Origin of the sequence: Sinomicrobium soli (assembly GCF_003285545.1) — a bacterium.
Lineage (GTDB): Bacteria > Bacteroidota > Bacteroidia > Flavobacteriales > Flavobacteriaceae > Sinomicrobium.
Genome location: NZ_QLNV01000002.1, coordinates 346,029 through 403,699 on the forward strand (window position 1 = coordinate 346,029; position 57,671 = coordinate 403,699).

Genomic DNA, 57,671 nt, shown 5'->3' on the forward strand with positions numbered 1-57,671 from the left:
GCGGTGTACGGCTTATGGTCTGCGCTTCGGTAAGTTCGGGGTCTTTGTCCAGGAGCGGTACATCCCCGAACCAGGTCATCAGCTGAAAATGCTGGAATGCCCTGATAAACCGGGCTTCTGCCTTATACCGTTCGCGAAGTCCCCCGTCCATTTCCTCCACCCGGTCTATATTTTCCAGCAGCAGGTTACAGCTTTTTATGCCTTTATAACGTTCGTTCCATTCATTTTTTATACGCCCCAGTGAAGGGTCATAGGTCCCTGCGGCAATAGAAGCCGCTCCTTCATTATCCCCGCGGCCGTTAAAGGCATTGTCAGACAGCCCTTCGTTATAGAAAAACCACCCGCTGGTAAACAGCTGGGAATAGGCCGTATTGAGCATGCTCTCCGCCCGTGCGGCACTGGTCCAGTAATTCTTGTCGGTAAAGGTATTTTCAGGAACCAGGTCAAGGTCTTCACAGCTCACTGCCAATACCGTAAGCAGTACTGCAAGATATTTTATGTTATTTCGGATTGTTCTTGTCATGAGTCTGTTGATTTTAAAAACTGATATCCAAACCGAGCCCCAAATACACCAGGGTCGGATAGGCCCTGCCGCTGTTTGCGCCGTCGTTGCTCATATTGTTATCGAATTCCGTAAGCTCGGGATCTACGAATTTCACCTTGGAAAGCGTAAACAGGTTCTGCCCGGAGAAATAGATACGGTAGCTTTTCATCCCCAGTTTTTCTGCTATTGCTGTGGGAAGCGTATATCCTACCTGCAGGTTTTTCAGTCTCAGGTAGGCCCCGTCATACAGGTACATGTCCGAACCTCTCCTGAAGTTGTTGGTATTGGACTGCGAGCCGTTGTTGGCCAGCCTGGGGTAACGCGCATCCGGGTTGTCGGGGGTCCAGTAATCCAGCTGATGGGTATACATCGTCATCCCGTAGTTGTAGTGAAACGGTTCTACCAGTTCACCACGTATCATCATGGTACGCTTACCCACACCCTGCAGGAATATACTCAGGTCAAAATTCTTAAACCCGAGATTATAGGTAAACCCGTAGGTATACCTCGGAAAGGGGTTCCCGAAAACGAACTTGTCGTTATCGTCGATCACCCCGTCCCCGTTCACATCCACATAACGGTTGTCCCCGGGCACTACATTGAGCCCTTCGGGTACGGCAGCTCCGGCAATCTCCTCGTAATTCCGGAAATAGCCGTCGCGCTTTAAGCCTACATAGGAGTTAAAGGGGAGCCCTTCACGAAGCAGTATCTGCAATTCCTCCACACCGGTAAGTCTTTCCTCTCCCTGGAAATCCAGCACCTTGTTTTTCGAATCCCCGACATTCAGGGTTATACTGTGCCGGAACAGGTCGCCGTAATGGCGGTAGGTAGCACTTACCTCCCATCCCCGGTTCCCCACCTTTCCGGCGTTAAAATCGGGAAGATCGGTTCCGTAAACCCCGGGTACGGCAGGCTCCACGAGAATATCCGAAGTGACCTTATCAAAAAAGTCGAACGATACCCCCAGCGCCCCGTCCAGGAAATCCATATCGATACCGGCATTGAAGGTGGCCGCTTTTTCCCACTGGATATCGGGATTCGCAAAGTTGAACCCGGTAGCCCCTACGGTCTGGTTGTTAAACCCATAGGCATTCTGAAATGTAAAATAGGTGGTCTGGTACTGGTAATTCCCTACATTCTGGTTTCCGAGCACCCCGTAGGAGGCCCTGAGCTTGATATTTCCGAAACGATCGCGGTATCCGCCCATAAAATCCTCTTTCGTAATATGATAACCGAGGGACATGGAGGGGAAAAATCCCCAGCGCAGGTCTTTTCGGAATTTGGAAGAGCCGTCGTAGCGGAAGCTGAATTCGGCAAAATATTTTTCATCAAAATTGTAGGATGCCCTTCCGAACAGCGAATTCAGGCTGTTTTTGGCAGCCTCCTTACTGGAGTTGAAGGAGTCCCCTTCGACAATGATGGTCTCGCTTATGGGGGTCCCGAGGTCCGGGTCGGTATAACGCATCAGTATCCTCGACTTCCGGCTGGAATGATTCTCGTTGGAAACCCCGGCCAGCACATTGAGGTTGTGAACAGCGCCGAACGTCTTTTGGTATTCCCCGATAAACTGTGTATTGAGGTCGAGGCTCTTATAGCTTTCGTCATTGGTATCCCGGTTGGCCCCGTACACGCCCTGCGGGAAGAAATCCACCTGTTTTGTCCTGCTATACAGGTTGTTGGAATACAGGCGACCCCCGAAAACCCCGCGAAGTTTGAATGCGTCCGAAATGTGGAATTCCGCGCTGATGTTTCCAAACACATCGTCGTTATCGTATTTCCGGAAACCTCCCTGTTCCAGTATCCCCAAAGGGTTGTATTCCTGCAATACATCATTGGTCAGGTAATTGCCTTCTTCGTCTTTCTGCCGGTAGTATACCGGTACCCTGAACGCATCTACCATCACCGTACCCGTGCTCGAAGAGTGGTCTGTGATCTTCTGCTTGGTATAGGCCAGGTTGGAAGTGAGCTTAAACCTGCCGTATTCATTGGTCAGGTTGATCCGGTAATTATAGCGTTCCATCCCCCTTGAAGGTCCGGCGAAATTGCTCCGCTGGTCCATATATCCCAGGGAAACCAGGTAGGTGGAATTTTCATTCCCTCCCGATACCGAGATATTGTGGTTCTGCTGAACGGCCGGTTTTACGATCTCGTCGGCAAACCATTCTTCATCACCGTTCTCCTTAAACGCACGTATCTCATCCGCGGTAAAGACCGCCGAGGTAGCCCCTGCATTGAAAGCCGCCTCGTTGCGGAGCATGGCATTTTCGTAACCGTGAACAGGCCGGGTAAAATAATGCGGGGAATTATACCCGACCAGGCCGTTGTAGGTAACGGTAAGCGGGCTTTCCTTACTTCCCTTTTTGGTGGTCACCAACACCACCCCGTTACTGGCCCGCGAGCCGTAGATAGCGGCACTTCCGGCATCCTTAAGCACTGAAATGCTTTCTATATCGGCCGGGTTCAGGGCATTGATGTCTCCCCCGACAATACCGTCGATAACCACCAGCGGGCTATTATCGCCAAGGGTACTTACCCCTCTGACATTGATATTGAGGCCGGCTCCCGGCTCGGAATTCTTCTGCTGAATGATCAGTCCCGGAGACTTTCCCTGCAGGGCCTGGGTCGTATTTACGGAGGACCGTCCCTTGAAGGCTTCGTCTGCCACCCGGTCTACGGCACCCACCACCTGCGAGCGCAACTGTGTCCCGTAACCGATGACGACTACCTCGTCCAGCTGGGCAGTATCTTCTTTCAGGGATACGGATAAATTCCGCTGTTCCCCGACCCTGACCTCCTGTGTGGCAAAGCCTATATAGGAGATCACCAGAACGGCGTCTTCATCTCTTACACGCAGGACGAAATTACCGTCGAAATCAGTCTGGCTCCCGCTGGTCGTTCCCTTTTCCACCACACTGGCCCCGGGAAGAGGGTCGCCGTTGGCATCGGTCACTGTTCCGGTAATCTCAATGCCCGTCTGGATAACGGCTTCTTCTTTTGCGGCAGGGTTTTCTTTGCCCGGCACCTTTCTCAGCATGATATGATGCCCTCTCAGGGTATACCCTGTTCCCGAATTCCCGAACAGCTTGTCCAGTACGGTAACAATATCACTGTCTTTCTCATCGACAGAAACCTCCCTGTCCAGGTCAACCTGCCTGATCTTATAGATAAAGCGGTAGTCGGTAGTGCGCTCTATATGATCCATGACATAACGCACGGATATATGTTCGGCATTCAGCGTTATCCTGTTTTTCTGCGAATAGCCGTTATTGGCATGTAATCCGCAAAGGGAAACCAGCAAAAGCAATGCGGTGAGTTTCATTTTCAAGTCAAATTCAGACAAAGGGATAACACCCCTCCGTCTATTCGGATGTTTTTTCATACATTTAACAATTGGTTGTGGTTATGCTACTCTCTTAGTTAATCACACAGTATCGCCGGAAAATGAGCCACCATTTTCCGGTTTTTTGTCTGTTTTCTGTAGTATCACTTCATACGATCGGATTTAAATTAAACAATTAACAATCAATTAATTACGTTTATTTCTATTTTTAGTCCTGGTTCTGCACGACGCACAAAGAAGGGCTCTTTACTTTTAGGTACTGGTTGTAAGCTGCAGGTTAATGATACAGGACAATCAATTCCATTTAATATTCAAAATACCCTCCTCTGTCACCGGATAAACACCTGGTTATCACGGATCTCATAATTGATCTTGTGTACGTCGTTAAAGAAGGTGAGCACGCTGTCTACGGGAACCTCCTTAAACCCGGCGTTGAACAGCTCCTTACCGAGTACGCTGTTACTGTTCTCTATTTTTACATTATAATGGCGTTCCAGTTTTTTAAGGATGGCATCAAAGGGCATATTCCTGAACATCAGTTCCCCGTAACGCCAGGAGGTATACAGATCGGTATTGACCTCCGTTACGGCTATCCCGTCGCTGTCATGGCGGTAGGTCCCCTTGTGCCCGGGGGCCAGGACCACAGGCGCCGCAGCCGTATCCGGACTATTTTTCAGGTTCATGGACACCGCCCCTTCCACCAGCACCACACCGGTCTCCCGGTCTTCCGGGTATACCGATACATTAAAGGAGGTTCCCAAAACCCGGATATCAATTGCCCCGGTTTCCACCACAAAAGGATGCAAGGTATCGCGGTTTACTTCAAAAAACGCCTCCCCGTTAAGGCGGACTGTCCGTTGTGTCTTCCCTTCAAAACTTATGGGATACACAAGTTCGGTTCCCGCATTGAGATGCACGAGAGTTCCGTCGGAAAGCCGTACCCTGAACCGTTTTCCATAGGGTACTCTGAGGGTATTATAAACCGTATCCCCCGTTTGGCCTTCCGTGGTATATTCCAGCACGCCCTGTTGCTGGGTAGCCACGATCTTGCCCGCTGTTCCCGTAAACCTTATGGTATCTGCCGGATTGATGGTCTGCACCTTCCCATTGCCCAGCTCCAGTGTTATACTTTCATCCGCCGGTACCAGGACCTCCCGGTCTGCACGGCCGAGGTAATTCTGCAGCAACAGGCCCGCTCCCAGCAATACAAGAACAGTGGCGGCATATTTCAGGATGGAAGGCCGCAGTATTCTTACGGGTCGTCGTTTGTCTTCGATGGCATTCATCACCTTCTCGAAAGCGTCGTCCGCATCGGTCTCCAGGGCAGCCATATTGAGATCGTAATTGTCCCGGACATACTGCTGCAAGCGGCTGCGATATTCCGGATCCTGCAAACGCTCCCGGAGTTCCGTCATTTCCGCATCACTTATCGTTCCCGTAAGTAGTTTTACTACAAGGTTTTCCACATTCATCAATTTAATTTTATACCATAAATGCTTTAAATCATTAAAAAACCCTTAAAAGAATTAATTTTTTTTTAATATTTACACCGTACAATTATCAACATCGCTTATTTAAACAGCTAAGGCTACCCATGAATGAATTAGAGGCAGTAAAGGCATTGCGGAAAGGCGACAAGACAGCTCTGGGATACTTTTTCAGGCGTTATTACGATCGCCTGGTGGCCTATATTACCACTTATTCCAACGATAAGACCTCATCCGAAGACATTGTACAGCAGGCTTTTATAAATCTGTGGGAAGATCGCGGAAAACTCGACCCGGAAAGATCTCCCCGCCACTATCTCTTTTCCATAGCGCGCAACCGTTATATGGACAGTGTTAAAAATGAAAAACGGAGGCTGCGCCTCCTGGACGAGTTGTGGGAAGAAGCCCTGCAAAGCCGTGTTGACGAAGACAGGGAAGAACTCGAAAAGCGGATAGAGCACGTAAAGAAAATCCTGGCCTCCCTACCGCCCAAATGCCAGGAGATCATCAAGCTGAACAAGGTAGAAGGTGTAAAATACAAGGACATTGCGATCCGGATGGACATCTCCATCAAAACGGTAGAAGCACAGATGCGCATAGCTTTTCAGAAGATCCGGGAAGCGTTCCGGAACGATCAGTTGATACTCACCGTATTGCTCCGGAAACTGAGAAGGCGTAAACTACCTCGATGCCAGCATACGAGGCATTAGAAGGAAAACAAAAACATCCCGGGGCAAGCCTCGGAGCATTTAAATCTCGATTATCGAGTAAAAAGCGGTTTATTTTAGAAAAGGCCTGATATTTTCCGCCCAGATCGCATATCCTTCGGCAGTCATGTGTATCCCGTCCTTGAGAAAGAATGATGCTACGGGATTCCCGTCTTCGCCCAGCATGTCCGCCCATACATCTATAAAATGGAATTTCTCCCGGCGGTTACACCACCTTTCCATCCGCCGGTTAAACTTCATATATTTTTTCCGTTTGCCCGCCCGGTTCTCCTGGATACAGGGTTTTACCCCGATGATATATACCTCCGTTTCCGGCATGCGGTCCCGTATTTCATCCAGTAACTCCTTAAAATCGCGTTTTACCCTCCCCGGACTTTTTCCCGAGGCAATATCATTATCCCCTTCATACAGAAAGATCTTGTCGAAGGAATGCCTGAACACGAGGTCTTCCCTATAATACAGCACATCACTCATCTGCGACCCCCCGAAGCCCCTGTTAAGCCATGAAAATCCCGGAAAATAGGAATCGATATCCTTCCACATACGTACCGAAGAGCTTCCTACCATTACCGCATCATAACCGGAAAGATCCAGGGTATCGGACTGTTGCCGGAATTTCTTTATATCATTTTCAAAACGGGTAGCGTCCTGCGCATGCAGGTAAAAAAGCGGCAGGACAAACAATATCACAAGGCAGTATCGTATTCTCATTTAGTTTATTAGTTTAGTAGTTCTTGGTTCTTAGTTGCAAATTTGTGGTGCTTCCGTTATGCCGTTGAAGATATGCAAAATTCATATCATGATCCGTGTTCTTACAGAAATATCACAAATTGACCCGACCGACAGGAAATTGTCATCCGACCGCAGTGCCTTGCCGGCAACATTTAAAGCTTAAGTGCCTCTTCTACCGGGATGCGTTTGCCGTTGCGGTAGGCTACGATATACGCTCCGTCATATCCCTTGTCTTTGGCCTGGCGCTGCAGGTCCCTGGCTTCCTGATAATTCGTGGTGTTTCCGTACAAATAGCGATAGACGCCATCCGCCTGTTCCATGGAAATGGGCTCGAGCCCCCTGAAGTTATAGCGCCTGGGTTCAATTTTATTCCCCCCTGCGGAAACCTGTACCTTAAAAGACACTCCCGTAGCCGCAATGCCCTCCTGTTCCTGCGGAGTTTCCGGAAAATCATCTATGGCTATGTTATCGGTCAGGTCCTTTTTATATTTTATGATCGCTTCGGCTACGTTGTCTGCTATTTCCGTTTTCCCCTTTTTGGAACTCAGATAGTTTTTTTCATTCTTATTGGTAATAAAACCGGTCTCGATCAGCACACTCGGCATAAAGGTCTGGTGTAATACGATAAACCCGGCCTGCTTCACGCCCCGGTTTTTGCGCTTAAGCCTTACCGAAAAATTTTCCTGCAGCAATTTTGCCAGGCGTATGCTCTGCCCCAGGAACTCTTCCTGCATGATGGTAAGCCCGATAATGGACTCCGGGGAATTGATGTCGTAACCGGCATAATTGGCCTCGTGATTTTCTTCGAGGTAAATGACCTCGTTCTCCGTCTTTGCCACTTCAAAGTTCTGCCTATTGGCGTGCAGTCCCAGCACATAGGTCTCGCTTCCGTAAGCATTGGAATGATGTGCATTACAGTGAATGGAAACAAAGAGGTCGGCATGTGCTTCATTGGCAATTTTCCCCCTTACATACAGGTTGACAAACTTATCGGTCTTCCTGGTATACACCACATTGATGTCGGGATACTTTTCCAGCTCCTTTCCTACCAGCAACACCATATCGAGGGCGATGTCCTTTTCCTTGACACCATTGGCCACCTTACCCGGGTCATGCCCGCCGTGACCGGCATCGAGCACCACGGTAAACTTCCTGTTTCCCTGCTCCCCGTTTCCGTCTTCCTTATCAAAAGAGCTAAGCCACATCACAACTGCCAGCAATACCGGCAACAACCAAAGCTTTCTTTTCATGCACTTCATATTTTTGAGAGGATTCATCGCGGCAACACCGTAATTCTTAAACGACATCCCGGAAAAATATTGTAAAAAAACAGTACTATCCGGGGTTTGATCTCACTTTTAACACACAATATCCTCACAGATAATTCAGTACTGCCACGCCTTCGGTGGCAGTACGTGTCGTAAAAAAAACATAAAATCAAAAACCGTTTCGAGGAATTCGCATATTTTTTTCACATCTTTGCCAGTGTAATCGCAGGCCGGAGCCAATACCTCCGGGGCATGGAACATACATCAGGCTATATTTTATACAAAAATAGGATTTAAAGCATTGCAAGCAAATAACCCATACATACTTTTAATGCTTATTTTGCTGTTGTGCCCACTGTTTCTTCAGTCGCAGGAACTTCCGGTAAGACAGCCCCTCAATATTGAGGCTGAGCAGGATTCCACCCGTATTCCCGTAGCAGAGATCCTTCCCGACCTCGGAATACAGGATTCTGTGGTACAGGACAGCATTCCCCGCGACAGCATCGGCAAGGACAGTGTTCCGGAGAAAAAAAATTTCCTGGAAGACCAGATCAAATACAAGGCCAAGGACTATCAGAAAACCATACGGAGTGAAAACAAGATATACCTGTACAACGAAGCCGAAGTGTACTACCAGGACACGGAACTCAAGGCAGGTGTCATTGTTATCGACTACGAAAAAAAGGAAGTCTATGCGGGGCGTATCAGGGATAGCACCGGTACGCTGACGCAGGCGCCGTATTTCAAACAGGGAAGCAATGTGGTGGAACCCGACTCCATTCGCTATAATTTCGATACCCAGAGGGCCCTGATCTGGAATTCGAGATCGGAACAGACCGTGGGCGGGGAAATGAACGTTTTTGCCGAGATCACCAAAAAAGAGAACGATTCGGTGTATTTTCTCCATGAAGGGAAGCTCACTACCTCGAAAAACCTGGATGACCCGGAGTATTACATCCGGGTGAGAAAGGCAAAGTTCGTCCCTAAAAAGAAGGTGATCGCCGGATTCAGTAATATGTATATCGCTGATGTCCCCACTCCCATAGCCGTTCCTTTCGCCTATTTTCCCATGTCTGAAAAAAGCAGTGAGTCTGGGTTGATCTTCCCCACCTTCGGGGAGGTTAACGGGAGGGGATATTTTCTCCAGAACGGCGGGTACTATTTTGCCATAAACGATTATGTAGACCTCGCCGTTCTGGGCGATTACTATACCAACGGGAGTTACGGCTTCCGCACGGAGAGCAACTACGCCGTCCGCTACCGCTTCAGGGGGAATTTCAATTTCCGGTTTGAAAACCTCGTACAGGGCCAGAAAGGTTTTCCCGATTACAGCCGGGGTACCACATACAACATACAATGGTCGCACAGCCAGGATGCCAAGGCCAGTCCCAATTCCAGGTTCTCCGCCAGTGTAAACCTCGGGAGCAGCCGGTATTACAAGGATTCCTATAACCAGATCAACACGGGGAATTTCATGCAGAACACGCTTACGTCGTCCGTTTCCTATTCCAAGACATTCCCGGGATATCCTGCGGTAAACATGAGCCTTACGGCCTCCCACTCACAGAACACCAATACGGAGACCATCAGCATGACCTTGCCCACACTCCAGGCCAGCGTGGAACGGATATATCCCTTTGCCCCGAAATCAGGGATCAAGAAAGGCATTTTCCAGAATATCAATTTCCAGTACAGCCTGCGGGCCGAAAACAGTTTCCAGACCACCGATTCCCTGTTTTTCAAGAAAGAGATGTTTGAAGATGCCAAAACCGGGTTCAGGCATTCCATACCGATAAGCACCAACTTCAAGATAATGAAGTACCTGAGCGCCTCACTCAATGTCAACTATGACGAAACCTGGCAGTTGAAGACCATCCGCAGGCACGACTACGACCCGGAGCTCGAAACGGTCCCTACGGATACGATCAACGGATTCGACCGCTTTGCCCAATACAGTTTCGGGGCCAGCCTGGGTACTACACTGTACGGTACCGTCATGTTTGACGAAGAGAACAAGATACAGGCCGTCCGGCATGTTATGAGACCCTCGGTGAGTTACGGATACACCCCCGGATTCGACCAGTATTACGAGGAATACATCGCCAATGAAGAAGGAGAGGTAAGGGAATACACCCGTTTCGAAGGCGGGCTCTACGGTGCCCCGGGAAGGAGTATGAGCAACAGTGTGAGTTTTTCACTGCAAAACAATTTCGAGGCCAAGGTCAGGGACAAAGATACCACCGCCACCGAACCCAAGAAGATCACCCTGCTCAACCTCAACCTCAATACCAGTTACAACGCCGTGGCGGATTCCCTGCCCTGGCAGCCGCTGAGATTTACCGGGAACATTCCCTTTTTTGACGGAAAGATGACCGTTAACTTCGGAGGTACACTGGACCCGTATGCCCTGGATAATGCGGGGAGAAAAATAGACAAGTGGAATATAGACAACGGCGGAAGCCTCTTCCGTTTTACCAATGCCAATGTCACGACCAGTTATACCATATCGAGCAAGACATTCGAGGGGAGCAGCGTAGACCGCGACAACGACAATACGGCCAGCGGCGGACGGGAAGACGACCTTTTCGGGTCGTCTATGGATTACAGCGACGGCCGCATGTTCCCGGACGACGATGAAGAGGAGGAAGAAGAGGAAGAAACCAAATATTACGGGGCTGCCCTGCCCTGGGACCTGAGACTGGCCTATTCGATGACCTATTCGAATGCCGCGCGACAGAACGAGATCAGCAACAATTCCCTCATGTTCTCGGGAAATGTGGAACTCACCCCAAAATGGCGTGTGGGGGTATCCTCCGGGTATGACTTCAAGAACAGGGGATTCAGCTTTACCCAGCTCCGGTTCGAACGGGACCTGGAAAGCTGGCGCATGAACTTTAGCTGGACCCCGTTCGGAAACCGTACCTCGTGGTATTTCTTTATAGGGATAAAGAGTTCCATGCTCAGCGATATCAAATGGGAAAAAAGACGCGAACCCGACAGGGCGCTCAACAGGTAAAGTGGAGCAAACCGGTTTTGGAGCTCGGGGCTCGGGGCCCGAAGCATGAATTTCGAAGTTTGAAGTTGCGGACGCTCTTGAGGTGGCTGAGTGGCCCCCGAACCTGTCGGGGTTATATCGAAGCCATCGGCCCGAACCTGTAAACCAGTTATGAGTTCAGAATTCAGAGTTATGACTGTAACCAGCAACCTCTAACCAAAAAATAGTTTAACCCTAAAAATTTATCATATGAAAAAGATCATAAACACCGACCAGGCCCCTGCTCCCATAGGACCGTATAACCAGGCAGTATTCGCCGGAAACACCCTGTATATCTCGGGACAGATCGCCCTGGACCCTCAAAACGGAACACTCGTTTCCGGGTCTGTAGAAGAAGAAACCACCAGGGTAATGCAAAATCTCGAAGCTATTCTCAAAGCGGCGGGAATGACTTTTGAAAATGTCATTAAATCGTCCATTTTCATCAGTGACATGAACAATTTTGCCCGTATCAATGAAGTCTACGGCAGGTATTTTGACGAAGAAAATGCTCCTGCCCGCGAGACCGTGGAAGTAGCCAACCTGCCCAAATTCGTCAATGTCGAAATATCGATGATCGGGGTATTATAAAAATTGCCAGGTTATGGGGCACTGTTTTCACATAAAGAGCAGTACCCCATAACCTGGCAACAATCAACCTTTATTTATTAAATACAATATTCCTGTGATATTCCACCAGGTTATCGATAGGGCGCCTTAATATCTTTCCGACTTTCAGGTTGTTCTGCGCCATGACCTCGCGCAGTTCTTCCTGCAGATAAAAGGCAATGCTTCCTATAAAATGTACGGGTACCGAATCGGCCTGTTCATACTGGCGGATCGCATTATCGATAAACAGCTGCATTCCCTTGCGTATGAGTTTCTGGCTGTACTCGTGTTGTTTGTTCTCTATGACAAACCTTGCAAAGGTAGCGAGATAGGTATTGGGGTTGGGTTCTTTGTAAAGATTATTCTTGATCACATCCGCATCGAGGTCATAGGCTTCTGAAAATTTATGAGCCAGCCCCTTGGGCATCCTGTGGTAGTAATAATCCCTGAGCAACTGGCGCCCGAAATAATTCCCGCTGCAATCGTCCATCAGGATATACCCCAGGGAAACGACTTTCTGGAAAACTTCATGGCCGTCGTAATAGCTGCAATTGGAACCGGTTCCGAGAATACACACTATGGCGTGTTCGCCCGGGTCTGCCGTTGCGTGAATGGCCGCATAGGTATCTTCCTTGATAAAGAACTTGGCATTTACAAAGAAATTCCGGAATATCCTGCTCAGGTAGTTCTTCATCCGTTCCGTGCCACATCCGGCACCGTAAAAATAAAGCTGGGTTACCTTTTCCCTGTTATCACTGAGCTCGAAGTTATTGGCAAGCCGCTCCGCAATGATCTCCCGGGTAAGTACCTCGGGGCTAAGGCCGAGGGTCTTGGTCAGAAACAGTTCATTCCCGTCTTCATCAAGGGCAATCCAGTCCGATTTTGTCGCACCACTATCAACAATTAATATCATAAATTATCTATTTATTAATCAACAACCCCAGGACAAACCTGCAAGGTATATATCGGAAATCCCGAAAAGACCGACACAAGGCACCGGAGTAATTTAAATCTCATCCTGTGAGCGGGGAACAGGCCCTCAGAGAAAACAAATTCCGTATAAAAATACGAATTATTTTCTCTGCCTGCCCTCCCTTATAACACGCTCACCGGATGAACCGTTGAAGTCCTTCGATTATAATGAAGATACGTGAAGTGCCAGGTCTACCAGCTTGCTGGAATATCCTGCTTCATTATCATACCATGCAATGATCTTGAAAAATTTGGAGTTGAGTTCGATTCCGGCATCCGCATCGAAAATACTGGTACGGGTGTCACCTACGAAATCCTGGGAAACAACAAGTTCTTCAGTATACCCTAAAATTCCCTTAAGCTCTCCTTCGGAAGCAGCTTTTACCGCTTTTTTGATCTCCTCATAAGAAGTTTCCTTTTGCAGTCTTACCGTGAGGTCTACCACAGAAACATCCGGGGTAGGAACGCGGAATGCCATACCGGTAAGCTTTCCTTCCAGTGCAGGGATCACCTTGGTCACCGCCTTTGCCGCTCCGGTAGCAGCCGGAATTACATTGGCCAGCGCACTTCTTCCTCCCCTGAAATCCTTTCTCGAAGGCCCGTCTACGGTAAGCTGTGTTGCCGTAGTGGCGTGTACGGTAGTCATAAGCCCTTCCTCGATACCGAAAGCATCATTGAGTACTTTGGAGATGGGAGCCAGACAGTTTGTGGTACACGAGGCATTGGAAACGATATTGTCGGTCGCTTTTGCATCCTTGTGATTTACTCCCATTACAAACATGGGTGCATCTTTGGACGGAGCAGAAATAACCACTTTTTTGGCACCTGCCTCGAGGTGTTGCTGAGCCGTGTCGAGTGTAGTAAATATCCCGGTACATTCCGCCACCACATCGGCACCTACCTGGTCCCATTTCAGGCTTTTCGGATCTCTTTCGGCAGTGATCCTTACCGTTTTCCCGTTTACCACGAGATTACCATCCTTAACTTCTATCGTTCCGTTAAAAGTACCGTGAACAGAATCGTATTTCAACAGGTATGCCAAGTGCTCTACATCCAGCAAATCATTGATAGCCACTACCTCTACATTATCCCTTTTTACGGTTTCTCTGAAAACCATACGTCCGATTCTTCCGAAACCGTTAATACCAATTTTTAAATTTGACATGATCTTATCTGTTTATTATAATTAAATTTGATTTACGCTTGTCTTTATAACACCATCAGGTAGTCATGATATCGGATACTCTCAGGAGTTCCCTGTTGATCTCCGATTTCCCTTTTACAGCCTGGTCCAGGGGAGTAAGTATGATCTCATCTTTGGCAAGTCCTACCATGTAATTGCTCTTTCCCTCGAGCAGGCTTTCCACAGCCTTGACCCCCATTCGGCTGGCCAGGACCCTGTCGAAGCACGTAGGCCTGCCACCCCTCTGGATATGCCCCAGTACGGTAACGCGTACATCGTAATCCGGCAGGTTATCCTCTACATATTCCTTGAGCTCAAACACGCTTTTCCCTATTTTATCACCTTCGGCCACCACTACTATACTGGACGACTTTCCCGACAGCCTGCTGCGCTCCATCGATTCCAGCAATCGTTCCAGCCCCAGGTTTTCCTCCGGGATAAGGATTTCCTCTGCCCCGGCTCCGACACCCGTGTTCAGGGCGATATGTCCCGCATCTCTCCCCATAACCTCTACAAAGAACAGGCGGTTGTGCGAAATAGCCGTGTCCCTGATCTTATCTATGGCTTCCACCACCGTATTCAGAGCGGTATCGTAACCCAGGGTAAAACTCGTCCCGTAAATGTCATTATCGATAGTCCCTGGAATACCCATTACCGGGAAATCAAAGGATTCGCTGAATATCATGGCCCCGGTAAAAGAACCGTCGCCCCCTATGACCACAAAGGCATCGATATTGTGGTCCCGAAGATGCCTATAAGCTTTTTCCCTTCCTTCGGGAGTACGGAAATCCATAGATCTCGCAGACTTGAGAATGGTCCCTCCCCGGTTTATGATATTATTTACGCTACGGGCGTTCATCTCTTTAAAATCTCCTTCTATCATTCCCTGATACCCCCTGTATATCCCCACGCATTCCACCTTGTGGTAAGCACAGGTACGCACTACAGAACGGATAGCCGCATTCATCCCGGGAGCATCCCCCCCGGAAGTCAGCACAGCAATCTTCCTTATGTTGTTTGACATGTAATTTATTTTAAAAAAGCTATCAAAGATATTTAATAATTTTCTACCTGGAAACCTTATTGCCGATGTTTAATCATTTCTAACGTTTTCGTTAAAAACTTTTAACACTCCTATACCATATCATAACACACCATGCAACCAGGATATCAAAAAATAACATATGTCGTAATCCCCGCAATGGCACATCCCCTCCCGGTAACAGGATACCGGAATCCTGCAAAGAGTTCATTCACATCTCATTATAAAAAAATCCGCCTGCTGAAAAATACAGACAGGCGGATCCGAACGTAATGATTAATAATTGAAAAACACTAAATCACTATCGGCCCGAAGCCCATAGTTTTCCGATTGGTATTTGGTAATTGGGTTATTGAGTATTGCCTTAATAACCTAATAACTACCCCCTAAAAATGATATCGTTTAAATGCCTCTATGGCTTCGTATTCTGCAAGTCCGAGCTCGTCGTACAGTTTTGCCGTATCCTTATTGCGTTCTTCCGCACGCACCCAGAACTCCCTGGAATCATCGCCCTGGAACATGACACGGTCTTTCTGTGATTGGTGGAACAGGATGGCATTCCGTTTTCGTATTACCTGGTCGGGACTCATGGGAACAGCCATTTCAATCTCGTCGAGCCCCCATTCATGCCATGCCCCGCGGTACAGCCATACCCAGCAGTCGTCCATATAAGATTCCGGCTTCAGGCGCCTGAGTGCCTCAAAAATACCGTCAAGACACACCTTATGTGTACCGTGAGGATCTGCAAGGTCACCTGCGGCATAAATCTGGTGAGGCCTTACTTCACTGATAATATTCATGATAATTTCTATATCCTCCTCTCCTAACGGTTTTTTCTTTACCTCTCCCGTTTCATAGAAAGGCAGATCGAGAAAATGAACATTGCTGTCATCCAGACCAATATAACGGGTAGCCCCGTAAGATTCCCTTCTCCGTATCAGTCCTTTCAGCTTTCGCACATCGACCGAATCGGACTGGTCCTCTCTCTTGTTATTGAGAAACCCGATAGCCTCGGTAAAGATGGAAGAACTGTCCTTTCCGGTAATATCGCTGGCCACTTCGGCAAATTTCAGGGCTTCGGCATCGGTAACCGCAATATTCCCGGAGGTCTGATACACGACGTGGACCTCATGCCCCTGGTCTACCAAGCGGCAGAATGTTCCTCCCATCGATATGACATCGTCATCGGGGTGCGGACTGAAGATGATCACCCTCTTTTTAGCGGGCTCCGACCTTTCGGGGCGATTGGTATCGTCGGCATTGGGCTTCCCACCGGGCCAGCCCGTAATGGTATGCTGCAATACGTTGAACATCTGTATATTGAGCTCATAAGAAGTCCCTTCCTGTGCCAGTAAGCCGGACATCCCGTTATCGTTATAATCCCTGTCGGTGAGTTTCAGGATCGGTTTCCTGGTCTTCAGGCTCAGCCATACCATGGCCTTGCGTTTGAGTTCTTCGGTCCACACACACTGCCCTACGAGCCAGGGGGTCTTGAACCTTGTCAGCTCGGAAGCTGCCTCACGGTCGAGAATGAAGGTCGTATTCGCGTGTTGCTGAAGGTATGTTGCAGGCACATTGGAAGTCACCGCTCCCTCTATGGTCTCCTTCACAATATCGGCCTTTTTATGCCCCCATCCCAGCAATACGATACGACCTGCCTTCAGTATGGTTCCGATACCCATGGTAATGGCCCGTTTCGGCACATTATCTATGCCGTTGAAATCGGAAGCCGCATCGCTACGTGTCAAATGGTCCAGGGTAATGATCCGGGTACCCGAATTGTAATGCGACCCGGGTTCGTTAAACCCTACATGCCCCGTACGGCCGATACCCAGCAGCTGAAAATCGAGCCCGCCAAACTCCCTGATCTTCATTTCGTAGTCAATACAGTACTGGTGTACTTCATCCAGGGGCACCTTCCCGTCCGGAATATGGACATTTTCCGGTTTTATATCGATATGGTCGAATAAGTGCTGATGCATGAAATAGTAGTAACTCTGGTGGTTTTCCCGGTTCATCGGGTAGTACTCATCCAGGTTAAAGGTTACCACATTGGCAAAACTCAGCCCTTCTTCCCTGTGCATACGCACCAGTTCTTCATACACCTTAATAGGCGACGATCCCGTTGCCAGGCCGAGAACACAGTTTTCTCCCTTTTCCTGCCTGCTTCGTATAAGCTGTGCTATTTCCTCGGCCACAAGCGCAGAAGCCTGTGCCGAATCTTCAAAGACCTCGTTATGGATCTTTTCGTAGCGGGTTTCTTCAAACTTCCCTACTTCCTTATGGCTAATATCATTAGCCTGTACTAAATATCGGTGCATAACTTACAGTATGAATTTCGAAAACTAAAGTATATATTACAACTTGCAACAGGAAACTTTTTCGACGAGCGGGGGCAACTTTGTCACGAATAGCATCATTTTCCGGACTTCAGGTTTCGGATACAGGCCCTGAACGGCATTATTTTCCTTCCGCGGCAAAGCCCTGTCCGGAATGTGTACTCCACATTTCCGAAAGCCGTAATCCCTTTCCGTTCAGCAGCGCTAAAATCTAAGATTAAATATATTCACCACGAAAGTTTTTAGCTGAACAACAGTAAAAACAATACCAATTACATCATTTCAGACATCAGTAAATATCAAGATTTTACGGGGCATGAAATTTATCTGAAAACATTTTGTTATTACCAAAATTACATCTATTTTTTCTCTCATTTTGAGCGCTGGCGTTCATTTTACAGGGGCTGTATCCCTGTAAAAAACCTCCTGACGGCCTCTTTAATGTACAAGTTACGAATGAAGATCAAATGTATAATCATAGATGATGAATCTGTTGCGGTAAGTGTCCTGCGGTCTCATGTTTCAGAGTTCCGCAACCTGGAGGTCGTTGCCAGCCACAGCAATCCCATAGAGGCCATGGCCACCCTGGAGCAACACGATATCGACGTCATCTTCCTGGATATAAACATGCCCAAAATGAGCGGGCTGGATTTTATAAGAACCATCGATTACGACGCCTTTATCGTGATCACCACGGCATATCGCGAGTACGCTGTGGAGAGCTATGAGCTGAATGTGTTCGATTACCTTGTGAAACCCATTCCTTTTCACCGTTTTACAAAAACCGTAAACAAACTCAACAGGGAAGTCGCCTTAAAGAGAAAGGGGTTCACCCAGGCCAAGCCGCAGGGCGAACCCTATATGTTTCTCAAGGTAGACAAGAAAATGGTAAAAATAAACCTCGGCGATATCCTTTATATAGAGAGCCTTAAGGATTATATAAAGGTAGTGACGGTTATCGATGAGTATATTGTGCACAAATCGCTTACCAATATTACCGAAGAACTCCCCGGTTCCAATTTTATAAGAGTACACCGTTCCTACACCATTGCCATAGACAAGGTAAAGGCCGTGGAAGGGAATATTGTGGAAATACACAACAAACGCATTCCCATAGGGCGGAATTACACCAGGCAAACCCGGGAAAGCATTTTCAGGGACAACCAGGATTTTACGCCCTGAGTGAACACCGGAATATTCCGGTGCACAACAGCAAAAACACGATTAATGCCATAAATAAAACGACTAACTACAACTTTCATGGAACTATCTACATTAGATTATTCGATCATTATCGGTTTTTTTGCCATCACCCTGGCCATAGGGCTTTTCGTTTCCAGGTCTTCGGGAAAAGACACTACGGAATACTTCCTTTCCGGAAGGAGCATGCCGTGGTGGCTTCTCGGTTTTTCCATGGTGGCCACCACTTTTTCTACAGACACCCCAAACCTCGTTACCGACCTGGTAAGGGGAAGCGGGGTATCCGGAAACTGGGGCTGGTGGGCCTTTCTTCTCACAGGATTGTCTACGGTATTTATCTATGCCAAGCTGTGGCGGAAATCGAATGTGCTTACCGACATGGAGTTCTACGAGTTGCGCTACGGGGGCAAACCTGCCAGATTTCTCAGGGGGTTCCGGTCGGTCTACCTCGGGTTTTTCTTTAATGTCATTACCCTGGCAGCAGTAAATCTTGCCGCCATTAAAATAGGAGGCATCATGCTGGGGCTTACCCCCATACAAACCGTACTGATCGGGGGGATCGTCACCGTCATTTTCAGTGCCATAGGCGGGTTTAAAGGGGTCGTATATACCGATTTCATATTGTTTTTCGTGGCCATCGTAGGCGCGGTAGGCGCCGCCTATTACCTGGTAAACCTTCCGGAAGTGGGAGGCATTACCAAAATGATCCAGCACGAGAATGTGGCCGACAAGATCTCCATATTGCCGGATTTTTCTGATAAAGAGGCCCTTATTACCATCCTCATTATTCCGCTGGCCGTACAGTGGTGGAGCTCCTGGTATCCCGGCTCCGAGCCCGGGGGCGGGGGATATATTGCCCAGCGTATGCTCGCCGCAAAAAACGAAAATCACGCCATAGCCTCCACGTTCTTTTTCAATATCATGCACTACGGCGTACGCCCCTGGCCCTGGATACTGGTAGCCCTGGCGTCGCTGGTCGTATTTCCGGATGTCGCAAGCATACACGAAGCCTTCCCAAATATAGAGGAAAGCAAACTGGGGCACGACCTGGCCTATTCGGCCATGCTGACCAAGCTGCCCAGCGGGTTGCTCGGTGTTGTATTGGCTTCGCTGGGAGCCGCCTACATGAGTACTATTTCTACCCAGCTCAACTGGGGGTCGTCGTATATCGTAAACGATTTTTACAAACAGACCCTTCGCAAAAATGCGTCTGAAAAGGAACTGGTAAACATGGGGCGCCTGTCTACCGTACTGCTTATGGTAACCAGTGCCATACTCGCTCTCCTGCTTACCAATGCCAAACAGCTGTTCGACATCCTTCTCATGTTCGGGGCGGGAACGGGACTGGTGTATATACTGAGGTGGTTCTGGTGGCGCATTAATGCCTGGAGTGAGATTTCGGTAATGTTTGCCGCTGCCATCATCAGCATGGTGTTCACCTTGTCACCTCTCGGTGATTATCTCTTCGGGGGCCATGCCACAGACGGCACCTTTACTGCCGGCGTATTCCCTTCATGGGCCACGCTTCCGGCCATTGTGGTCATCACTACCGTCATATGGCTGGTAGTCACCTATACCACCAGGCCGGAAGACAAGAACGTACTTTACAGCTTCTATCAAAAAACACAACCGGGAGGACCGGGATGGAAAAAGATCGTGGACCAGGCGCGTGCCGAAGACGTCAATATCGTGGACGGAAGACAAAAATGGGCTGTTCCGTCGGGAATACTTGCCATGATACTCGGCTGTATCCTGGTATATTCCTGCATGTTTGCCACGGGCAACTGGATTTACGGCAATTATCCGCTGGCCATAGGGCTGACCATTCTCATACTGGTATCCGGCATACTGCTTGCCGTGGTATGGAACCGTATGAAAAAAGACATCATATAGCGCTGCTGCCAGCCGGAAACAAAAAAACTCCCCCGGACGGATTATCGTCCGGGGGAGTTTTTTTATCAGCTCCCGGCATTCCCTTTATTTCCGAACCTCACCAATCCGTTGCCCATGGTTTCGGTCCCGGAGGTCTCTTCAGGGGGGTCCGGTTCCCGTACTGCGTTCTCTTCTTTCGGGGTAAACACTTTTCGGAGCAACTCCCGGAAGGTATTAAAATCTACCTGGTACGACAATCCCGCCCCCTGGGTATACCCGATCCGGTCGGCCAGCCATTGCTGAATTTCATTTTCCCGGTTAAAGATACGCGCTCTCAGGGTACCGTCTTCATTGAGCAGTATCTGTACTTCCACATCACCCGCTACAGCAGTTTCCGCCACCCCGCCTATGGGCACCCCTATCTTTCCGTTCAGCAGGATACGGTCGCTGATCTGGGTGGAGACCGTTACCCCAAACCTGTCCTGGGTCTCAAAATCGAGATTGGGGTCCCTCGTTCCGAGTTCGTAAGACAAGCCTATATCGAATTTTCCGTCGCCGGAATTCAGGATATCGTTGAGCATACTAAAGCCCGACTCGATAAAGTTCCCGGCCACCCCGCCACCGCTTATATTGATCTCGTTATTGATAAATGCCCCCTGAGACAGTAATGAAAGGGCCTGCAGTTCCCGCTTGCTCTTGTCGTCCAGTTTGTATTGCAGCTCCGAATTGATCACGGCATTGGTACCCGGAAACTGGATATCAAAATCGATATCCGGCTGCAGCAGTTCCCCGTTCAGCTTTATGATCAGGTCGGTCTCTATCTTCCGGGTCACCGAATTATTATCGAGCAAAACCGCGGGATTGGCATTGAGGTTATACACCGCTTCCAGGTCTACATTGGCCCTCAGCGGATCCCCGTTCCAGCTCATAAACCCTCCCGGCTTCACCTTGAATTTCTTTTCTATGATCCCGCCGTATTTAAAATTGTAATCCCCGCTAAAGGTGGTAAAATCTCCCCACATCCTGAATTTTCCGTTGGTATTGATCTCCAGGAGTATATTTCCCGCTCCCCGCCCTCTCAGGGAGCTCCCCAGTTCCTTGTCTATGACGATCTCCACCTCGGCATCAGGGTTTATGTCCAGGTCGAATTCCAGCTCCAGCCCCTTATAGTCCTGGAGTTCCCTCTCATTGGTAGCAAAGGTGGTCTCTCCGTTTTTATCGATAAAATTAATAAAGGAGGTATCCCCCACCGTCACTTCATTGTCCAGGGGTATCTTAAGCGATGTCCCCTTTGCCGTTGTGGCAAACATCTTTATGGTAAGTTCGTCGGTAAGCCCGTAGATCTGGGCCTCCCCGTTTATGAACCCCGTACCGTAAAACAGTTCTTCCTCTGTTTCGGGAGTATTGAGCGCCAGGAAGCGCTGCCCTTTCGTATCCAGGCCCAGGTCGAGGTACCAGTCGGAGAAATGAGTATGCGTAATCGTTCCGTTCAGCAACGCCCTGGTCTTAAACCTGGTATCTGTCAGGGTGATATCGTCGAACTTAAAGGTCTGTCCGAAAAGTTCGACGGAAGTTTCCGGGGCAAAATCGAGGTCTACATTGAGGTAAGGGATCTTCATACCGGCATCCCGGAGCTGTATCTGCCCGCTGAGATCCGGTTTCTCAAAGGTTCCCGTAAGGCGTGCTTCCCCCGATGCGAGCCCGCGGATGTCGGATATAACCTCTTCCCCCAGCCTGCTGAACGCGGCCATATCCAGGCCGGAGAGCCTCATTTCCACATTCATGGAGGGCTTGTCGTTATCAAACGAAACATCCCCCACTACATCGAGAACCTTACTGCTCCCCTTCTGAATAACCGCATCGATACCGTAACTCGAAAGGTTCTGGTTGCCCACGATACCCACATCAAAATTCCCGAGAGTGATGTCGTTCAGGGTGAAATCATCGATGCGAAGGTTGGACGACGGAAAATAATTTCCGCGTTGCTGAAGCACGTAAAATTCCCCGTTCATCAATCCTTTCAGGCTCAGGTTATCGATATCCGGGGTTACCTTGTCCAGGTTTACATTCCTGAAATGTACCGAGAGGTCCTTATAGGTGGAATCGATCATTTTTCCCTGCAGGTTGATCTGTTCCTCCCCGTGGTTCATCACCACCGTCTCTATGGTCACCGTATCCAGCGTCTTGTTAAAGACCACCCGGTTGCGGCGGTTGTTGTCCTTATTCAGCAACCAGTGATTTCCCTTAAACCCGACTTCGGAACGCTTGAACCCTACCACCGACTTGTTATCGGGGGTTATCGTATGGTAAAAATTGAGATTGTATTCATCTTTGCCCCCGTCTCCGCCCCGGAATTCGGTACGGAAAAACAGGGTATCCTTTATGGTGGTGTTGATCAGGTTGAAATCGGAAACATCGTAAAACCCGGTGTGTATCTCCCCTACTTCCACATACGTATTGAACAGCGGGTTCTTGTTGTCAATCTGCAAATCGATATTTTTGATATTGCTTCCGAAGGCGTCGATATTGGGCGACCGGAAATTAAACCTGAAATCTCCTGCATCGGCGATCATTTCCCCTTTTACATAGGTATTTCTTCCCAGTTTGACCTCCGGGAAGAATACCTCTATGATCTTGCTGTTGATAAAGAAATTGAATTCCACGTACTGATCGGGCAAGATTTCGTGCGGACTGTAATTCGCATAAATGCTACCCACGGAATTCTGCACGATCTTACCCAGCTCCCTGAACGAGAAATTCCCTTTCATAAAACCGTTGATGATCTCGGGCGAATCTACCGTAAGCACCCTTCCGGTCTCATCGATCACAGAGATGATCTTGAAATCCTCAAAATAATACTCGTCGTTCTGGTTCTTGTAACTCGTCTTCAGGAAATTGATCTCCCCCTTCAGGTTATCCATATCGTTCCCGGTAATGTTCATGCTGATATCCCCGGAAAAGACCGACACACTGTCCCGCGATACAAAGCGCAGTGCATGGAGATCGGCATGGGTTATGGAAGCCCTGAAGTCGAACTGGTTCTCTTCTCCCGACAGGTCGGCCAGGCCCTCGAAGCTCATCTCAAAATTCTCATCGTTAGACAGCAACGAGCCGTCGAACAGCTGGTCCTTGACCACTCCTGCCACAGCCACATTCTCATAGCGGTAACCATTGTACACCAGGCTGTTTACCATTCCTCTTATCTCGGTATTGAGATTTTCCTCGGTGAACCCCTTTCCGTCTACATCCACATGGAGCGAAGCCTTTCCCAGCTTATCGATCTCGATGAACTCCCCGAGATCGAAATCGGTCATGCTGATGGTTCCCGTATACGAGGCATTATCAATATCATCTATATCCGTAAGTTCCAGTTTAGAAAGGCTGTTTCCCAGTTCGGTTTCCAGTTCAAGGTCCGTTCTTACGGTCTTTTCGGTAATCATCGCCTTTCCCCGGGCCCTGAGCTGCCCCAGTTTGGCGAGAGACGACGGGAGGGCATTTCCGAGGATATTGGGAAGCAGTCCCCTGAGCTGGTAATAACTGGAGGAAAGCCAGCTTATATCGGCATCTATCCGGAACGGGATATCCGAAGAGAAGAGCCCCCTGAAATCAAAATTACCGTTAATGCTCGTATTATCGGTGGTAACTCTCAGGTTTGTGGTATGCAAACGGTTCAGTACCCCGTCCACTTCCGAACTGAAGGTTACCCGCCTTCCCCGTCCGAACTCATTGTAAAACACATTGACCTCATCAAACGCAATAGTCGCATCGGAAAAGCTTCCCTTTACATTGACCTTGTTGAGAAAATCTGCAAAATCTTCCCTGTTGTACAAAAAGGACAGTTCCCCTTTGATGCTGGACCGGGGGGTCTCTATGGTAAGATTTTCAAAATTCATTCGTTCGAGGCCATACGAAAAATCGGTTTCAAGTTTTTCGACCCTTATCCCCCGGTCGGCCACAAACCCCAATTGCCTTACCCGGGCATCCACCTCGGGACCTGCTATCCTGAAATCCTCCACATCGGCCTTTAATTCCCGGAAATACAGTATATCCGGTTTTTCCGCATTATCGTCCGTAATGCGGAAACGCGCATCCTCCAGCCGCACTTCGGAAGTGGTCAGCAGAAAAGTGGACGGCCCGGTTTTTGTCGTGTCCGGTCCTTCGAGTTTTTCCACGAAATCGTCGAGGTTGGTAAAATCTTCCCCTTTATAGGTTTTCAGGTGAAAGTACACCTCCTGCATATCGATATCGCCGAAATTGAGTTTCCCGTCGATCATGCTCTTCACGTTTCTCACACTGAGCAGGGAAGTATTCAGCCGTCCCACCGAGATCAGGGTATCGCGGTGATGATCGGCTATATAGATATCGCGCAGGCTCACGCTGCCGAAAAAGGAAATATAGACCCTTCTTATCTCAATACTGGTCCCGAAATCCTCATTGAGTGCAGCGGTCACTTTTTTGGCAATACCCGTCTGTACCGGAGGGAGTGCCAGAAAAACACTCACCATGACCAGCAACAAGAACAGGATCAAAAAAGACCTGACTACTATTTTCCTCAATTTCCTGATAGGTTCCTACACTATTAAAGGATTATGAACAAGCGCTGTAATGACCGGCCTGATTACCGGAACAGGCATAAAATGCTTACCTTTGCAGGCAGCAACTTTTATTCCGAAAATCCATATGAAGGAACAAAAAACATATATCCTTGCCATTGAATCTTCCTGCGATGATACTTCGGCCGCCGTTCTTCTTAACGGAAAAGTCCTGAGTAATGTTGTAGCCACCCAGAAAATTCACGAGGAATACGGCGGTGTCGTTCCCGAACTGGCCTCACGGGCACATCAGCAAAATATTGTTCCGGTAGTACACACAGCCCTTAACAAGGCAAATATCGGTAAAAAAGAGTTATCCGCCATAGCTTTTACGAGCGGTCCGGGACTTTTGGGATCGCTGCTCGTCGGGACCTCCTTTGCCAAGTCCCTGGCACTGGCCCTTCACATCCCGCTTATCGAAGTAAATCACATGCAGGCACATATCCTTGCACATTTTATAGAAGACCAGGGGCAGGACAAGCCTTCTTTTCCCTTTCTGGCCATGACCATCAGCGGCGGGCACACGCAGATCATACGTGCAGACGGTTTTTTCGACATGACGGTGATCGGGGAAACCATTGACGATGCCGTGGGGGAAGCCTTTGACAAAAGCGCCAAGATACTCGGGCTCCCCTACCCGGGAGGCCCGCTGATAGACCGCTATGCCCGGGAAGGCAATCCCGGGGCATTCGCCTTTCCGAAACCGAAGGTAGACGGACTGGATTTCAGTTTCAGCGGCCTGAAGACTTCCATTCTGTATTTCGTCCGGAAACATCAGAAAGAAGATCCGGCATTTGTGGAACACCACCTGAAAGACATCTGTGCCTCCATACAGTACACCATTGTAAACATACTGATGGACAAACTGAAAAAAGCCTCGAAGGAAACGGGAATCCGGCAGATTGCTATCGGTGGCGGGGTATCGGCCAATTCCGGGATACGGGAGGCCCTGAAAAAAGGCGAAAAAAAATACGGGTGGAAAACCTATATCCCCAAATTCGAATACACCACCGACAATGCTGCCATGATAGGCATTACGGGCTATCTCAAATACCTGGAAAACGACTTTTCTTCCCAGAATGTAACGGCCAAAGCCCGTTTTAAGGTATAGTAACCCTCACGTGTTACCTGTACCTGCGGACAAAATCTGACGGGGTCATACCCGTATTGCGCCGGAAAAACCTGGAAAAGTAGGCATAATCTTCATATCCCAGAGTACGCGCAATGGCGGCAAATGATTTCGGGGCGTGCACAAGAAGGCGTTTGGCTTCCAGCAAAACCCTGTCTGCCACCAGTTCCGTAACTGTTTTTCCCAGTGACAACTTAACCATACGATTCAAGTGTTTCGGACTGATATTCATCATGGCGGCATAGGCCGATGCCGATTTTTCTACAGGATAATGCTCCTCTATAAGTCTTTCCAGTATCCTGATTTTCTTCGTGTATCCGGCCGGAACGGTAACCTCGCTGTTTTCCGTTTGCAGGTACAGGCGGCTCATATTGATATACAGTATATCGAGAAGACTGGCCACAAGAGGGGTACTCATATAACCGCCCCGCATGTGCTCCCGGAAAATCCGGGCAAACAGGCCCGATATGCACTCCCGGTCTTCATCAGGGATAAAAAGTGAAGACGGATTCTGCACGGAATAATAAAAAGGAAAGTTATAAAGAGACCTGTTCATAAAATGCATCTCATAAAATTCACGAGTGTGAAAAAGTACAAAACCATCTGTATCTGCCGTAAACTTCCAATGATGCGTCTGTCCGGGAGACATCATAAATACACTCCCGGGAAGAATCGGATAGGAATGAAAATCTATTTCGTGCACCCCACTCCCCGAGGAAAAGAAAACCAGAACAAAAAAATCATGTTTGTGGGGCAGGGATATGGCTTCATGAAAACTTCCCGCATGCTGCTTAAAGGTATTGCTGTAAAAATAGGAATACTCCTTTTCCGGGCCGAATTCGTCAATATGCAAAACCTTTATTTCTTTCATACTTATGGATCACTGTATCTCACAAGGGCTTACAAAATGTCTCAAAAACACAAATAAAAGCGTAAAAAGCACAACGATTTTTCCACCCTCTACCCTCAACTTTGCACTATAAATACTCCCGGCATAACTTATGGTAAGCCCAATTAATACAACCAGGTAAAAAACAGATTCCCGATTGCGGAGAGGGAGACAGGCAAATATACATCAACATGTCATACATTATAAATATCATTAAAGGAAAATGTCCTGATTGTGAAAAAGGAGACATATTTATCAGCAAAGGCAACCCCTTATTGTTCAGAATGCCTAAAATGCACAAAAAATGTACCTGTTGCCAGCACAGTTTCATAAAGGAACCAGGCTATTTTTTCGGGGCGATGTATGTTAGTTATGCCTTATCGATGGCAGAAATGATAGCGGTGTTCGTCTTGTGCAAGCTTATCCTGGGGATGAACAGTATTCCCGTATTTTTGATCGTACTCGTTATCGCCCTGTTCTCCAGCACTATTAATTTCCGTCTTTCCAGAACCATCTGGATATATATATTCAGTAAAAGGAAAACCGACAGACCTATAAGAACATAAAAATCAATGATATACATTATTACAAAATCAAAAACTCCCTTATGATTTTATTCTTACCTTAGCGCCAAAGCACCAGCAATTCCGGGCAGCTCCGAGTGGCCGGTGTGAGCAAGTTTGTACCCATGAATTTATTTTTCAATCCCGGTATTACGGATAAGACAGACTCATTTACCTTCGATCGCGAGGAGAGCAGGCATATTGTAAAAGTCCTGCGAAAATCGGAAGGAGACCTCATTTATATTACCGACGGCCGCGGCCACCTGTTCCGGGCCGAAGTGACCCTCGCCGACCCTCGGCACTGCACCATTGCCATCACAGACAAAGAAATACAGCCCGAAAGGCCATATTACCTGCATATGGCAGTGGCTCCTACCAAAATGAACGACCGCTATGAGTGGTTCCTGGAAAAAGCTACGGAAATCGGGATCGACGAAATAACCCCGGTCATCTGCGACCATTCCGAAAGGACCGTGATCAAAAACGGGAGGCTGGAAAAGATCATTCAGTCGGCCGTGAAACAATCACTTTCCGCTTATTTGCCCAAACTCAACAACCCCGTATCCCTGGCAGATTTCCTGGAAAAGGAACAGGACGGACAGGCATTTATGGCACACTGCGAAGACGGACAGGAACGCGTACTGTTGCAACGGCAGATCAGGCCGGGCGGAAACTATACCATACTGATCGGCCCGGAGGGTGATTTTTCTCCGGAAGAGATCGAAAAGGCACTGCGCAAAGGATATATTCCCGTATCTTTGGGAAATACAAGGCTCCGTACCGAAACTGCTGCCGTGGTGGCCTGCCATACCGCGGCCCTGACCAACCAATAGCACACCCGGGCCATAAAAAAGACCATATGAACAAACTGGCCATACTGCTTCTGCTGTTATCCTTTTCCCCGGCACCTGCCCAGGAGATCGCCGTACTCAAATACGGCGGAGGGGGCGACTGGTATGCCAACCCTACCGCCCTGCCCAATCTCATCCGGTTCAGCAACCGTCAGCTGAACACCCGCATCAGTGAAAAACCGGCCACCGTAGAAGCCGGAAGTATGGATATCTTCCAGTATCCCCTGCTCCACATGACCGGGCACGGCCATGTGTTCTTCAGTGACAAAGAAGCCGAAAACCTGCGTACCTACCTGCTGTCGGGAGGGTTCCTCCACGCCGATGACAATTACGGGCTCAGGCCCTATCTCGAAAAAGAGATGCAGAAGGTGTTCCCGGACAAGACTTGGACCGAAATTCCGCCCGACCATCCCGTGTTTAACCAGAAGTTCCATTTCCCCGACGGCCTGCCCAAGATACACGAACACGATAATAAACGCCCGCAGGCGTTCGGATATTTTCACGAAGGAAGGCTGGTATTCCTCTTCACCTTCGAATCTGACCTAGGCGACGGCTGGGAAGACCCCCAAGTGCATAACGACCCCGAAGAAGTACGGCAGAAAGCGCTGCGGATGGGAGCCAATATTGTACAATATGTCTTTCAGAACTGATATGAACTGACGGGAAAATTACCTGCATACCGATTTTTAACACCCGTCCGTGCCCCCGATCGTATATATTCCGTACTTTTGCCCCGTGAAACACTTTTTCCTCATAACAGCGATAGTGATCGGTCTCAAACCGGCTTTTCCCTTTCTGGAATACGCGGTTAACTACGACTATATATCGCAGGTGCTCTGTATCAACAAAGACAGGCCCGAGGAACAGTGTTTCGGCAAGTGTTACCTGATGAGCGCCGTGAAAAAGGAAGTGGAAAACGAGGGGAAAGACAAAGCTGCGACCGTCAAGTTCGAACACCAGCTGCTCTTTCACCAGGAAGTCACGGCAAACAACCCCGAAGTAATCGCTACCGGCGATAAAAAAGAGAGCTTCTGCCAAAAACAGGAACACTACAGCTCACTCTTTATCAAAACAACCTTTAAACCTCCGATCTCATTGGCTTAGGCTATCGTAATGACCCCCATTACGGGGTACACATCCGGCAGAATATACCGGGGGACAATTACACATACTCAAAAAGCGTATTCAATGAGATCATTTATCCTTTTTTCACTGCTGTGGGCTGCCGTTTTTTCCGTAACGACCTCCTGCAGTGACAAACCTTCTGAAGAAGTCCGTAAATACCAGGAACTATACCGGGAAGTCATTGCCGTTCACGACGAGGTGATGCCCAAAATGGGAGAACTGAACGCCTTGTCCAGAACCCTGAAACAGGAACAGGACTCCATTTCGGCAACACACACCGGTATCCTGGACAGCCTGAAATTATCGCATACCACGATGATGGAATGGATGAAGGACTTCAGTGAAAAATTCCCTTACGGCAAATCTGATCCCCTGCAAAAGACTCCCGAAGAGCTGCACAGGGATATCGAGCTACTGCAGGCCGAACTCGGGGAAGTCAACCGGATGAAAGACCTTATTGAAGAGAGTATGACTAAGGCCAAAAAAGCGATATCGGGGAAATAATATTGCTTTCCCCGGAAATAGTCACCCCCATCTAACATTGTCAATAATGCAAAAAACAAGGGTTTTTGTCATCGCGGCATGCTGTGCCGTCATGTCCTGCACCGTAGACAAAGCGGATTATGAAGCAGAGACAGGTCATTCAGATACAGATCATTACGAATTCAAGGAAGTCACGGCCCTCCAAAGCGAAAACCACACTATAAGTATAGAAGCTCTTAACGGGCTGCTCTACAAAGGTTATAACGAGATTCGTTTGAAGATTGACGGTGGCGGTAACACCACTAATATTTCTGAGGTGTCTTTTTTACCGATAATGACTACCGCAGAAGAGGAAGTTTCCTGTCCTCACAGATATCTCTTAGAATACAACGACGAAGGGTATTTTTCCGGATATGCGGTGTTTACCCATGAAAGCAGTCAGGGAAACTGGGAGCTATATATCGGTTTTTCTGCTGATGGCGAAGCTTACCAAGCGTCGGCGCCGGTTACGGTAGAAGAGCAGCCCAACAAAAACCTGAACATGACCTCGTTCACCGGAAATGACGGTTACCAGTACGTCATTGCACTGGTGGCTCCCCGGAAACCGGAAGTTGCGGAAAACAACCTTGTTGCCGGAATTTACAAATACGACCAGCCGGCCGGCACTGTCGGGACTCTCCCTGATCCTTCACAGTTTTCCTATTCAGAAGCGAGCAACTATACGTTACAGATCGACCCGCGAATGCCTGAACCTTCTATGGGAAATCACTCTTCCCCAAACAACGTCGACCTGGTGCAGGAAGACGACAAACTGTATCACGGTGTGGTCAATTACACCATGACCGGGAACTGGACCCTGAATTTCATCATGGTAGACGGAAATGGAAGGATCATAAAAGGAACAGAGGTTTCTACGGATTTTACTCCCGGGGTGGAAGGAGCGAAAAGCGAACTTTTTATCGATATTTTGTTCTGAGATGATGAAGTTCCTTACCACTATGGCATTTTTCGGGACGGTAGTTCTGAATGCCCAAGATATCGTGAAACAGCAGGACAGTATAACTGAACTCGAAGAAGTGGAAGTAATCGCCACTGCCAAAAAGCGGATTGAAACGGATATGAAAATGGCGGTTTCCGTCGATGAATACCTGGCTTCCTCCGCCGATATAAGTTTTGTAAAACGGGGGGCCTTTGCATGGGAGCCCCTGCTTAACAATATGAGTACGGAACGCACTGCGGTTACTATAGACGGCATGCATATTTTCGGGGCCTGTACCGATAAGATGGACCCGGTCACTTCGTATGTGGAGAGCAACAACCTTTCCGGGATCGACATAAAATCGGGGCAGGCGGGCAGTTTACACGGCTCTACCATTGCTGGAAGCATTGACCTGAAACGGAAAAGCACGCCGTTCGGGCTGGAAAAAAAATGGGGCGGTACCTACCAGAGCGGTTTCGAATTAAACAACGATCAGTGGTTCAACCTCGGAAACATATCCTATTCCGGCGACGGGTTTACAGCAGACGGAAGTGTTTCCTTCCGCAAGGCGGGCAATTATTCCGACGGTCATAACGACGAAGTACATCATTCGCAATTCAGCAAATTCAACACCTCATTAGGGATGGCCTATAAAACGGGCCCGCTTTCTTCCATACGGGCAGACGCTATTTTTGACGTGGCCAAAAATGTCGGGTTTCCCGCATTGCCCATGGACCTGTGGCTTTCCCGGGCAATAATTACATCGGCTTCATACAAACAGCTGTTTGAAGACGGACTAATAAGAGCCTGGGACACCAAATTTTATTTTAATGCCATAGAACACTATATGGACGACACCACGCGTCCCGAAAACCTGGTCCATATGGATATGCCCGGGTGGAGTACCACCTACGGGCTGCTTTCCAGGGCAACCCTGAAGCACGGTCGTTTTGCTTCTGAAATCCAGCTGAATGCCTATGAAAACCTGTCGATCGCAGAGATGCACATGTACCCGCAGGACCGGAGCAAAAAGACGATGTTTGCCTATAGCTGGCCGGAGGTCACTACCCGCTTTGGCGGGATCTCGGTAAATAACTCCTGGGATATATCGGAAAAGAGTCAGTTGAATTTCGGCGGTGCTATCGGACTGCATTTTAACCGCTCCAGGTATGTGGAATTCAACCGGATATTTCACCCGGAAGCCTCCCCCGAAAAAACAAGGTTCCTGCCCAGCCTGCATGCCGGGTACCTGCTAAACCTCGGGCATTTCCACTTTTCAGCAGGCACAGGATACGGGCACAGGGCGCCTTCCGTGTCGGAAGGTTACGGATACTATATCTACAACAGTTTTGACCGGTACGATTACATAGGCAATCCCGACCTGAAAAACGAGGTCTCCTACGAGATCAATGCCAGTGCAGGGTTTAAGAACAGGAAAATGAGTATGGAGGCCAGGGCAAATTATTTTCATATCGAAAATTATATCGTCGGGGAGATACTGAGCACAGGGAGCCCCATGAATTATCAGTCTGTAGGGGTGAAAGGCTATACCTCCCTGGACTATGCCACACTTTTCAATATGTCGCTGAACGCCAGTGGTGAAATCCTGCCGAATTTACACGGCGAAGGTACGCTCACCTACGCAAGGGGGACAGATCACAAAAACAAGAACCTCCCCTTTATCCGTCCGTTGAGCTACCGGGCCTCCCTTCACTTTACGCATCGTCACTTCGGGTTCCGGACATCGTTCAACGGCGATGCCATACAAAAAGATTACAGCCCGGAATACGGGGAAGACCAGACTCCCGCCTATGCGATCTGGAATATTTCCGCCGATTACACCTTTATGATCGGAAACCACGTCACCGTCTTACAGCTCGGCGCGGAGAATGTATTTGACACCTATTACAGCACCTATGCCGACTGGGGCAATATCCCCAGAATGGGCCGGAATATTTTTACGTCCCTGAAATTCAATTTTTAAGAAAACAGATATAATTAATAACATAAATCAAAACAAATGAAACATCTGAAAAAGTACGTTCTGCTATCAACCCTCACATTGGCGCTGATCTCCTGTAGTTCAGACGATGACCATCCCGTTGCCAACAACATGACCCTTCATTTCCACAACACCTTCAAGGATACCGGTATTGTTCTCGGTGACGCCGCTTCTCCCGATGCTACGGTAAACACATCGGCAGCCGGACAGGTCCATCACTTTTCCGAACTGAAATACGTGATCAGCAATATCCGTCTCATACCGCAGGACGGCAGTGAATTTCCCTATAACGTAAACGACCTGGACAGGGGGGCGACGGTTATCGACCAGTCAAAACCGGAAAGCCTGGACTACATCCTGAACAACATCCCGTCGGGAGAATACCGGCAGGTAAAATTCGGCCTGGGGGTCAGGCAGGAACTGAACACCCTGGACGAGGTGAGATTTCCGGAATTCTACGCTACGGCAGGGGCCAACGACACGGAAATGATGTGGGAATGGGGAACCGGTTACCGCTTTGTGAAACTGGAAGGTTTTTACGATACCGATCACAAGGAAATGTCTGTCCATACCGGAAGCACCGTAGAAGGGACCAACGGTGACGAAGACACCTATACACAAGGGGTGGATGCCTACCGGGATATTACCTTAGACCTCCCTGTCAACGCCGCAGTAGGAAAAAATGCCCCCGTAATAACCATAAAGGCAGACTTTGACAAGCTGCTGAGCGGAAAGACCAACACCATTACCCTGACCACAGGAACCTCGATGGGAGATAATGCCACTCCCAATATTCACACCGCCGACCAGATGGTGAAATTCGTGGACAACCTGGGCGGGAACGGTTCGGGCGACCTTACCGGGATGTTCGCTGTAGAAGAGGTAGAAAACTGATTCGTTATAAGAGCTGGCCGGGAAACAACCTTCGGTCAGCTCTTAAAATAAAATACGGAACCCGTTCTGGGTTATCTCAACGTCTCACTGCAAAAGGCATGAAAAAAATAGCCGGAATTTTCGCTGTCATACTGCTGCTGTTGTCCTGTAATCCGGACCACACGGAAGACTTCTTTTTTTATGACAACCCGGAACTTCCGCTGCATATTCCGGACGGCTTTCCGGAGCTCAACCCCTCGGTAAGTATCAATCCCCCTACCAGGTACGGGGTGGAACTGGGTGAAAAACTGTTTCACGAAAAGAAATTCAGCAGCAACAATACCATTTCCTGTGCCGGTTGCCATCAACAGTCCCATGCTTTTGCCGACAATCACGCTCAGGCCGTGGGAATTCACGACAGGGTCGGGCTCCGGAATACGCCGCCGGTCCAGAATATGGCCTTTATGAAATTCTATAACTGGGACGGGAACATCCTTCAACTGGAAAAACAACCGCTGGTTCCCGTAATAACACATGAGGAAATGGACTCCTCCATCCTCGAGGTCATCGGCAAGATCAGTGGCGACCCCGTATACAGGGAGCTGTTCCGCAAGGCATTCGGCGATGAAGAGATCACCCCCGACAGGGTCTACCGGAGTATTGCACAGTATGAATACACCCTGGTATCGGCCAACAGTAAATACGACAAGGTAATGCGGGACGAAGGAGAAACCTTTACGGAAAGTGAAGCGAGGGGATATCAAACCTTCAGGCAGAAATGCGCCGACTGCCACAGTACGGAACTGTTTACCGATCAGAGTTTCAGGAATATCGGTTTCCCGGTAAACCCCGGCCCCGATGAAGCCGGGCGCGGCAGGGTAACGGGAATCCCGGAAGACTATATGAGGTTCAGGGTCCCTTCTTTAAGAAATGTGGAATACACCGCTCCTTACGGAAGTTTCGGCCAGTTTCCCACCCTGAAGGCCGTACTGGATTATTTTGACAACGGCGTTCCGGATGCCGCCAATCTCGACCCGGTGTTTAAAGCAAACGGGAACAGGATACCGCTTACCGAAGGAGAAAAAGACGACCTTATCTCATTTATGAAAACGCTGAGCGACCAGGCATTTACGGGACGATGATCGCAGACATCAAAATCAGGGATATTTGCAGGGTGCTGTTTGTTCGGTTACAGGTTGCTGGTCTGAAATATTCAGGGCGTTGACAATGCTCTTCGAGTTTGCAACTTTGCAGCCCATAAACTTCTTGTACGAACAAAAAACTAAACGCCTCTCAGAGAGAAGCTGGATATATCTGCTTTCTACCAACAGGAGCGGGTTTATAAATTATTATTTGAACAGAGAGCATTTGTTTTTTATTTTTGTATGTACCGGTACCTGAAAGCCCATTTAAATTGTTCAGAGACAAACGCTCAGAACTAAAAAAAACATCAGAATAATCACAAAGAAGGGAGATATTCCTGTATGCAGAAGGAGGTAAAACCAGTATCTTTCATCAAAAAACAACTGTCTAATCAGTTAAAACAAATACAATGAACATACAAGACGAAAAAGCGATCATCATAGAGCAATTCAGGCAGGTAAACGATATAAACCTGATCCATGCCATTAAAAGCATGCTCGACTATGCAATGAAAAAAGAACAGGAAATCCTTGAGGTTCCTGAAGCCCACCGGCAACTGGTAATGGAACGTTTTGAAAAGGTACGTAAAAATCCTGACCGTCTTTTGGATTGGGATGAAGCTAAAAAAAGATTAAAGACCTGAACAAACAAATGTGATTGTTTCCGGATACGGGTTATTCATATAAAATGTAATGAAAATAAGCTCAACATGAACTCCTGAACATGCATGACTTTTTTGCAGATTTTTACAGGCAAAAAGTTTTAAAAACAGATGAAAAAATTCAAAGTAAAAATTGAACCTGAAGCTCTTGCTGATATTCAAGAAATTACCGACTGGTATAATGAACAACAGAAAAAACTTGGAGAAAGGTTTCAGAAAACAGCTATTAAACACATAAATTCACTCAGCAGAAACCCACAGATCTACGCCATTCGCTACAAAGATATCCGCTGTGTTATTATCAAGAAATTCCCCTATATGGCGCATTTCTATATCGACAACAAGAACAACATAGTTGAAGTTCTCGCTGTGATAAGCACTGACCGAAACCCTAAGATCTGGCATGAAAAAACAAATACATAATCAGCAATTTCCGGCCGCACAACTCCAAAACTAAGAACTACGAACTAACAACTGGGTCAAAGACATTCGCAGAGCTAAGCGTTGTTTGTTCGATTACAGGCTGCTGGTCTGAATTCTGAACTCCAAACTAACAACTCCGGAACAATGCTCTTCGAAGATTTGTAACTTCGAAGCACATAAGCGTTGCCCGGAAATAAAAAAGGGACCTTTTTCAGGCCCCTTTCTAACGATGTATTATTGTTTTACGGTAATGTTCTCTTCTTTGGGCTGCTTTGGCTGTTTTCCGGTATCCAGGTCTACCTCCACCTGGTTGCGTACCAGGTCTTCGAAGGTTTCCCGTTTGCGGATAAGATGTGCCTGCCCGTTGTACCACAATACTTCCGCCGGCCTGAACCGGGAATTGTAATTGCTGGCCATGGTAAAGCAGTAGGCCCCGGCATTTTTAAAGCACAGTATATCCCCCTCGGTGATCTGGGCGATCCGGCGGTTATTGGTAAAGGTATCCGTTTCGCAGATATATCCCACTACCGAGTAGAACCGATCGCGTCCGTCAGGGTTGGATATGTTTACGATATCGTGATGCGCCCCGTAAAGCATGGGGCGGATCAGGTGGTTGAAACCGGTATCCACTCCCGCAAATACCGTAGAGGTCGTCTGTTTTACCACATTGACCCGCGCCAGGAAGAACCCGGCCTCACTTACCAGGAATTTCCCCGGCTCAAAAGCCAGGGTCAGGTCTTTACCGTATTCCTTGCAGAATTCGTTAAACCTCCTGGAGAGTTTTTTCCCGAACTCCTCGATATTGGTCTCTATATCCCCTTCTTTATAAGGCACTTTAAAACCGCTTCCGAAATCTATAAAATCGAGATCCTTAAAGTGTTTAGCCGTCTCAAAAAGAATTTCGGACGCATACAGGAACACCTCTATATCGAGAATATCGCTCCCCGTATGCATGTGAATACCGTTTATACGCATCCTCGTGTTCTCCACAATACGGAGTAAATGCGGCATCTGGTGAATACTGATCCCGAACTTGGAATCGATATGCCCTACCGAAATATTCGTATTGCCCCCCGCCATCACATGAGGGTTGATGCGTATGCACACCGGGATGTCCGAATGCTTGGTACCGAACTGCTCCAGTATGGAAAGGTTGTCGATATTGATCTGTACCCCCAGGGCAGCCACTTCCTCTATTTCTTCGAGCGACACCCCGTTGGGGGTAAAAATGATATCACCGGGCCTGAACCCCGCCCTTAATCCGAGCTGTACCTCCTGGAGGGAAACCGTATCCAGCCCGCTCCCGAGATTATTCAGTACCTTCAGCACCGAAATATTCGACAGTGCTTTTACAGCATAGTTGATCTTCAGGTGCTTCACCTTGCCGAAGGCACCGGTAAGTCTTTGATACTGAGAGACGATCTTCTCAGCGTCGTAAACGTAAACCGGAGCTCCATACTCCTTTGCTATCTGTAGCAAATCCTGATTATTCATATATAAAGACATGTATTAGTGTTCGGAATTTCCAAGTATAAACGCACAAATATAAAGGTTTTAGCTTCAGTTCAAAGAAAAAGCGGTCTCATAAAATAAAAAACAAACATTTCGTGACAAGTAAAACAAAAAACCGTTATAAGCTGGCTATTCCTGTCATATCGTATCTCCCTGTTACCATTGTCCACTTCTAAAAAAACAGGGATAAACTGGTTATATTAAGGCAGGTTTGTTATTTTTGTACATCATTTAAACTAATGGCTGTTGGCCGGGTTTTGCGGCTGGTGGTCCCATAGACAGCCGGGTATTCTTCCCGGCCTATGAAAAGAAAATAAATACAAACAGATTGAAATCTTTGTTATGAATTTACACGAGTACCAGGGAAAAGAAATACTGGCCGGTTTTGGCGTACGGGTACAGCGCGGTATCGTAGCGCACAATGCCCAGGAAGCCGTTTCGGCTGCAAAACAACTCACTCAGGAAACTGGCACCGGCTGGCATGTGATCAAGGCCCAGATACACGCCGGTGGCCGCGGTAAAGGCGGCGGGGTGAAGCTGGCCAAAGACCTGAAACAGGTGGAGGAACTGGCCGAACAGATCATAGGGATGGACCTGGTAACTCCGCAGACCCCTCCGGAAGGTAAAAAGGTAAACCAGGTACTGGTGGCCGAAGATGTATATTACCCGGGAGACAGTGAAACTTCGGAGTTTTACATGTCGGTACTGCTGAACCGTTCGAAAGGACGAAACATGATCATGTATTCAACCGAAGGCGGAATGGATATCGAGGAAGTCGCAGAAAAGACCCCTCACCTCATCTTTACGGAAGAGATCGACCCTGCAGTAGGATTGCTGCCGTTCCAGGCGAGGAGGATCGCCTTTAACCTGGGGCTTGGCGGAACCGCCTTCAAGGAAATGACCAAATTCGTTAGTGCGTTGTACACCGCTTATATCAAGTCCGACGCTTCCCTGTTCGAGATCAATCCCGTACTGAAAACATCAGACGACAAGATCATGGCCGTAGACGCCAAGGTAACCCTCGACGACAATGCCCTGTTCCGCCACAAGGACTACGCCGAAATGCGTGATCTCCGCGAAGAGAACCCCATAGAGGTAGAAGCCAAGGCGGTAGGGCTGAACTATGTGGACCTCGACGGGAACGTGGGGTGCATGGTGAACGGTGCCGGACTGGCTATGGCCACGATGGACCTCATAAAACAGGCCGGTGGCGAGCCCGCCAACTTCCTCGATGTAGGAGGTACTGCCGATGCCAAACGGGTGGAAACCGCCTTCCGCATCATCCTCAAGGACCCCAATGTAAAGGCCATACTCGTCAATATATTCGGAGGTATCGTACGCTGTGACCGTGTTGCACAGGGTATCGTAGATGCATACAAAAACATGGGAGATGCCATTAAGGTGCCTATCATCGTGAGGTTGCAGGGAACCAATGCGGAAATCGCCAAGGAACTGATAGACAATTCGGGCCTTGCCGTTCACTCTGCCGTTCAGTTCCAGGAGGCTGCCGATAAGGTAAAAGAAGTTTTAGGCTAAGGATCTTCGGGATCAGGACTAAAAAATAATATATCAGGAACTCCCGGGAAAATAAATTCCGGGAGTTTTTGTTTTATATATACAGACGAAACAACCTACCCGATTCTTTATGAACACCAAAAGAGAAAAACTCAGCCTGCTCGCCGACATGATCGCCCTGGCACGAATTGACGGAGCCGTCAAGGAAATTGAATACCGCTTCCTGCTCTCCGTAGCCCGGCAACTGGAAATATCCAAAGACACTCTCGACGACCTCTTTACCCACGAGGTGGAAAACGTCCCGCTAAAACCCGAATCGGAACGGATCGTACAGTTCCACAGGCTTGTCCTTCTCATGAATATTGACCATAGCTCCTCTCCGGAAGAAATGGAAAAGATAAAACAATTCGGCCTCCGGATGGGACTGAATCCCGTAGCCACCAACAGGGTACTGGAAATCATGCACCGCTACCCCGACAATGTGGTTCCGCCCGATGTCCTGATCGATATCTTCAGGACCCATTACAACTGACCCATTCCCCTAACCCTGTTTCGGCAACCGAAAACTGACTTATTGTCATGTAAATATCGTCAAAAACAGACATATTGTCCTGTTTTCGGGATTGGAATTTTATTTGTTATACACTAACCGGAAAGTAAAAATGTCTAATCCTAAAAACAGTAGTATTATGAGCCTTATAAAAAGAAATAACGACGTCTGGTTTCCCACTATTTTCGAAGATTTTTTCAAACCCGACTGGATGGGTGGTTCTCAAAACACAGCCACTCGCATTCCGGCGGTAAACATCAGGGAAAACGACAGGGAATTTACCGTAGAACTGGTAGTTCCGGGAAAGAGCAAGGAAGACTTCAACATTGAAGTGGACGACAAGGTGCTGACCATTTCTTCAGAACACAAGGAAGAAAAAAACGAGGAGAATGAAAAATACACCCGCAGGGAGTATCGCCATTTCTCCTTTAAAAGGACCTTTAACCTTCCGGATACCGTAAACGACGACGACATCAATGCTTCGTACGAAAACGGCATCCTGAAACTCACCCTGCCCAAAAGAGAAGAAGCCTTGCCGAAACCCAAAAAACTCATTGAGATTTCATGATCGGGGTTAGGTTAATGGGTTATTAAGTTGTTGATCTTAATGTATGTTTCCTAAATAACGTAATACCTTAATAACCTAATAACCGAACACAAAGAAGTCGCCCTTCCCGGGCGGCTTCTGCTATTTTTTACGGGGCGGGTACCTGGAGAATACCTTTTGTACTACCTTGTGGTACATGGCTTCCTTGGCTTCCGGACTTGCATTATTGCGCACCTTTACCTCGTAAACCCCCTGCCAGAACAGCTCGTCCCGTCCGGCATCTATAAGATCGAAGGTCACTTCCTGAGAGGCTGCATTCGAACGGATGGGAATAGGTATTCCTCCCGAGATACCGATCCCTCCCCTCCGGCCACCGGTCCCCACACCGATACCCACAGAGCTGTTATAAGGTCTTTCGTAGTTCCTCGTAAAAATATTGATATACATATCCGGGGTATCCGACAGCGTCATCCCCCTTGTCTTCAGCAGGGCTTCTACCGCGGCAGTAACCCGTTTCTCGTCGAGCTGGTTCAGCCCCGACCGCATTTCAGGATAAAAACCAAAGGTTCTGTACGAAGAAAAAGATACCGAAGGATCATAATCCGTTTTTACCGAAGCACAGCTCCCCAGTAACAGGAGCACCACTAAAATACAGGAAAATCGCATAACATATCGCTTTTTCCAAAAATAAGCAATTTATACAAAAGTCTGACGAAACCTATTCCTCCTGCCTGTTCAGCATCTCCCACAACCGGTCCTTGAGCTCCTGTAATCCCTGCCGGGCCACTGCGGAAATAAACATATAGGGAATACCGTCGAAAGCATCGCGAAGTTCCTCATTCATTTCAGACTTCAGCTCCTCATCCAGCATATCCGATTTGGAGATGACGATAAACCTGTCCTTATCCAGCATCTCCGGGTTATACCTCCTGAGCTCATCGAGCAGGATATGATATTGTTTTTTGATATCGCCACTGTCGGCAGGTATCAGAAAAAGCAGTGTGGAATTGCGTTCTATATGCCGCAGAAAATAATGCCCGAGCCCCTTGCCTTCGGCCGCACCTTCGATGATGCCGGGAATATCCGCCATTACAAAAGTCTGGAAATCCCGGTGTTGTACTATCCCCAGGTTGGGTTTTAAAGTCGTAAATTCATAATCCGCTATCTTGGGTTTGGCCGCTGTAATTACCGACAGCAAAGTGGATTTCCCCGCATTCGGAAACCCCACCAGGCCTACGTCGGCCAGCACCTTGAGTTCCAGGGTAATACTTCTCTCCTCCCCCTCCAGTCCGGGTTGTGCATAACGGGGCGTCTGGTTGGTCGACGACCTGAAATGCCAGTTTCCCTGTCCGCCCTTACCCCCCCGGGCGATGATCTTTTCTTCCCCGTCCCCGGTGATCTCAAACAGCACTTGCCCTGTTTCCGTATCTTTTACCACGGTACCGAGAGGTACGTCCATATACACATCCGTTCCGTCAGCCCCGGTACTCCGGCTACTGCCTCCGTGTTCCCCGTGCCCGGCGCGAAAATGCTTTTTGAATTTGAAATGAAAAAGCGTCCACAGGTTCTTGTCGCCCCGGATCACAATATGGCCGCCACGTCCGCCATCACCGCCATCCGGGCCTCCTTTAGGCACGTATTTTTCCCTCCTCAGATGGGTAGACCCCTTTCCTCCGTTTCCCGAAGACACATGTATCTTTACGTAATCGACAAAATTCCCCTCAGTCATCCTTATTGCTCTTATCCGGGATCCGGATTATTTGTTGACCGCGGTCTCCAGGTTTTCGATAACCCCGGACAAGCGGGCTGTGATCTCTTCTATACTGCCTATGCCGTTTACACTGTAAAACTTGCCCTGCTCCTTGTAATAACCGATCAGCGGGGCCGTTTTTTCATTGTATTCCTCAAAACGGTACCTGATCTTGCTTTCGTCCTGGTCATCACTTCTTCCGCTTACCTTACCGCGTTCCAGCAACCTGCCGATAAGTACCTCATCATCAGCCTCCAGGGCTATGGTAGCACTGATGCCCATTCCCTTGCTCTCCAGTAAACGATCCAGCGCCTCAGCCTGGGCCGTGGTTCTCGGAAAACCGTCGAAGATAAAACCTTCGGCCTCCATATTGTGCTCTACCTCGGCCTGCAGCATATTGATGGTGACCTCATCCGGCACGAGTTCTCCGCGATCTATATACTGTTTGGCCAGTGTTCCGAGTTCGGTTTTATTCTTTATGTTATACCTGAACACATCACCCGTGGAAATATGCACCAGATGGTACTTTTCCTTTAAGAATGCCGCCTGTGTTCCCTTGCCCGCTCCGGGCTTTCCAAAGAGCACTAAATTAATCATGTTTTTTTCTTTTAATTGGTATATTTCAGGGAGGTTTCTTCCCAATCCGTCATAATCGAGGCCATACCCCACTATAAAACGTACGGGAAGCTCCATGCCTACATAATCGATGGGAAGGGACTGTTTATAAGCTTCCGGTTTATAAAAAAGCGTAGCCACCCTGAGGTTTTTTACGTTCATCCCGGAAAAAATGCGGTGAATTTCCACCAGGGTATTCCCGCTATCGACGATGTCCTCCAGCACGACCACGGTGCGCCCCTCCACATTTTCCTCCAGGCCTACAAGGTGTCTGACCTGTCCCGAAGAAGAAGTTCCGTGATATGAAGCCAGTTTTACAAAGGATATTTTACAGTCTTCCGGGTACTTTTTCATAAAATCGGAAGCAAACATAAAAGCGCCGTTGAGCACCGCCACAAAAACCGGCTCTTCTCCCGGAAAATCACTGCTGACCTGCTGTGCCAAACGCGCTACCGACCGGTCGATATCGGCCGCAGAAATGAATGGTTCAAAATATTTATCATGAAGTCTTACCACAATGATCCAAAAAAACGCCTTGTAAAACAGCTTTCAGCTTTAAAAAGACCTGTTAATTTTCTCTGTAAATAAAGCTCAAATGAGTTCAAAGGCACAAATATACGATATTACACTTTCCGATCAGTGGTTTACCCTCACGGATTTTAACATTGCGGAAATGCCCGTGATATTTTCTTTCATTCATACGCGCTCCCCAGGGTTTATTTACTCTCCGTAGTCCATGCCACCCTTTCCATTTCCATAGGGACTTCCGCGTTCAGCATTTTGCTTACGGGGCATCTTTCTCCTATTTCCAGCAAACGCTTTACCTGCTCCCCGGAAAGCTCCTTTTCAAAAGAAACCTCCTTCCGGATACGCTGCTGCACCCCTTCCGGGGTCATCACCGGAGCAAAGGAGGCATGTACCTTTATGGTCCCCGGCTTCCATTCCTTTCGCTGTGCATACATCCGCATGGTTATCGCCGTACAGGATGCCAGGGCCCCCAGGAGATAATCTGTGGGAGAGGCCTTCTTATCCCCTCCCCCCAGGCTTTCGGGCTCATCGACAAAAAAGACATGCTTTCCGTCGGTAACCCTTGTCATGTAATCGTCCAGCCCGTTACATGCCGTGACCCCTTTGTTTTTTGCCATCTTACTACAGGTTTTAAACTCCCGGAAAGATACGAATTCCGGACGGAGTTACCTCTTTCAGCCTTTATTTACCCGTACATTTCCTTCTGTCGCTGCAACGGATGCCCGACAACACCAGCGATATCCCTGCACTGACTTATTTACCCGGGCCTTCAATTGTTAAATTCTGTTAAACCCGTCATTTCCCTGTAACATCATCCATCTCCGCCCGTCCATTTAACACATACCATCAAACAAGAGAATTTCCATCATTCATCAATCAAAAAAGCAGTAAAAAACAATGAAAAACGTATTGAAATTCGCCGTATTTCTGATTTCCCTTAGCCTCACTGCGCAATCCCGGAATCCCGGAACAGTGAGCGGAAAGGTTATTGACGGGCAGTTCGAAGAACCGGTGCCTTATGCATCCGTAGTGGCCCGGTCGGGCAAAGACGGAAAGATCATTACCGGGGGAACCACCTCCGAAGACGGATCTTTCGAGATCAAGGGGCTTCCGGAAGGAGAGATCGATATTGAAATCCAATACATAGGATACAAGACCCACAGGCAGGCCATAACCATTTCGCCGGCCGCTCCCGGGCATCGTATGGACACTGTTGTACTGGAAGAAAACATCGCCGAACTGGAAGGGGTGGACGTAGTCGCGGAACGCTCCACCATAGAGCAGAAAACAGACCGCAAGATAATCAATGTCGGCAAGGACCTCACGACCACCGGGGCCACGGCTTCCGAAATCATGAACAACATCCCGTCGGTAAATGTAGACCAGGACGGAAACCTGGCACTGCGGGGTAACCAGAATGTCAGGGTCATGGTAGACGGAAAACTTTCCAATGTGCCCGTAGCGCAGTTGCTGAAACAGATCCCCTCCACATCTATCAAAAAAATAGAGCTTATCACCAATCCCTCAGCCAAATACAATCCCGAAGGAATGAGCGGGATCATCAACATCGTACTGCATAAAAATGCCAATATAGGGCTAAACGGAAACATTAACCTGGGACTTACCAAGGCCGAAAATGCCAAATTCAACTCATCGGTGGACCTGAATTACAGGCACGGAAAGATCAACGTATACGGAAGTTACGGCAATAATATAGGAAAGTACAGCAATAACGGCCGGCTTTCGCGGAGCGGGGAAAACATGGAGCAGCAGCTATCCTTCGACAGCAACCACAAATCTCACCTGTACAAGGCAGGGCTGGACTTTTACCTGAACGACAGGAATACCATCTCCGTCTTTACCAACCAGAACACCTTTGACGGCAAGGAAGACGGTGCTTCGAACATCATCTACTTCGACGATGAGGGCAGGAACTTCCGGCAATCAATATTTTCGGACGATTCGAACCACAGCCAGCAATACAATTTCGACTATAAGCTGGACTTTGCCAGGGAAGGGCACAATATAGAACTGGAAGTGGACCACAACCGTTTTTCGGCCGACGGCATGATGGACAACACCTTCAGCGGGCCGTCGGATGTGCCGGATTACATTGATAATACGGAGACCAAAAGACAACAGACCACCGCCAACCTGGACTATGTAAACCCCCTGTCTGAAAAATCCAACCTCGAACTGGGAGCAGAAGCGAGGCTCTTTGAAACCAACCTGGATTTCAATTCTACCGGTATGTCTTTCAGTCCCGACGGGGACCTGGTCCCCACCCCGAGTACAAAGTTCGATTACAACATGGATATTTACTCGGCCTATGCCACTTTCGGGCAGAATTTCGGGAAGTGGTCATACCAGGTAGGGGCCCGGATCGAAAACGTGGAAGTCAGGGCAGATACCAATACGGTAAGGGCCTTTACGGATAGATATACCCAGGTGTACCCCTCCGCCTTTGTCACCTATTCCCCTTCGGAAAAGAACCAGTACCAGGTGAGTTTCAGCCGCAGGGTAGACCGGCCGGGCATAGGGCAGGTAAACCCCATACGCAAGTGGAGCACCCCCCTCATATCGCAGTTCGGGAACGAAAGCCTTTCGCCCCAGTTTACCAACTCCATAGAAGCGAACTACACCCGGAGAATAAAAGAAGGAAGTATTACGGCCGGTGTGTTTTACCGCCGTATCGAAGATGAGATCAACCAGACCATATACGCCGATCCTTTAGACAGGAACAGGCTTATCCTGACGTATGACAACTTCGAGAACAATGCTTCCTACGGGGTCGAACTATCCGGGAATTACAAACCCCTGAAATGGTGGAATTTCAATACCAGTTTCGACTTGTTCACCCAAACGCAAAAAGGTTACCTGGACATGGAATACGCCGAAATCGAAAACACTTCCTACAACTTCCGGCTGAACAATAATTTTACGGTGACCAAAGCGCTCACCCTGTCCCTTTTCGGGTTCTATCGCGGGCGGAACAAGTCTTTGCAGTTCGACGCCAAACCGATGTACTTCGTCAATACCGGTGCCCGGTATGCCTTTGCCGACGGAAAAGGAAGCATCAGCCTGAACATTAACGATATATTCAACACCATGCGGTTCGGGTTCGACAGCGACCGCCCGATAAGACAGTCCGGCCGGTTTACCTGGGAAAGCAATTCGGTTTACCTGGGGCTCTCCTATCGTTTCGGAAGCGGAAAGAACAGGCAGGTACAGCGAAAGAACAGGGACGACAATACCAAGGAAGGCGGCGGAATCATGTAATTATAGTTAGTTAATAGGGTTTTTTACTTAAGGGCGCAACACCTTGCCATGTTGCGCCCTTTTTTATGTAAACAAGTCTTTTCCTGTAAAATATCCGGGGCAGCTTACCGTTAATCACATGTCGCAAAGAAGCCGAACAAAATTTTAAAATTACCGCTATTCGTAGTACTTTCGTAAAAAATTCCGCATGCAAAAGATTATAGACCGCTTTATCAGCTATGTGACCATAGACACCCAGTCCGACCCCAAATCGACATCCACTCCCAGCACAGCCAAACAGTGGATACTGGCCAACAGGCTGGTGGAGGAACTCAGGGACATAGGCATGCAGGATGTTTCGGTAGATGAGAATGGCTACGTGATGGCCACCCTCCCTTCCAATACGGATCACGAGGTTCCCGTAATCGGTTTTATCGCTCACATGGACACTTCTCCCGATTTTAACGGGACCAATGTAAGGCCGCGGGTCATAGAAAAATACGACGGAAAGGATATCGTACTGAATGAAGAAGAGAACATCGTACTCTCTCCCCGTTATTTCGAGGACCTCGTACAATACAAGGGCCAAACGCTTATCGTAACCGACGGCACCTCCCTGCTCGGGGCCGATGACAAGGCCGGTATTGCAGAAATCGTGACCGCCATGGAATACCTGATCGGTCACCCGGAGATCAAACACGGAAAGATCCGGGTAGGTTTTACACCGGACGAGGAGATCGGGCGCGGAGCAGGCAAATTCAATGTGGAAAAATTCGGGGCCGAATGGGCCTATACCATGGATGGCAGCCAGATCGGCGAACTGGAATACGAGAATTTCAACGCTGCCGGGGTCACCATAAGAATAAAGGGAAAAAGCGTACACCCGGGTTATGCCAAAGGAAAAATGGTAAACTCCATGCTTATTGCCAACAAGTTTGCCAATATGCTGCCCCCAAAGGAAATACCGCAACGCACGGAAGGTACGGAAGGTTTTTTTCACTTCCACAGCATAAAAGGCGATGTGGAAAATACCGTACTCGAAGGTATCGTACGGGACCACGATTTTGACAAGTTCGAGGCCCGCAAGGAGCTCCTTCAGAAAATAGCCAACGAACTGAATTTCCGGTACGGAAATGTCATCACCCTGGAGATGGAGGACCAGTACTACAACATGCGTGAAAAGATAGAACCCGTTTTCCATATCGTGGAAATAGCGGAACAGGCCATGAAGGCCGCCGGGGTACCCCCCATCATCAAGCCCATACGCGGAGGCACCGACGGTTCGCAACTCTCGTATATGGGCCTGCCCTGCCCCAACATATTTGCGGGCGGGCACAATTTTCACGGCAAATACGAATACGTGCCCGTACAAAGCATGCAGAAGGCCACGGAGGTCATTGTACAGATCGCCAGGCTCACGGCGGAGCAGCAGGCGGGGTTGTAGTTCTTAGTTGTAGGTTGCTGTATTTTATGGTTTAAAGTCATCCTTCGACTGCGCTCAGAATCCCGAGCCCGGGATGACCGGACCCGGTTGTTTTCTTACCTGCAAACATAGGATCACAACTCCAGCCTGAGAAAAGAAAGACCAAAAACCAAAAAAACCGCCCGAAGGCGGTTTTTTTCATTTCATTACAATGCTGCTATTTATTGGATACCGGGGCCGGGGTATTGAGTTTCCGGCTCATTTCCATGGAAATGGCAGAACGTTCAAACTTTATTTTCCCTGCAAGGGTTTCGATAACACAGGACTGATCTGCGTCGTTCAGTTCCACGATCTTTCCGTGCATACCACTCTTGGTGACTACCTTATCCCCTTTCTTGAGTTCTGCCGCAAACTTCTTTTCCTGTTTCTGTCGTTTTATCTGCGGGCGGATCATAAAGAAATAGATCACCACAAACATCAATAAAAAGGGGGCCAGTTGACTGATTGATTCCATAAGCTGATTTAGATATTTTTGCTGTTTTTACTTACCGGGCTCCTCTACAAAAGCCTTTATTTTTACCTGCTCGTTCCCTTTTTCGGTATTGGTAACTATGGTGACGGTCTTGGAGACCGACGCCTGCCCCGAACCGTTGTATTTCACCAGCAACTCTCCTGTTTCTCCGGGAGCAATAGGCTTGTTTTTGGGATACTCGGGAACAGTACACCCGCAACTGCTGCTAGCATCCGTAATCACCAGGGGGGCGTCTCCGGTATTGGTAAACTTAAATATGGTCTCTACCGGGGTACCTCTCTGAATGGTCCCGAAATCGTGTTCCCTTTTGTCAAACTCAATGGCAGGCAGCTTTTTGGAAGCCTCATCCCTGGCTGCGGCCTGTTCTACATTTTCAGACTTCACTTTGCTGGCGGCATTGTCTTTACAGGCTGTAAATGCAGCTACCGCAAATGCGATCAATAAAACTTTTTTCATGATGATTATATATTTCTGATGAACAAGTGTTTTTTCACTAAAGGCATAAAAGTAAGGATAATTACATTAATCCGCGGCCCGCTTTGTTCAGTTTATTACCGGACTGGAAATCCTTTACCATTTTATCCAGTATGCCATTGATAAAAATACTGCTTTTGGGCGTGGAATACTCCTTGGCAATTTCCAGGTATTCGTTCATGGTTACCTTTACGGGAATCGAGGGAAATTTCAGAAATTCACATATGGCCATCTTCAGCAATACCTCATCGACCTCGGCAATACGGTCGGTATCCCAGTTGGGGGTTTTTCCCGCAATCTCCTTCACCAGCATCTCATCGTTCAGCAGTGTCTTCCTGAAAAGTTCCCTGGCAAACAACCTGTCGTCCTCATCCTTAAAAAGCCTGGGAAGAAAATAGCCTTCCCTGTCGGCAGGCTTCACCTTTCTCAACTGTTTCAGAATAAAGGTATTCACCAGAGGCAGATCGTCTACCCAGGTCAGATTGTAATCTTCTATATACTCGTACAGTTTTTCATTAGGTGCAATAACATCCCTGAAAAGCTCCTGCAGAAATTCCTTGTCTTCCTTAAACGAAGACTGCCGTGTGGCCATATAAGACTGGTAAAGACCGCTTTCCTGCATCTCCCGTAACAATACCTTTACGTATTCCTCATCCAGGTACCAGTTGTTGAGCTTCCTGTTTTCAAGTTCGTCGGAAAGGCTGATATTATTCACCAGCATGGAAATCACCCGGTTGTCTACGAATTTCCTGTTCGGGTTTTTCTCTTCCTCGGTGGCAAGATACTTCTTTTCGGAAGCAGAGAGCCTTTCCCCGGCCATTTTACTCATCGCCCTCAACAGGTTGAGCAGGACCAGGTAGAGGTCGTACATATTCTCCATACTCGTAGAAAGAAATTTTTCCTCCTTATCCAGATCAGCCCTTTGGGACTGTGTAAGTGCGTAGATGGATTGCATTACCTTAACGCGAATATGTCTTCTTGTTAGCATATTAAAGAACCTGCCTTTAAAAAATCAAGGCGAAAGAACTATTCTTTCGCCCTGCAAAAATAAGTGTTTCCTGCCGCAAATTCCAAGTTTTTTATGTTACCTTATCGGAATTCCGGTTTCAGGCGCCGCGTTGTCTATGCCGTTTTCTCCTTTCTCCGGGCCTCAATACGTTCCCGGGCTACCCTCAGGGCAGACTGGTGTGAAGTACATTCATGAGCGTCGGCATCTGCCAGGATTTCCCTAGTAGTATGGTATATGTTTTCGGTTTTACGCATGATCTCGTCCCTGCCATAACCTTCCAGTTCGGCATACACATTAATAATACCTCCGGCATTGATAAGAAAGTCAGGGGCATATACGATACCCTTTTCCCTCAGCATAAGCCCGTGCCTGTTTTCATCCGCCAGCTGGTTATTGGCCGCTCCGGCCACTACCCCGGCCCTGAGCCGGCCTATGGTATCGTCGTTGATGGTGGCTCCCAGTGCACAGGGGGCATATACATCCACTTCGGCACCGTACAGATCGTCGCCTGCATAGATCACAGCACCGTATTTGTCGCTCACCGCTTCCAGGCGGTCTTCATTAATGTCGGTAATATACACTTTGGCCCCTTCCTCGGCCAGGTAGGAAACCAGGGCCTCGCCCACATGTCCGATACCCTGTACCAGTACGGTCCTTCCTTCCATTCTGTCACTTCCGAATTTATGGGCCACCGCGGCCTTCATTCCCATAAAGACCCCGTAAGCCGTGACCGGTGAAGGATTACCCGCACCGCCCCTCGACTCGGAAACCCCCGTAACATAGGGAGTAACATCGCGTACGAGATCCATGTCGGAGGTTTCCATCCCCACATCTTCCGCGGTAATGTATTTCCCTCCGAGGCTGTGTACATACTCGGCAAACTTACGCATCAATTCAGGGGTCTTCTGTGTTTTGGCATCCCCGATAATCACGGCCTTTCCTCCTCCGAGATTGAGCCCGGTAACCGCCGATTTATAGGTCATCCCCCTGGAAAGGCGCAAAACATCGTTCAGGGCTTCCCATTCCGTAGCGTAATTCCACATCCGCGTTCCGCCCAAAGCAGGTCCGAGCACCGTATTATGTATGCCTATAATTGCTTTTAATCCTGTATCTTTGTCGTAACAAAAAACAATCTGTTCGTGATCGTCAAATGAAAGTTGCCCGAATACCGGGGCCACTTTTCTCAATTCACCGGGTTGTAATAGTTCTGTTGTCATTTTAGTGATGTGTTATGTAGCGTTCATTTTGATAATTCGTTAAAAAACACAAGCAAAATTACATAAAAATTGAACATAATTTAAAAACATACCGCTTAAAATAACGATTTATCAAAACACCTGTTGTTTTCCGGATTTTTATGAAAGAACTGAAATACATTAACAAATACTTTAAAAAGTATAAGGGAAAAATCCTTATCGGCATCATAATCACCATTATAGCCCGTATATTTTCACTGGTCATGCCCCCCTACGTCAGCAAATCCATAGCAGCGGTAGAACACTTCCTTTCCGATGCGGATGCCGACCAGGCAGCGTTCACGTCCATTCTGCTCACCAATATACTCGTCATTATAGGTACCACGCTGTTATCGGCTTTCTTTACCTTTCTGATGCGCCAGACCATTATCAATGTCTCCAGGTATGTAGAATACGACCTCAAGAACGAAATATTCGCTCATTACGAAAGGCTATCCCTGAATTTTTACAAAAAGAACCGCACCGGCGACCTGATGAACCGCATCAGCGAAGATGTGAACCAGGTACGCATGTATACCGGGCCTGCGGTGATGTACAGTATCCAGACCCTTACGCTTTTTATCTGCGTCGTTCCGATCATGTTCTACAAATCGCCCACCATGGCCCTGTACAGCCTTATTCCGCTTCCCGTACTTTCCGTACTTATATATAAGATAAGCCGGGTCATTCACAAAAAGAGCACTGTGGTACAGCAGTACCTTTCCACCCTGTCTACTTTTTCCCAGGAAACCTTTTCGGGCATCTTTGTCATCAAGGCCTACGGGATCCAGCCCAGGATCAACCGGGAACTGGAGCAGCTTGCCGAAGAAGGAAAGGACAAAAGCATGAACCTCGCCCGGGTAGAAGCCTGGTTTATGCCCCTTATGGTACTTCTTATCGGTATCAGCAGTACGATAGCCATATATGTAGGAGGAAAACAATATATCGATGGCGACATTGCAACGGTAGGCACCATAGCCGAATTCATCATATACATCTCCATGCTTACCTGGCCGGTGGCCATCGTAGGCTGGGTCACCTCAACCGTACAACGCGCCGAGGCTTCCCAGAAACGGATAAACGAATTCCTGGGCTCCGTACCGCAGATACAGAATCACAACGCCTCTCCTACCCCGGTACGAGGGAAGATAGAATTCCGCAATGTTTCGTTTACTTACGAAGATACCGGGATCACTGCCCTGAAAAATCTGTCGTTCGAACTGAATCCCGGCGAGACCCTGGCCATTATCGGGCGTACCGGCTCCGGAAAATCGACCATTCTCGACCTTGTAGCCCGGCTTTACGACACCAGTTCGGGAGAGGTCCTTATCGATGACACCCCCGTAACAGACCTGAATCTTAACGATCTGAGAAATGCCATCGGCGCAGTGCCCCAGGAGGCCTTCCTGTTCTCCGACAGCATTAAAAACAATATAAAATTCGGAAAACCGGAAGCGACGGACGAAGAGGTCAGGGACGCTGCCAGACGGGCCGAAGTCCATAAAAACATCCAGAAATTCACCCATCAGTACGACACCGTCCTCGGAGAGCGGGGTATTACACTGAGCGGAGGGCAGAAACAGCGCGTCGCCATAGCCCGGGCACTGCTCAAAGACCCCGAGATCTATCTTTTCGACGACTGCCTTTCTGCAGTAGATACGGAAACCGAAGAAAAGATACTCAAACACCTTCACAAGGTCTCCAGCAACAAAACCACCATCATTGTAAGCCACAGGGTATCATCGGCCAGGAATGCAGACAGGATCATTGTTCTCGACAAAGGCAAAGTGATTCAGCAAGGCACTCATAATCAACTCATAAATGCAGAAGGATATTACAAAAACCTGTACCTGAGCCAACTCTCTGAAAAAGAAATGTGATATTTTTGTTGCTTGATTTCATTTTTTTTCACATTTTTGGTTCTGTTTAACTATACAACTAATTTTAAGATTAGAGGGATTATGAGTGAAAAAGATTTACTTGAGAAAGACGAAATATTCTCTAAGGTTTTGCGGGCCGGAAGGAGAACCTATTTCTTTGATGTAAGGGAAACCAAAGCAGGAGATTACTACCTCACCATTACAGAAAGCAAAAAATTCACGCATGACGACGGTTCTTTCCATTACAAAAAACACAAGATCTACCTCTACAAGGAAGATTTTGATGCTTTCAGGGAAATTCTGACGGAAATGACCGATTATGTGGTAGAAGAAAAAGGTGAAGAGGTTATTTCGGAACGCCATCAAAAGGACTTTAAAAAGGAAGCTATCGGTGCTAACGGAGAATCTTCCCACAACGACAGTTTTACTGACCTGAGTTTTGACGACATATAAGCGTTAAAATTTTTCTTAAAAAAATTCTAACCGTTCCCCGAAAAGGAACGGTTTTTTTTATATTTATTGCTAACTAACACTAACTCCGATAATTGTGAAAAAGCTGACACTACTCCTTTTACTCGTGCATTTTTCCCATGCACAGGAATCCGTCGACCTCGATTATTATCTGCCTCAGAACGTTTCCTATAACCCGGATATTCCTGTACCCCGCAGTGTCATCGGGCACGAGGTCGGCGAATGGCATGTAACCCATGACCGGCTTATCGAATACATGAAAATACTTTCTGAAGCGTCAGACCGCATTGCGATGGAAGACAGGGGGACTACATACGAAGGACGGCCCTTGCCCCTGCTCGTCATCACTGCTCCGGAAAACCACCGGAATATCGAGAACATACGGCAACAGCATATCAAACTCACGGAAAGCGGGGGTAGTGACCTCAATACGGATACCATGCCCACGGTCGTCTACCAGGGTTTTTCCATACACGGTAACGAACCCAGCGGTTCCAATGCGGCACTGATTGCCGCATACTACCTCGCTGCCGGGCAGGGGCCGGAAATGGATGAGTTGCTGAACAACGTTGTCATACTCTTTGACCCAGCCATGAACCCGGACGGACTGCAGCGCTTTGCACACTGGGCGAATACGAACCGGAGCAAGAACCTGAACCCCGACAATAATGAAAGGGAATACCACGAAACATGGCCGGGGGGAAGGACCAACCATTACTGGTTTGACATGAACCGTGACTGGCTGCCCGTACAATTACCGGAAAGCCGGGCCCGGATAAAGAGTTTTCACCGGTGGCTGCCCAATATCCTTACCGATCATCACGAAATGGGTACCAATACCACCTTCTTCTTTCAACCGGGAGAGCCCGCACGGGTACACCCGCTTACCCCGGAAACAAACCAGGAACTGACCCGGGAAATCGCACAATTTCACGTCAGGGCATTAGACGATATCGGGTCGCTTTATTTTTCGGAAGAGAACTACGACGATTATTTTTACGGAAAAGGCTCTACCTTTCCCGACATAAACGGGGGTATAGGCATCCTCTTCGAGCAGGGTAGCTCCCGGGGGCATGTACAGGAAAGCGACAACGGACTTTTAACCTTTCCGTTCACCATAAGAAACCAGTTTGTAACCGCTCTTTCTACCCTGGAAGCTGCTAAAAACATGCGTAAAAAACTTCTCGATTACCAACGTGATTTCTATGCCAAAACCCGTACGGAAGCAGCCAGAAGTAAAGGCAGTGCTATTGTGTTCGGCAATGAAAAGGACGCGGCAAAAACCTATCACCTTGCCGAAATACTCAAAAAGCACCGGATCAGGATATACGATGTAGCCGAAGATTTTACAGAAAAAGGCAAACGGTACAAAAAAGGGTTCAGCTATATTGTTCCCCGCAACCAGAAAAACACAAAGATCATAGATGCCATGTTCGAAACCCGTACCGAGTTTGCCGACAGCCTCTTTTACGACATCTCGTCCTGGACCTTTCCGCTGGCATTTGACATGGATTATACGGAAGTAAACACTTCCCGGGCAGGCAGCGAAATAACAGAGCTGCAACTTCCCGAAGGTAAAGTCACAAAAAAAAGCGACTATGCCTATCTGTTCGAATGGCACGAATACTATACCCCGAAGGCCTTATACCGGATATTACAGAAGGGTATACGTGCAAAAGTAAGCAGAAGTGTTTTCTCCGTAGAGGATAAGGAATATGACTATGGCACCATCATGATCCCGGTGCACAACCAGGATATGAACAGTGACGAACTGCATTCCTTTTTGCTGGAGGTCGCCGAAGAATCGCACATAGATATCCACGGGGTATCTACCGGATACGCCGCGGGTACGGACCTTGGCAGCAGTCAGTTCGGCACACTGGAAATGCCTAAGGCGGCCATGCTTACGGGGAACGGGATCACTCCTTATGATGCCGGGGAAGTATGGCACCTGCTGGACCAGCGCTACGATATTCCTCTCACCAAAATAGATGAAAGTTATTTCAACCGCGTAGACCTGGACAAATACAATATATTTATCCTGACCAGCAGCCGGGGCCATCTGGACAGCACCATTAAGATCAAATTAAACAACTGGGTAAAAAACGGTGGTACGCTCATTGCCTGTCGCAATGCCATAAGCTGGCTGAAAAGCAATGAGCTTATAAAAACAGAATTCCGCAAAACCGATATTGTCGCCAAAGGCATCACTTACGGGGAACAACGGGATTTCCATGGGGCACAGGTAACCGGGGGGGCCATATTCAAAGCAGACATAGACCGGTCGCATCCCATAAATTTCGGGTATAAAAACAACAGCATATCATTATTCCGCAATACCAATATTTTTATGGAACCGGATAAACAAAGCTATAACAACCCCATACAATATACGGATGCTCCCCTGGTAAGCGGGTATATCTCCGAAGAGAACCTCGAACAGCTGAAGGGTTCGGTACCGTTTAAAATACAGCGGTCGGGCAAAGGAAAGATCATCCTGTTTACCGACAACACCAATTTCAGGGCCTTCTGGTTCGGCACCAACAAATTATTTATGAATGCCATATACTTTCATAAATTCATGTAAACCAAAACATCCGGAACGGGCAGGAAAATGTCGTCAGGCAATACGCTGCCCGTTTTCTATCTTAAAATCGGGGGTGAGCAACACCACGTCTCCCTCTTCGCCCACAGCGCCGATCACAAGGCACTCACTCATAAAATTTGCTATCTGTTTTTTGGGAAAGTTCACCACGGCCACGATCTGCCGGTCCAGCAGATCTTCCCTGTGATATCTTTTCGTGATCTGTGCCGACGATTTTCGTATCCCGATCTCTTTTCCGAAATCGATCACCAGCTGGTAGGCCGGTTTTCGCGCCTCGGGAAAATCGCGAACTTCAACAATGGTGCCGACACGCATCTCTACCTTTTCAAAATCACTCCAGGTTATTTCCATAAGGTACGGTTTAAGTGATCCCAAAAATACCACGGGAAAACACCCTGTGCAAGGGAGTATCGCAAAAATTCGTAACTTAGTATCCTGCAAGGGCCCTTTCGGGTACCCCACCCATATTTTAATCAGGATAAACCGGAAAAAATGGCAAGAACACCCAGCAATATGCTCCCCCTGGGGACGAAAGCAGCGGCATTCAAACTTCCCGATACGGTTTCGGGAAAAACCATAAGCCTTGAAAGCATCCGTGGAAAAAAGGCCACGGTAATCATGTTTATATGCAATCACTGCCCGTTCGTACAACTGATAAACCCTGAAATTGCAGCCATAGCCAGGGAATACGCTCCCAAAGGGGTCGCCTTCGCAGCCATTTCCAGCAACGATGTGGAACACTATCCCCAGGATGCCCCCGAACTTATGGCCGAAAATGCGGCAAAGCAGGGGTTCTCCTTTCCATACCTTTACGATGAAACACAGGAAGTGGCCAAGGCATACGATGCCGCATGCACTCCCGATTTCTATGTCTTCGATGCCGGTCTCCTGCTGGTATACCGGGGCCAGCTGGACGGTGCAAGGCCCGAAAACGGTATTCCCGTCACGGGCAAAGACCTGAGAGAAGCCCTGGATGCCCTGCTCCGGGGAGAAGCCGTCAGCGAAACGCAGAAACCCAGTATAGGATGTGGTATAAAATGGAAAAAACAATAGCCCCCTGTACGGTCATTGCCGGCACTTATACCACCATTAAAATATTTTATTCCCAAAATTTCGTATTCTCACTTTAGTCTACTAACTTTATAGACTAAATAGTCATTTAAAAAATCACGTCATGAGTACATTGAAATTAGGAGACAAGGCTCCGAACTTTACGGCACAGACTTCCGAGGGAGAAATAGATTTCTACGAGTACCTCGGAGACGGATGGGGTATTCTCTTTTCGCATCCGGCAGACTACACCCCGGTATGTACTACCGAACTCGGGGCGGTAGCCAAATATAAGGACGAATTTGCGAAAAGGAATGTAAAAGTGCTCGCCCTGAGTGTGGACGGCCTGGAATCGCACAAGGGCTGGATAAAGGATATCAACGAGACCCAGGATACCACGGTCAATTTCCCGATCATTGCAGATGAGGATCGTAAGGTTTCGAACCTTTACGACATGATCCACCCCAATGCCAACTCCACGCTTACCGTACGCTCGGTATATGTCATAGGGCCCGACAAGACTATCAGGCTGATGATCACCTATCCGGCTTCCACGGGAAGGAATTTTGAGGAACTGCTGAGGGTTATCGACTCTTTACAACTCACGCAGTACCACAAGGTTGCCACTCCGGCCAACTGGAAACACGGTGAAGA

The 57,671-nt window shown here is 48.2% G+C and carries 48 protein-coding genes (2 of these 48 cut by a window edge); 27 read left to right on the forward strand and 21 right to left on the reverse strand.

The features are described 5' to 3' along the window. The 3 genes from DN748_RS03415 to DN748_RS03425 all read right to left on the reverse strand — a co-directional run. Positions 1-523 carry the 5' end (the start) of a RagB/SusD family nutrient uptake outer membrane protein gene (locus tag DN748_RS03415; protein ID WP_112370352.1) on the reverse strand. It extends 1,109 nt beyond the left edge of the window, so only the first 523 of its 1,632 coding nucleotides appear in the window; its start codon is at positions 521-523; its stop codon lies beyond the left edge, outside the window. Between the two features lie 13 nt (positions 524-536). Further along, positions 537-3,863 (reverse strand): TonB-dependent receptor, encoded by a 3,327-nt coding sequence (locus DN748_RS03420; protein WP_201741409.1) that lies wholly within the window; start codon positions 3,861-3,863, stop codon positions 537-539. Between the two features lie 350 nt (positions 3,864-4,213). After that, a complete protein-coding gene (locus DN748_RS03425) occupies positions 4,214-5,350 on the reverse strand; it encodes a FecR family protein (protein ID WP_161554461.1) in 1,137 nt (378 codons plus the stop codon). A gap of 128 nt (positions 5,351-5,478) precedes the next feature. On the opposite strand from DN748_RS03425, the gene DN748_RS03430 reads away from it, so the two are divergent. Further along, on the forward strand, positions 5,479-6,081 hold the full coding sequence (locus DN748_RS03430; RefSeq protein WP_112370355.1) for an RNA polymerase sigma factor: 603 nt from the start codon (positions 5,479-5,481) through the stop codon (positions 6,079-6,081). A gap of 69 nt (positions 6,082-6,150) precedes the next feature. Here DN748_RS03430 and DN748_RS03435 read toward each other — a convergent pair whose 3' ends face one another. Next, positions 6,151-6,810 carry a GDSL-type esterase/lipase family protein gene (locus tag DN748_RS03435; protein WP_112370356.1) on the reverse strand — a complete coding sequence of 220 codons (660 nt, stop codon included), beginning with the start codon at positions 6,808-6,810 and terminating at the stop codon, positions 6,151-6,153. A gap of 173 nt (positions 6,811-6,983) precedes the next feature. Then, a complete protein-coding gene (locus DN748_RS03440) occupies positions 6,984-8,081 on the reverse strand; it encodes an N-acetylmuramoyl-L-alanine amidase family protein (protein WP_112370357.1) in 1,098 nt (365 codons plus the stop codon). A 349-nt stretch (positions 8,082-8,430) separates the two neighbouring features. Here DN748_RS03440 and DN748_RS03445 point away from each other — a divergent pair, with 349 nt between their 5' ends. Together DN748_RS03445 and DN748_RS03450 are read left to right on the forward strand one after the other, a co-directional pair. Beyond that, complete coding sequence (locus tag DN748_RS03445; RefSeq protein WP_236636773.1) at positions 8,431-11,115, forward strand: putative LPS assembly protein LptD; 2,685 nt, start codon at positions 8,431-8,433, stop codon at positions 11,113-11,115. A gap of 228 nt (positions 11,116-11,343) precedes the next feature. Continuing rightward, on the forward strand, positions 11,344-11,724 hold the full coding sequence (locus DN748_RS03450) for a RidA family protein (protein ID WP_112370359.1): 381 nt from the start codon (positions 11,344-11,346) through the stop codon (positions 11,722-11,724). A 70-nt stretch (positions 11,725-11,794) separates the two neighbouring features. Here DN748_RS03450 and DN748_RS03455 read toward each other — a convergent pair whose 3' ends face one another. From DN748_RS03455 to nagB, 4 genes are all read right to left on the reverse strand, one after another. Beyond that, entirely contained in the window at positions 11,795-12,655 is an 861-nt protein-coding gene (locus DN748_RS03455; protein ID WP_112370360.1) for an N-acetylglucosamine kinase, read from the reverse strand. A gap of 222 nt (positions 12,656-12,877) precedes the next feature. Further along, positions 12,878-13,879, reverse strand: a complete 1,002-nt coding sequence (gap, locus tag DN748_RS03460) for a type I glyceraldehyde-3-phosphate dehydrogenase (protein ID WP_112370361.1) — start codon at positions 13,877-13,879, stop codon at positions 12,878-12,880. Between the two features lie 55 nt (positions 13,880-13,934). Then, positions 13,935-14,921, reverse strand: coding sequence for a 6-phosphofructokinase (pfkA, locus tag DN748_RS03465; protein WP_112370362.1), 987 nt, complete (start codon positions 14,919-14,921; stop codon positions 13,935-13,937). Positions 14,922-15,325: 404 nt separating this feature from the next. Beyond that, positions 15,326-17,260, reverse strand: coding sequence for a glucosamine-6-phosphate deaminase (gene nagB / locus DN748_RS03470; protein WP_112370363.1), 1,935 nt, complete (start codon positions 17,258-17,260; stop codon positions 15,326-15,328). 474 nt (positions 17,261-17,734) lie between these two features. Between nagB and DN748_RS03475 the strand changes: the two genes are divergently transcribed. After that, positions 17,735-18,460, forward strand: a complete 726-nt coding sequence (locus DN748_RS03475; protein ID WP_112370364.1) for a LytR/AlgR family response regulator transcription factor — start codon at positions 17,735-17,737, stop codon at positions 18,458-18,460. Between the two features lie 78 nt (positions 18,461-18,538). Then, positions 18,539-20,371: a sodium:solute symporter family protein gene (locus DN748_RS03480; RefSeq protein WP_112370365.1), complete on the forward strand. Its 1,833-nt coding sequence runs from the start codon at positions 18,539-18,541 to the stop codon at positions 20,369-20,371. Positions 20,372-20,436: 65 nt separating this feature from the next. Here DN748_RS03480 and DN748_RS03485 read toward each other — a convergent pair whose 3' ends face one another. Beyond that, a complete protein-coding gene (locus DN748_RS03485; RefSeq protein ID WP_236636774.1) occupies positions 20,437-24,906 on the reverse strand; it encodes a translocation/assembly module TamB domain-containing protein in 4,470 nt (1,489 codons plus the stop codon). A 124-nt stretch (positions 24,907-25,030) separates the two neighbouring features. On the opposite strand from DN748_RS03485, the gene tsaD reads away from it, so the two are divergent. Then, a complete protein-coding gene (gene tsaD / locus DN748_RS03490; RefSeq protein ID WP_112370471.1) occupies positions 25,031-26,053 on the forward strand; it encodes a tRNA (adenosine(37)-N6)-threonylcarbamoyltransferase complex transferase subunit TsaD in 1,023 nt (340 codons plus the stop codon). Between the two features lie 13 nt (positions 26,054-26,066). Here tsaD and DN748_RS03495 read toward each other — a convergent pair whose 3' ends face one another. Then, positions 26,067-26,942, reverse strand: coding sequence for an AraC family transcriptional regulator (locus tag DN748_RS03495; RefSeq protein ID WP_112370367.1), 876 nt, complete (start codon positions 26,940-26,942; stop codon positions 26,067-26,069). A gap of 209 nt (positions 26,943-27,151) precedes the next feature. On the opposite strand from DN748_RS03495, the gene DN748_RS03500 reads away from it, so the two are divergent. The 11 genes from DN748_RS03500 to DN748_RS03550 all read left to right on the forward strand — a co-directional run bounded on the left by DN748_RS03500 (position 27,152) and on the right by DN748_RS03550 (position 36,063). Then, positions 27,152-27,526: a DUF983 domain-containing protein gene (locus DN748_RS03500; RefSeq protein WP_112370368.1), complete on the forward strand. Its 375-nt coding sequence runs from the start codon at positions 27,152-27,154 to the stop codon at positions 27,524-27,526. A gap of 122 nt (positions 27,527-27,648) precedes the next feature. Then, the gene (locus DN748_RS03505) at positions 27,649-28,356 is read left to right on the forward strand and encodes a 16S rRNA (uracil(1498)-N(3))-methyltransferase (RefSeq protein WP_112370472.1); all 708 of its coding nucleotides are present in this window, start codon (positions 27,649-27,651) and stop codon (positions 28,354-28,356) included. Between the two features lie 26 nt (positions 28,357-28,382). Next, entirely contained in the window at positions 28,383-29,024 is a 642-nt protein-coding gene (locus tag DN748_RS03510; RefSeq protein ID WP_112370369.1) for a DUF4159 domain-containing protein, read from the forward strand. 85 nt (positions 29,025-29,109) lie between these two features. Then, positions 29,110-29,478: a hypothetical protein gene (locus DN748_RS03515; RefSeq protein WP_146746551.1), complete on the forward strand. Its 369-nt coding sequence runs from the start codon at positions 29,110-29,112 to the stop codon at positions 29,476-29,478. Positions 29,479-29,562: 84 nt separating this feature from the next. Further along, on the forward strand, positions 29,563-30,003 hold the full coding sequence (locus tag DN748_RS03520; RefSeq protein WP_112370371.1) for a hypothetical protein: 441 nt from the start codon (positions 29,563-29,565) through the stop codon (positions 30,001-30,003). A gap of 46 nt (positions 30,004-30,049) precedes the next feature. Then, positions 30,050-30,958 carry a hypothetical protein gene (locus tag DN748_RS03525; protein ID WP_112370372.1) on the forward strand — a complete coding sequence of 303 codons (909 nt, stop codon included), beginning with the start codon at positions 30,050-30,052 and terminating at the stop codon, positions 30,956-30,958. A gap of 1 nt (position 30,959) precedes the next feature. Next, entirely contained in the window at positions 30,960-32,945 is a 1,986-nt protein-coding gene (locus DN748_RS03530; RefSeq protein ID WP_410528304.1) for a TonB-dependent receptor plug domain-containing protein, read from the forward strand. Between the two features lie 36 nt (positions 32,946-32,981). Next, positions 32,982-33,857, forward strand: a complete 876-nt coding sequence (locus DN748_RS03535; RefSeq protein ID WP_112370373.1) for an MbnP family protein — start codon at positions 32,982-32,984, stop codon at positions 33,855-33,857. Between the two features lie 98 nt (positions 33,858-33,955). Beyond that, entirely contained in the window at positions 33,956-34,978 is a 1,023-nt protein-coding gene (locus tag DN748_RS03540) for a cytochrome-c peroxidase (protein WP_112370374.1), read from the forward strand. 410 nt (positions 34,979-35,388) lie between these two features. Further along, the gene (locus DN748_RS03545) at positions 35,389-35,622 is read left to right on the forward strand and encodes a hypothetical protein (RefSeq protein WP_112370375.1); all 234 of its coding nucleotides are present in this window, start codon (positions 35,389-35,391) and stop codon (positions 35,620-35,622) included. Between the two features lie 129 nt (positions 35,623-35,751). Further along, on the forward strand, positions 35,752-36,063 hold the full coding sequence (locus DN748_RS03550) for a type II toxin-antitoxin system RelE/ParE family toxin (RefSeq protein ID WP_112370376.1): 312 nt from the start codon (positions 35,752-35,754) through the stop codon (positions 36,061-36,063). Between the two features lie 234 nt (positions 36,064-36,297). Here DN748_RS03550 and lysA read toward each other — a convergent pair whose 3' ends face one another. Then, positions 36,298-37,557, reverse strand: coding sequence for a diaminopimelate decarboxylase (lysA, locus tag DN748_RS03555; protein WP_112370474.1), 1,260 nt, complete (start codon positions 37,555-37,557; stop codon positions 36,298-36,300). 360 nt (positions 37,558-37,917) lie between these two features. Between lysA and sucC the strand changes: the two genes are divergently transcribed. The 3 genes from sucC to DN748_RS03570 all read left to right on the forward strand — a co-directional run bounded on the left by sucC (position 37,918) and on the right by DN748_RS03570 (position 40,208). Further along, positions 37,918-39,111, forward strand: a complete 1,194-nt coding sequence (sucC, locus tag DN748_RS03560) for an ADP-forming succinate--CoA ligase subunit beta (protein WP_112370377.1) — start codon at positions 37,918-37,920, stop codon at positions 39,109-39,111. A 109-nt stretch (positions 39,112-39,220) separates the two neighbouring features. Continuing rightward, entirely contained in the window at positions 39,221-39,622 is a 402-nt protein-coding gene (locus tag DN748_RS03565) for a TerB family tellurite resistance protein (protein WP_112370378.1), read from the forward strand. Positions 39,623-39,779: 157 nt separating this feature from the next. Beyond that, positions 39,780-40,208 carry an Hsp20/alpha crystallin family protein gene (locus tag DN748_RS03570; protein WP_112370379.1) on the forward strand — a complete coding sequence of 143 codons (429 nt, stop codon included), beginning with the start codon at positions 39,780-39,782 and terminating at the stop codon, positions 40,206-40,208. A gap of 120 nt (positions 40,209-40,328) precedes the next feature. Here the strand turns inward: DN748_RS03570 and DN748_RS03575 are convergent, their stop codons facing one another. The 4 genes from DN748_RS03575 to DN748_RS03590 form a co-directional block, all read right to left on the reverse strand. After that, positions 40,329-40,853: a DUF4136 domain-containing protein gene (locus DN748_RS03575; protein ID WP_112370380.1), complete on the reverse strand. Its 525-nt coding sequence runs from the start codon at positions 40,851-40,853 to the stop codon at positions 40,329-40,331. A 52-nt stretch (positions 40,854-40,905) separates the two neighbouring features. Further along, the gene (gene obgE / locus DN748_RS03580; RefSeq protein WP_112370381.1) at positions 40,906-41,916 is read right to left on the reverse strand and encodes a GTPase ObgE; all 1,011 of its coding nucleotides are present in this window, start codon (positions 41,914-41,916) and stop codon (positions 40,906-40,908) included. Between the two features lie 27 nt (positions 41,917-41,943). Then, a complete protein-coding gene (locus DN748_RS03585) occupies positions 41,944-43,074 on the reverse strand; it encodes an adenylate kinase (protein ID WP_112370382.1) in 1,131 nt (376 codons plus the stop codon). 194 nt (positions 43,075-43,268) lie between these two features. Beyond that, positions 43,269-43,697 carry an OsmC family protein gene (locus DN748_RS03590; RefSeq protein ID WP_112370383.1) on the reverse strand — a complete coding sequence of 143 codons (429 nt, stop codon included), beginning with the start codon at positions 43,695-43,697 and terminating at the stop codon, positions 43,269-43,271. A gap of 280 nt (positions 43,698-43,977) precedes the next feature. On the opposite strand from DN748_RS03590, the gene DN748_RS03595 reads away from it, so the two are divergent. Continuing rightward, positions 43,978-46,359 (forward strand): TonB-dependent receptor domain-containing protein, encoded by a 2,382-nt coding sequence (locus DN748_RS03595; protein WP_112370384.1) that lies wholly within the window; start codon positions 43,978-43,980, stop codon positions 46,357-46,359. 187 nt (positions 46,360-46,546) lie between these two features. Beyond that, a complete protein-coding gene (pepT, locus tag DN748_RS03600; protein ID WP_112370385.1) occupies positions 46,547-47,782 on the forward strand; it encodes a peptidase T in 1,236 nt (411 codons plus the stop codon). 196 nt (positions 47,783-47,978) lie between these two features. Here the strand turns inward: pepT and yajC are convergent, their stop codons facing one another. The 4 genes from yajC to DN748_RS03620 form a co-directional block, all read right to left on the reverse strand. Further along, positions 47,979-48,275, reverse strand: coding sequence for a preprotein translocase subunit YajC (gene yajC, locus DN748_RS03605; protein WP_112370386.1), 297 nt, complete (start codon positions 48,273-48,275; stop codon positions 47,979-47,981). A gap of 27 nt (positions 48,276-48,302) precedes the next feature. Further along, on the reverse strand, positions 48,303-48,749 hold the full coding sequence (locus tag DN748_RS03610) for a DUF1573 domain-containing protein (RefSeq protein WP_112370387.1): 447 nt from the start codon (positions 48,747-48,749) through the stop codon (positions 48,303-48,305). 61 nt (positions 48,750-48,810) lie between these two features. Beyond that, on the reverse strand, positions 48,811-49,755 hold the full coding sequence (gene nusB, locus DN748_RS03615; protein ID WP_112370388.1) for a transcription antitermination factor NusB: 945 nt from the start codon (positions 49,753-49,755) through the stop codon (positions 48,811-48,813). 134 nt (positions 49,756-49,889) lie between these two features. After that, positions 49,890-50,993: a Glu/Leu/Phe/Val family dehydrogenase gene (locus DN748_RS03620; protein ID WP_112370389.1), complete on the reverse strand. Its 1,104-nt coding sequence runs from the start codon at positions 50,991-50,993 to the stop codon at positions 49,890-49,892. 140 nt (positions 50,994-51,133) lie between these two features. Between DN748_RS03620 and DN748_RS03625 the strand changes: the two genes are divergently transcribed. From DN748_RS03625 to DN748_RS03635, 3 genes are all read left to right on the forward strand, one after another. Continuing rightward, a complete protein-coding gene (locus DN748_RS03625) occupies positions 51,134-52,891 on the forward strand; it encodes an ABC transporter ATP-binding protein (RefSeq protein WP_112370390.1) in 1,758 nt (585 codons plus the stop codon). 81 nt (positions 52,892-52,972) lie between these two features. Continuing rightward, positions 52,973-53,344 carry a PUR family DNA/RNA-binding protein gene (locus tag DN748_RS03630; RefSeq protein ID WP_112370475.1) on the forward strand — a complete coding sequence of 124 codons (372 nt, stop codon included), beginning with the start codon at positions 52,973-52,975 and terminating at the stop codon, positions 53,342-53,344. Positions 53,345-53,438: 94 nt separating this feature from the next. Further along, positions 53,439-55,949, forward strand: coding sequence for a M14 family zinc carboxypeptidase (locus tag DN748_RS03635; protein WP_112370391.1), 2,511 nt, complete (start codon positions 53,439-53,441; stop codon positions 55,947-55,949). 33 nt (positions 55,950-55,982) lie between these two features. On the opposite strand, the gene DN748_RS03640 is transcribed toward DN748_RS03635, so the two are convergent. Then, complete coding sequence (locus DN748_RS03640; RefSeq protein ID WP_112370392.1) at positions 55,983-56,318, reverse strand: tRNA-binding protein; 336 nt, start codon at positions 56,316-56,318, stop codon at positions 55,983-55,985. A 141-nt stretch (positions 56,319-56,459) separates the two neighbouring features. On the opposite strand from DN748_RS03640, the gene DN748_RS03645 reads away from it, so the two are divergent. Beyond that, the gene (locus tag DN748_RS03645) at positions 56,460-57,020 is read left to right on the forward strand and encodes a thioredoxin family protein (RefSeq protein ID WP_112370393.1); all 561 of its coding nucleotides are present in this window, start codon (positions 56,460-56,462) and stop codon (positions 57,018-57,020) included. Between the two features lie 121 nt (positions 57,021-57,141). Beyond that, positions 57,142-57,671: the 5' portion of a peroxiredoxin gene (locus DN748_RS03650; RefSeq protein ID WP_112370394.1), read on the forward strand. It continues 112 nt past the right edge of the window; 530 of the gene's 642 nt are visible here — the first part of the coding sequence; it begins with the start codon at positions 57,142-57,144; its stop codon lies off the right edge, out of view.

Coding starts and splice junctions, on each gene's coding strand:
- DN748_RS03645 (WP_112370393.1), top strand. CDS start 56,460: ATGGCAAGAACACCCAGCAATATGCTCCCCCTGGGGACGAAAGCAGCG.
- DN748_RS03550 (WP_112370376.1), top strand. CDS start 35,752: ATGAAAAAATTCAAAGTAAAAATTGAACCTGAAGCTCTTGCTGATATT.
- DN748_RS03475 (WP_112370364.1), top strand. CDS start 17,735: ATGAAGATCAAATGTATAATCATAGATGATGAATCTGTTGCGGTAAGT.
- DN748_RS03420 (WP_201741409.1), bottom strand. CDS start 3,863: ATGAAACTCACCGCATTGCTTTTGCTGGTTTCCCTTTGCGGATTACAT.
- DN748_RS03625 (WP_112370390.1), top strand. CDS start 51,134: ATGAAAGAACTGAAATACATTAACAAATACTTTAAAAAGTATAAGGGA.
- obgE (WP_112370381.1), bottom strand. CDS start 41,916: ATGACTGAGGGGAATTTTGTCGATTACGTAAAGATACATGTGTCTTCG.
- DN748_RS03530 (WP_410528304.1), top strand. CDS start 30,960: ATGATGAAGTTCCTTACCACTATGGCATTTTTCGGGACGGTAGTTCTG.
- lysA (WP_112370474.1), bottom strand. CDS start 37,557: ATGAATAATCAGGATTTGCTACAGATAGCAAAGGAGTATGGAGCTCCG.
- pepT (WP_112370385.1), top strand. CDS start 46,547: ATGCAAAAGATTATAGACCGCTTTATCAGCTATGTGACCATAGACACC.
- DN748_RS03640 (WP_112370392.1), bottom strand. CDS start 56,318: ATGGAAATAACCTGGAGTGATTTTGAAAAGGTAGAGATGCGTGTCGGC.
- DN748_RS03495 (WP_112370367.1), bottom strand. CDS start 26,942: ATGAAAGAAATAAAGGTTTTGCATATTGACGAATTCGGCCCGGAAAAG.
- DN748_RS03430 (WP_112370355.1), top strand. CDS start 5,479: ATGAATGAATTAGAGGCAGTAAAGGCATTGCGGAAAGGCGACAAGACA.
- DN748_RS03440 (WP_112370357.1), bottom strand. CDS start 8,081: ATGAAAAGAAAGCTTTGGTTGTTGCCGGTATTGCTGGCAGTTGTGATG.
- DN748_RS03450 (WP_112370359.1), top strand. CDS start 11,344: ATGAAAAAGATCATAAACACCGACCAGGCCCCTGCTCCCATAGGACCG.
- tsaD (WP_112370471.1), top strand. CDS start 25,031: ATGAAGGAACAAAAAACATATATCCTTGCCATTGAATCTTCCTGCGAT.
- yajC (WP_112370386.1), bottom strand. CDS start 48,275: ATGGAATCAATCAGTCAACTGGCCCCCTTTTTATTGATGTTTGTGGTG.
- DN748_RS03510 (WP_112370369.1), top strand. CDS start 28,383: ATGAACAAACTGGCCATACTGCTTCTGCTGTTATCCTTTTCCCCGGCA.
- DN748_RS03545 (WP_112370375.1), top strand. CDS start 35,389: ATGAACATACAAGACGAAAAAGCGATCATCATAGAGCAATTCAGGCAG.
- DN748_RS03595 (WP_112370384.1), top strand. CDS start 43,978: ATGAAAAACGTATTGAAATTCGCCGTATTTCTGATTTCCCTTAGCCTC.
- DN748_RS03520 (WP_112370371.1), top strand. CDS start 29,563: ATGAGATCATTTATCCTTTTTTCACTGCTGTGGGCTGCCGTTTTTTCC.
- DN748_RS03535 (WP_112370373.1), top strand. CDS start 32,982: ATGAAACATCTGAAAAAGTACGTTCTGCTATCAACCCTCACATTGGCG.
- sucC (WP_112370377.1), top strand. CDS start 37,918: ATGAATTTACACGAGTACCAGGGAAAAGAAATACTGGCCGGTTTTGGC.
- DN748_RS03590 (WP_112370383.1), bottom strand. CDS start 43,697: ATGGCAAAAAACAAAGGGGTCACGGCATGTAACGGGCTGGACGATTAC.
- DN748_RS03435 (WP_112370356.1), bottom strand. CDS start 6,810: ATGAGAATACGATACTGCCTTGTGATATTGTTTGTCCTGCCGCTTTTT.
- pfkA (WP_112370362.1), bottom strand. CDS start 14,921: ATGTCAAACAACATAAGGAAGATTGCTGTGCTGACTTCCGGGGGGGAT.
- nusB (WP_112370388.1), bottom strand. CDS start 49,755: ATGCTAACAAGAAGACATATTCGCGTTAAGGTAATGCAATCCATCTAC.
- DN748_RS03570 (WP_112370379.1), top strand. CDS start 39,780: ATGAGCCTTATAAAAAGAAATAACGACGTCTGGTTTCCCACTATTTTC.
- DN748_RS03445 (WP_236636773.1), top strand. CDS start 8,431: ATGCTTATTTTGCTGTTGTGCCCACTGTTTCTTCAGTCGCAGGAACTT.
- DN748_RS03525 (WP_112370372.1), top strand. CDS start 30,050: ATGCAAAAAACAAGGGTTTTTGTCATCGCGGCATGCTGTGCCGTCATG.
- DN748_RS03565 (WP_112370378.1), top strand. CDS start 39,221: ATGAACACCAAAAGAGAAAAACTCAGCCTGCTCGCCGACATGATCGCC.
- DN748_RS03610 (WP_112370387.1), bottom strand. CDS start 48,749: ATGAAAAAAGTTTTATTGATCGCATTTGCGGTAGCTGCATTTACAGCC.
- DN748_RS03505 (WP_112370472.1), top strand. CDS start 27,649: ATGAATTTATTTTTCAATCCCGGTATTACGGATAAGACAGACTCATTT.
- DN748_RS03480 (WP_112370365.1), top strand. CDS start 18,539: ATGGAACTATCTACATTAGATTATTCGATCATTATCGGTTTTTTTGCC.
- DN748_RS03620 (WP_112370389.1), bottom strand. CDS start 50,993: ATGACAACAGAACTATTACAACCCGGTGAATTGAGAAAAGTGGCCCCG.
- DN748_RS03500 (WP_112370368.1), top strand. CDS start 27,152: ATGTCATACATTATAAATATCATTAAAGGAAAATGTCCTGATTGTGAA.
- DN748_RS03575 (WP_112370380.1), bottom strand. CDS start 40,853: ATGCGATTTTCCTGTATTTTAGTGGTGCTCCTGTTACTGGGGAGCTGT.
- DN748_RS03540 (WP_112370374.1), top strand. CDS start 33,956: ATGAAAAAAATAGCCGGAATTTTCGCTGTCATACTGCTGCTGTTGTCC.
- nagB (WP_112370363.1), bottom strand. CDS start 17,260: ATGCACCGATATTTAGTACAGGCTAATGATATTAGCCATAAGGAAGTA.
- DN748_RS03455 (WP_112370360.1), bottom strand. CDS start 12,655: ATGATATTAATTGTTGATAGTGGTGCGACAAAATCGGACTGGATTGCC.
- gap (WP_112370361.1), bottom strand. CDS start 13,879: ATGTCAAATTTAAAAATTGGTATTAACGGTTTCGGAAGAATCGGACGT.
- DN748_RS03630 (WP_112370475.1), top strand. CDS start 52,973: ATGAGTGAAAAAGATTTACTTGAGAAAGACGAAATATTCTCTAAGGTT.